63 protein-coding genes (1 of these 63 cut by a window edge) are annotated in these 49,557 nt (G+C 37.6%); 25 read left to right on the top strand and 38 right to left on the bottom strand.

What is annotated here, in order from left to right; genetic code table 11:
* Positions 1–554: 554 nt before the first annotated feature.
* The 9 genes from AACT42_RS15285 to AACT42_RS15245 form a co-directional block, all read right to left on the bottom strand.
* Entirely contained in the window at positions 555–791 is a 237-nt protein-coding gene (locus tag AACT42_RS15285; RefSeq protein WP_021486313.1) for a hypothetical protein, read from the bottom strand.
* 103 nt (positions 792–894) lie between these two features.
* Complete coding sequence (locus AACT42_RS15280) at positions 895–1,224, bottom strand: hypothetical protein (protein WP_094133561.1); 330 nt, start codon at positions 1,222–1,224, stop codon at positions 895–897.
* Positions 1,225–1,407: 183 nt separating this feature from the next.
* Complete coding sequence (locus AACT42_RS15275) at positions 1,408–1,950, bottom strand: hypothetical protein (RefSeq protein WP_094133562.1); 543 nt, start codon at positions 1,948–1,950, stop codon at positions 1,408–1,410.
* A 98-nt stretch (positions 1,951–2,048) separates the two neighbouring features.
* A complete protein-coding gene (locus tag AACT42_RS15270; protein WP_217899637.1) occupies positions 2,049–2,621 on the bottom strand; it encodes a LemA family protein in 573 nt (190 codons plus the stop codon).
* A 50-nt stretch (positions 2,622–2,671) separates the two neighbouring features.
* Positions 2,672–3,781, bottom strand: coding sequence for a hypothetical protein (locus AACT42_RS15265; RefSeq protein ID WP_094133563.1), 1,110 nt, complete (start codon positions 3,779–3,781; stop codon positions 2,672–2,674).
* A gap of 158 nt (positions 3,782–3,939) precedes the next feature.
* Complete coding sequence (locus AACT42_RS15260; protein WP_094133564.1) at positions 3,940–4,560, bottom strand: DUF262 domain-containing protein; 621 nt, start codon at positions 4,558–4,560, stop codon at positions 3,940–3,942.
* Positions 4,561–4,574: 14 nt separating this feature from the next.
* Positions 4,575–6,020, bottom strand: coding sequence for a hypothetical protein (locus AACT42_RS15255; protein WP_094133565.1), 1,446 nt, complete (start codon positions 6,018–6,020; stop codon positions 4,575–4,577).
* A 61-nt stretch (positions 6,021–6,081) separates the two neighbouring features.
* Entirely contained in the window at positions 6,082–6,639 is a 558-nt protein-coding gene (locus tag AACT42_RS15250; protein ID WP_094133566.1) for a hypothetical protein, read from the bottom strand.
* A gap of 61 nt (positions 6,640–6,700) precedes the next feature.
* Positions 6,701–7,216 (bottom strand): hypothetical protein, encoded by a 516-nt coding sequence (locus AACT42_RS15245; RefSeq protein WP_094133567.1) that lies wholly within the window; start codon positions 7,214–7,216, stop codon positions 6,701–6,703.
* Positions 7,217–7,335: 119 nt separating this feature from the next.
* On the opposite strand from AACT42_RS15245, the gene AACT42_RS15240 reads away from it, so the two are divergent.
* From AACT42_RS15240 to AACT42_RS15230, 3 genes are all read left to right on the top strand, one after another.
* Positions 7,336–7,992 (top strand): hypothetical protein, encoded by a 657-nt coding sequence (locus AACT42_RS15240; protein ID WP_094133568.1) that lies wholly within the window; start codon positions 7,336–7,338, stop codon positions 7,990–7,992.
* A gap of 313 nt (positions 7,993–8,305) precedes the next feature.
* Positions 8,306–8,557 (top strand): hypothetical protein, encoded by a 252-nt coding sequence (locus tag AACT42_RS15235; RefSeq protein ID WP_094133569.1) that lies wholly within the window; start codon positions 8,306–8,308, stop codon positions 8,555–8,557.
* A gap of 40 nt (positions 8,558–8,597) precedes the next feature.
* Entirely contained in the window at positions 8,598–8,783 is a 186-nt protein-coding gene (locus AACT42_RS15230) for a hypothetical protein (RefSeq protein WP_094133570.1), read from the top strand.
* Between the two features lie 37 nt (positions 8,784–8,820).
* Here AACT42_RS15230 and AACT42_RS15225 read toward each other — a convergent pair whose 3' ends face one another.
* On the bottom strand, positions 8,821–9,531 hold the full coding sequence (locus AACT42_RS15225) for a hypothetical protein (protein ID WP_094133571.1): 711 nt from the start codon (positions 9,529–9,531) through the stop codon (positions 8,821–8,823).
* Positions 9,532–9,676: 145 nt separating this feature from the next.
* Between AACT42_RS15225 and AACT42_RS15220 the strand changes: the two genes are divergently transcribed.
* From AACT42_RS15220 to AACT42_RS15205, 4 genes are all read left to right on the top strand, one after another.
* Positions 9,677–10,063 (top strand): hypothetical protein, encoded by a 387-nt coding sequence (locus AACT42_RS15220; RefSeq protein ID WP_094133572.1) that lies wholly within the window; start codon positions 9,677–9,679, stop codon positions 10,061–10,063.
* A gap of 10 nt (positions 10,064–10,073) precedes the next feature.
* Positions 10,074–10,547 (top strand): hypothetical protein, encoded by a 474-nt coding sequence (locus AACT42_RS15215; protein WP_094182934.1) that lies wholly within the window; start codon positions 10,074–10,076, stop codon positions 10,545–10,547.
* A 74-nt stretch (positions 10,548–10,621) separates the two neighbouring features.
* Complete coding sequence (locus tag AACT42_RS15210) at positions 10,622–11,053, top strand: hypothetical protein (RefSeq protein WP_094182933.1); 432 nt, start codon at positions 10,622–10,624, stop codon at positions 11,051–11,053.
* Between the two features lie 96 nt (positions 11,054–11,149).
* A complete protein-coding gene (locus AACT42_RS15205; RefSeq protein ID WP_094133424.1) occupies positions 11,150–12,160 on the top strand; it encodes a hypothetical protein in 1,011 nt (336 codons plus the stop codon).
* A gap of 45 nt (positions 12,161–12,205) precedes the next feature.
* Here AACT42_RS15205 and yiaA read toward each other — a convergent pair whose 3' ends face one another.
* The 6 genes from yiaA to AACT42_RS15175 all read right to left on the bottom strand — a co-directional run bounded on the left by yiaA (position 12,206) and on the right by AACT42_RS15175 (position 18,460).
* Positions 12,206–12,661, bottom strand: coding sequence for an inner membrane protein YiaA (yiaA, locus tag AACT42_RS15200; protein ID WP_085762126.1), 456 nt, complete (start codon positions 12,659–12,661; stop codon positions 12,206–12,208).
* 123 nt (positions 12,662–12,784) lie between these two features.
* Positions 12,785–13,411: a hypothetical protein gene (locus AACT42_RS15195; protein WP_094133423.1), complete on the bottom strand. Its 627-nt coding sequence runs from the start codon at positions 13,409–13,411 to the stop codon at positions 12,785–12,787.
* A gap of 21 nt (positions 13,412–13,432) precedes the next feature.
* The gene (locus tag AACT42_RS15190; RefSeq protein ID WP_094133422.1) at positions 13,433–14,344 is read right to left on the bottom strand and encodes a nucleotidyl transferase AbiEii/AbiGii toxin family protein; all 912 of its coding nucleotides are present in this window, start codon (positions 14,342–14,344) and stop codon (positions 13,433–13,435) included.
* Positions 14,345–14,347: 3 nt separating this feature from the next.
* Positions 14,348–14,878: a type IV toxin-antitoxin system AbiEi family antitoxin gene (gene abiEi, locus AACT42_RS15185; RefSeq protein WP_094133421.1), complete on the bottom strand. Its 531-nt coding sequence runs from the start codon at positions 14,876–14,878 to the stop codon at positions 14,348–14,350.
* A 448-nt stretch (positions 14,879–15,326) separates the two neighbouring features.
* Positions 15,327–17,720: a hypothetical protein gene (locus AACT42_RS15180; protein ID WP_094133420.1), complete on the bottom strand. Its 2,394-nt coding sequence runs from the start codon at positions 17,718–17,720 to the stop codon at positions 15,327–15,329.
* A 143-nt stretch (positions 17,721–17,863) separates the two neighbouring features.
* Positions 17,864–18,460, bottom strand: coding sequence for a hypothetical protein (locus tag AACT42_RS15175; RefSeq protein WP_094133419.1), 597 nt, complete (start codon positions 18,458–18,460; stop codon positions 17,864–17,866).
* A 151-nt stretch (positions 18,461–18,611) separates the two neighbouring features.
* Here AACT42_RS15175 and AACT42_RS15170 point away from each other — a divergent pair, with 151 nt between their 5' ends.
* The 7 genes from AACT42_RS15170 to AACT42_RS15140 all read left to right on the top strand — a co-directional run bounded on the left by AACT42_RS15170 (position 18,612) and on the right by AACT42_RS15140 (position 23,868).
* Positions 18,612–18,884 carry a hypothetical protein gene (locus AACT42_RS15170; RefSeq protein ID WP_094133060.1) on the top strand — a complete coding sequence of 91 codons (273 nt, stop codon included), beginning with the start codon at positions 18,612–18,614 and terminating at the stop codon, positions 18,882–18,884.
* Between the two features lie 11 nt (positions 18,885–18,895).
* Positions 18,896–19,432 (top strand): hypothetical protein, encoded by a 537-nt coding sequence (locus AACT42_RS15165; protein ID WP_094133061.1) that lies wholly within the window; start codon positions 18,896–18,898, stop codon positions 19,430–19,432.
* A 40-nt stretch (positions 19,433–19,472) separates the two neighbouring features.
* Positions 19,473–20,015, top strand: coding sequence for a hypothetical protein (locus AACT42_RS15160; protein WP_094133062.1), 543 nt, complete (start codon positions 19,473–19,475; stop codon positions 20,013–20,015).
* Between the two features lie 14 nt (positions 20,016–20,029).
* Positions 20,030–20,398 (top strand): hypothetical protein, encoded by a 369-nt coding sequence (locus AACT42_RS15155; protein WP_141193209.1) that lies wholly within the window; start codon positions 20,030–20,032, stop codon positions 20,396–20,398.
* Positions 20,399–20,467: 69 nt separating this feature from the next.
* Complete coding sequence (locus AACT42_RS15150) at positions 20,468–20,962, top strand: hypothetical protein (protein ID WP_094133064.1); 495 nt, start codon at positions 20,468–20,470, stop codon at positions 20,960–20,962.
* 103 nt (positions 20,963–21,065) lie between these two features.
* A complete protein-coding gene (locus AACT42_RS15145; protein WP_094133065.1) occupies positions 21,066–22,484 on the top strand; it encodes a hypothetical protein in 1,419 nt (472 codons plus the stop codon).
* 139 nt (positions 22,485–22,623) lie between these two features.
* Positions 22,624–23,868 (top strand): ERCC4 domain-containing protein, encoded by a 1,245-nt coding sequence (locus AACT42_RS15140; protein ID WP_094133066.1) that lies wholly within the window; start codon positions 22,624–22,626, stop codon positions 23,866–23,868.
* On the opposite strand, the gene AACT42_RS15135 is transcribed toward AACT42_RS15140, so the two are convergent.
* From AACT42_RS15135 to AACT42_RS15120, 4 genes are all read right to left on the bottom strand, one after another.
* Positions 23,842–24,135 carry a winged helix-turn-helix domain-containing protein gene (locus tag AACT42_RS15135; RefSeq protein ID WP_094133067.1) on the bottom strand — a complete coding sequence of 98 codons (294 nt, stop codon included), beginning with the start codon at positions 24,133–24,135 and terminating at the stop codon, positions 23,842–23,844. The two genes, AACT42_RS15140 and AACT42_RS15135, sit on opposite strands and share 27 nt — an antisense overlap.
* Before the next feature lie 65 nt (positions 24,136–24,200).
* Positions 24,201–24,422, bottom strand: a complete 222-nt coding sequence (locus AACT42_RS15130; protein WP_141193210.1) for a hypothetical protein — start codon at positions 24,420–24,422, stop codon at positions 24,201–24,203.
* A gap of 30 nt (positions 24,423–24,452) precedes the next feature.
* Complete coding sequence (locus tag AACT42_RS15125; protein ID WP_094133068.1) at positions 24,453–24,992, bottom strand: hypothetical protein; 540 nt, start codon at positions 24,990–24,992, stop codon at positions 24,453–24,455.
* Positions 24,992–25,321, bottom strand: coding sequence for a hypothetical protein (locus AACT42_RS15120; RefSeq protein WP_045592117.1), 330 nt, complete (start codon positions 25,319–25,321; stop codon positions 24,992–24,994). Before AACT42_RS15120 ends, AACT42_RS15125 begins: the two co-directional genes overlap by 1 nt.
* A 120-nt stretch (positions 25,322–25,441) precedes the next feature.
* Here AACT42_RS15120 and AACT42_RS15115 point away from each other — a divergent pair, with 120 nt between their 5' ends.
* The 4 genes from AACT42_RS15115 to AACT42_RS15100 all read left to right on the top strand — a co-directional run bounded on the left by AACT42_RS15115 (position 25,442) and on the right by AACT42_RS15100 (position 27,421).
* Complete coding sequence (locus AACT42_RS15115; RefSeq protein ID WP_094133069.1) at positions 25,442–25,669, top strand: hypothetical protein; 228 nt, start codon at positions 25,442–25,444, stop codon at positions 25,667–25,669.
* Positions 25,670–25,891: 222 nt separating this feature from the next.
* Positions 25,892–26,485 (top strand): hypothetical protein, encoded by a 594-nt coding sequence (locus AACT42_RS15110; protein ID WP_094182932.1) that lies wholly within the window; start codon positions 25,892–25,894, stop codon positions 26,483–26,485.
* A 13-nt stretch (positions 26,486–26,498) separates the two neighbouring features.
* Positions 26,499–26,876 carry a hypothetical protein gene (locus tag AACT42_RS15105; protein WP_094133475.1) on the top strand — a complete coding sequence of 126 codons (378 nt, stop codon included), beginning with the start codon at positions 26,499–26,501 and terminating at the stop codon, positions 26,874–26,876.
* Between the two features lie 113 nt (positions 26,877–26,989).
* Complete coding sequence (locus AACT42_RS15100; RefSeq protein ID WP_094133476.1) at positions 26,990–27,421, top strand: DUF350 domain-containing protein; 432 nt, start codon at positions 26,990–26,992, stop codon at positions 27,419–27,421.
* A gap of 61 nt (positions 27,422–27,482) precedes the next feature.
* Here the strand turns inward: AACT42_RS15100 and AACT42_RS15095 are convergent, their stop codons facing one another.
* Both AACT42_RS15095 and AACT42_RS24835 read right to left on the bottom strand, forming a co-directional pair.
* Positions 27,483–28,145: a hypothetical protein gene (locus AACT42_RS15095; RefSeq protein ID WP_094133477.1), complete on the bottom strand. Its 663-nt coding sequence runs from the start codon at positions 28,143–28,145 to the stop codon at positions 27,483–27,485.
* Positions 28,146–28,283: 138 nt separating this feature from the next.
* Positions 28,284–28,388 (bottom strand): hypothetical protein, encoded by a 105-nt coding sequence (locus tag AACT42_RS24835; protein WP_369597157.1) that lies wholly within the window; start codon positions 28,386–28,388, stop codon positions 28,284–28,286.
* A gap of 68 nt (positions 28,389–28,456) precedes the next feature.
* Here AACT42_RS24835 and AACT42_RS15090 point away from each other — a divergent pair, with 68 nt between their 5' ends.
* Both AACT42_RS15090 and AACT42_RS15085 read left to right on the top strand, forming a co-directional pair.
* Positions 28,457–28,660 (top strand): helix-turn-helix domain-containing protein, encoded by a 204-nt coding sequence (locus AACT42_RS15090; protein ID WP_094182930.1) that lies wholly within the window; start codon positions 28,457–28,459, stop codon positions 28,658–28,660.
* Between the two features lie 188 nt (positions 28,661–28,848).
* The gene (locus tag AACT42_RS15085) at positions 28,849–29,211 is read left to right on the top strand and encodes a hypothetical protein (protein WP_141193235.1); all 363 of its coding nucleotides are present in this window, start codon (positions 28,849–28,851) and stop codon (positions 29,209–29,211) included.
* A 214-nt stretch (positions 29,212–29,425) separates the two neighbouring features.
* Here the strand turns inward: AACT42_RS15085 and AACT42_RS15080 are convergent, their stop codons facing one another.
* The 6 genes from AACT42_RS15080 to AACT42_RS15055 all read right to left on the bottom strand — a co-directional run bounded on the left by AACT42_RS15080 (position 29,426) and on the right by AACT42_RS15055 (position 34,946).
* A complete protein-coding gene (locus AACT42_RS15080) occupies positions 29,426–29,848 on the bottom strand; it encodes a hypothetical protein (protein ID WP_141193236.1) in 423 nt (140 codons plus the stop codon).
* Between the two features lie 69 nt (positions 29,849–29,917).
* Positions 29,918–30,439 (bottom strand): hypothetical protein, encoded by a 522-nt coding sequence (locus AACT42_RS15075; protein ID WP_094133480.1) that lies wholly within the window; start codon positions 30,437–30,439, stop codon positions 29,918–29,920.
* Positions 30,440–30,512: 73 nt separating this feature from the next.
* A complete protein-coding gene (locus AACT42_RS15070; RefSeq protein WP_094133481.1) occupies positions 30,513–30,941 on the bottom strand; it encodes a hypothetical protein in 429 nt (142 codons plus the stop codon).
* A gap of 562 nt (positions 30,942–31,503) precedes the next feature.
* Entirely contained in the window at positions 31,504–32,880 is a 1,377-nt protein-coding gene (locus AACT42_RS15065) for an RNA-guided endonuclease InsQ/TnpB family protein (RefSeq protein WP_094182929.1), read from the bottom strand.
* Positions 32,881–33,073: 193 nt separating this feature from the next.
* A complete protein-coding gene (locus AACT42_RS15060) occupies positions 33,074–33,856 on the bottom strand; it encodes a hypothetical protein (RefSeq protein WP_094133174.1) in 783 nt (260 codons plus the stop codon).
* 400 nt (positions 33,857–34,256) lie between these two features.
* Positions 34,257–34,946, bottom strand: coding sequence for a hypothetical protein (locus AACT42_RS15055; protein WP_094133175.1), 690 nt, complete (start codon positions 34,944–34,946; stop codon positions 34,257–34,259).
* 118 nt (positions 34,947–35,064) lie between these two features.
* Between AACT42_RS15055 and AACT42_RS15050 the strand changes: the two genes are divergently transcribed.
* On the top strand, positions 35,065–35,436 hold the full coding sequence (locus tag AACT42_RS15050) for a hypothetical protein (RefSeq protein WP_094132586.1): 372 nt from the start codon (positions 35,065–35,067) through the stop codon (positions 35,434–35,436).
* 49 nt (positions 35,437–35,485) lie between these two features.
* On the opposite strand, the gene AACT42_RS15045 is transcribed toward AACT42_RS15050, so the two are convergent.
* From AACT42_RS15045 to AACT42_RS15025, 5 genes are all read right to left on the bottom strand, one after another.
* Positions 35,486–36,058: a hypothetical protein gene (locus tag AACT42_RS15045; protein WP_094132589.1), complete on the bottom strand. Its 573-nt coding sequence runs from the start codon at positions 36,056–36,058 to the stop codon at positions 35,486–35,488.
* 112 nt (positions 36,059–36,170) lie between these two features.
* Entirely contained in the window at positions 36,171–37,004 is an 834-nt protein-coding gene (locus AACT42_RS15040; RefSeq protein ID WP_094132591.1) for a hypothetical protein, read from the bottom strand.
* A gap of 95 nt (positions 37,005–37,099) precedes the next feature.
* On the bottom strand, positions 37,100–37,309 hold the full coding sequence (locus AACT42_RS15035) for a hypothetical protein (protein ID WP_094133769.1): 210 nt from the start codon (positions 37,307–37,309) through the stop codon (positions 37,100–37,102).
* Between the two features lie 107 nt (positions 37,310–37,416).
* The gene (locus AACT42_RS15030; RefSeq protein WP_094182928.1) at positions 37,417–37,605 is read right to left on the bottom strand and encodes a hypothetical protein; all 189 of its coding nucleotides are present in this window, start codon (positions 37,603–37,605) and stop codon (positions 37,417–37,419) included.
* An 87-nt stretch (positions 37,606–37,692) separates the two neighbouring features.
* Positions 37,693–38,328 (bottom strand): hypothetical protein, encoded by a 636-nt coding sequence (locus AACT42_RS15025; RefSeq protein WP_094133770.1) that lies wholly within the window; start codon positions 38,326–38,328, stop codon positions 37,693–37,695.
* A gap of 131 nt (positions 38,329–38,459) precedes the next feature.
* On the opposite strand from AACT42_RS15025, the gene AACT42_RS15020 reads away from it, so the two are divergent.
* The 3 genes from AACT42_RS15020 (at position 38,460) to AACT42_RS15010 (ending at position 40,550) form a co-directional block, all read left to right on the top strand.
* On the top strand, positions 38,460–38,906 hold the full coding sequence (locus tag AACT42_RS15020; RefSeq protein ID WP_094133771.1) for a hypothetical protein: 447 nt from the start codon (positions 38,460–38,462) through the stop codon (positions 38,904–38,906).
* Between the two features lie 91 nt (positions 38,907–38,997).
* On the top strand, positions 38,998–39,675 hold the full coding sequence (locus AACT42_RS15015) for a hypothetical protein (protein ID WP_094133772.1): 678 nt from the start codon (positions 38,998–39,000) through the stop codon (positions 39,673–39,675).
* 326 nt (positions 39,676–40,001) lie between these two features.
* Positions 40,002–40,550: a hypothetical protein gene (locus AACT42_RS15010; protein WP_094133773.1), complete on the top strand. Its 549-nt coding sequence runs from the start codon at positions 40,002–40,004 to the stop codon at positions 40,548–40,550.
* Between the two features lie 61 nt (positions 40,551–40,611).
* On the opposite strand, the gene cas6f is transcribed toward AACT42_RS15010, so the two are convergent.
* The 5 genes from cas6f to AACT42_RS24830 form a co-directional block, all read right to left on the bottom strand.
* Positions 40,612–41,154, bottom strand: a complete 543-nt coding sequence (gene cas6f, locus AACT42_RS15005; protein WP_094133774.1) for a type I-F CRISPR-associated endoribonuclease Cas6/Csy4 — start codon at positions 41,152–41,154, stop codon at positions 40,612–40,614.
* A gap of 63 nt (positions 41,155–41,217) precedes the next feature.
* Entirely contained in the window at positions 41,218–42,252 is a 1,035-nt protein-coding gene (gene csy3, locus AACT42_RS15000; RefSeq protein WP_094133775.1) for a type I-F CRISPR-associated protein Csy3, read from the bottom strand.
* 53 nt (positions 42,253–42,305) lie between these two features.
* Positions 42,306–43,562, bottom strand: a complete 1,257-nt coding sequence (locus AACT42_RS14995) for a type I-F CRISPR-associated protein Csy2 (protein WP_094133776.1) — start codon at positions 43,560–43,562, stop codon at positions 42,306–42,308.
* Positions 43,559–44,980 carry a hypothetical protein gene (locus AACT42_RS14990; RefSeq protein ID WP_094133777.1) on the bottom strand — a complete coding sequence of 474 codons (1,422 nt, stop codon included), beginning with the start codon at positions 44,978–44,980 and terminating at the stop codon, positions 43,559–43,561. Before AACT42_RS14990 ends, AACT42_RS14995 begins: the two co-directional genes overlap by 4 nt.
* A 575-nt stretch (positions 44,981–45,555) precedes the next feature.
* A complete protein-coding gene (locus AACT42_RS24830; RefSeq protein WP_445286093.1) occupies positions 45,556–45,702 on the bottom strand; it encodes a hypothetical protein in 147 nt (48 codons plus the stop codon).
* Between the two features lie 799 nt (positions 45,703–46,501).
* Here AACT42_RS24830 and AACT42_RS14985 point away from each other — a divergent pair.
* On the top strand, positions 46,502–49,557 hold the 5' portion of the coding sequence (locus tag AACT42_RS14985) for an HD domain-containing protein (protein WP_094133778.1). Its footprint extends 181 nt past the window's final position; the window shows 3,056 of its 3,237 coding nt (coding positions 1–3,056); the start codon lies at positions 46,502–46,504; its stop codon lies off the right edge, out of view.

Here is a 49,557-nt window from a genome sequence, read left to right as displayed (position 1 = left end):
CCACACCACCATAGTGTTCTTGTGCAACCCCGAAGGGCAGGTGGCTTTCGCCACCTAAACGCACCATGATTGTTGTTGGTTGTCTGGTTCAAAGAGCTGGGAGTCTTTCGACCCCCTAAGGAACCACACCACCATAGTGTTCTTGGCGATAACCCCTAAGGGCGGGTGCCTTTCGGCACCCTTTGAGTCACACGCCATGTGTTCTTGTCCTTCCCCCTAAGGGGTGGTGGCTATCGCCACCATAAGGCACCATACCATTTTGTTAGCCTGCTTGGACATCCGTCCCAGCACCTATAAATCAATTTGAATGACCGTCTGGTTCCGTATGTACGCCTTCTCAGCCTAACCAGAAACTACTGAGGGGTAACAACAGTGTCGGTTCGCGACCCTGTCCTGCGTCATCTGGATTTACGATCCAGTCCATACACACTTCTCTATCCAACATAATCGAAAAGAGCGGCCATTCAAATTAATCGATAATCATCGCTTGCGATGTGAATAATCTGGGTCATCCCATTTTTCCTATTATACACACCTCAAAACAAAAGTCAATATTAAATTTCGCTAAGCGCCGAAATCATTACAGGATGCTCAGTTGTTGTAACAACCTCAACAATAACATCAGAACTCATTGAAGGGTCGTAATCAACCTCTTCGCCATCTTCAATATCTTTACTCTCCAGCTTCTCTTGTAACTCCTTACCAAAGACCAGGGCTACATTGCTTTTATCTAGATACTCACGAAGAATCTCTTCATGTTCTGGCTTAACGAATTTGACTGTTGTACTCATAACTGGGCATCTCCGCTTCGTTGTGTATATTTATACTAAAACATTATTTTGAAGTCAATAATAAATTGCAAATAATTTTCCAGATGCTTCTTTTTTGCTCGCTTTAAACAACTGTTGTCCGATTACTATCACTCCAGATACTGTTAAGGCGAGATAGGGTATCGAGTAGACCACAATTTGCTTTAGTTTCATCACGATTATTTTTACTTTTTAGCTTAACAACCGTATTAACTTCGCTTTCAACTGAATATGTATGCTTTAGACTCTTATACAACAATTGAGTAACCTCAACAGCACCCATTTCAATTGCGTTAAATGCCTCAGCCTCATTGTTGGCTTTAAATGTAGCCTTAACAGCATGACAATGATAAAAACGAGGATACCCAGTTACTGAACTGTTGTTTTTTAGTACAGTTGGTAGGGCAGCGATCATAAAAAGAAACTCTTTAATTATTTATGTTTATTATTATACATTAATTCGGTTTTAGGTCAATGCCATGATTTGCAGTGAGAGGAAAAAGTGCAAAATTTTCTAGTTAAATATATTACCTTAGAATTTTGCACTTATGAGGTGGTAAAAAAACGCCATCTCAGAGATGGCGTTTGAAGTTCATTTTTAGTTAACATCTCCAATGAAGAGAAGGTAACTTGCAAGATGATTTATCATGTCCCTATCATATCCAAGGTCTTCCTGGATGGTTTCCCATCTTGAAACTATCGCACTGTGGAACAAGCTTCCATCTTCATTCTTTGCGTAAGGAAGTAATTCACTACCATACCCTTCCCGATAATATCTCTCATAGGACTCCTTAAACTGCTTTTTAGAGCCAATCTTTCTAACTGCAACCCAGTATTGAGGTCTTTGGTCGTTAAAGCCTCTCTGATGCCATCTGATGAGTTCTTCGAAAGCAGTAACCTCATCAGGAATGCAGAACCGCTCAGAAAAACCATCCATTGTATTCATAGATAAATCGAAGGCAATTGCTGTTGTGGCAAACAACTGATGTAATCCGCTCATTGTTTCTGACTCTGCACAGTACAAAGGCACCTTGATAGCCCAGTCATCAAGGGATTCCTTATACTGCTCCAGTATATGCGCTGGTGGCTGATTAGCCTTGTAGTAGGCTAAACATGCCTCAAAACGTTCATCTTTAGTCATGAATCAACAGCCCTATGGAATCTCAAATATTGCAAATAATATATCTATTCTGAACATAAAAAAAGGCTCCGTAAGGAGCCTTTTTAAAGAAATACTTGTTAAAGAATTGATTTCTGAATACCAGTATCAAATGCTTCGCTAGTATTCTTATCTGAGATAACCTTACACTTATCGTTTAGGTCAATATTCGGAAAACCGAATAAGTTGTACGCAATTTTACCAGGAAATGAGCGCAACTCGATCTTATAGGTTGAACAAGCATCCTGAAGACTATCGCGTTTAACATGGAAATCTCGACGCATTCCCTCGATGTATGCCGATAAATCAAGGTATAGCTGATCATTCATTGAAGGGTTATGCTCTTTAATCCACTTCATTGCCAATCCTTGCTCATTAGCACTACGGCTACCGATAGAGACGCGAAGTTGTTCCGTAAAGTCTTCCGCGTAAGAATCTTTAACCTTGGCCTTTTCAAGAATTGTCATTGCACCATTACTCAACAGTGACTCACTAGACTTATCTAGCTTGACAATATTTTCTTCCATTGTGACTGCTGTATTATTGTACGAAGCAAATGATGCAATGCCACCAACAACAGATAGAACAATCAGCCCTAGAATAAATACCAGAACCATTGTAGCACTACCTTTTACGAATTTAATTTTACTCATGATACTCTCTTAAACTATTTGTTTGATTTTGGTTTACTGGTTGACTCTGCTTATCGCCAGCCGTTATTAAGTCCATTCACTCTTTCACGATTTTGGTTTCGTGATAATTTGAACGATAGAAATGCGCTACAGATCATGCTGACAAGGATTGCGATAAAGATACTTGTCCAACTAATAGGTAAAGCTGCCAATTGGTAAATCTCGTTTTCCATCGCATGGCGAGAAAAGTTGTTCTTTGTTACATCTAGAATACTGTTAAGCACCTTATCCGAATCAACTTTTAGGTCATAGCCTAGCGTTGCTTGACGTAACTTAGCAAGTAAGACTCCGTTACCCATGCCATTCATGAAAGTTGAAGATCTAGACCAAACCACTTTTCCATCTTTGACACCCATGACAATAAGAATGTCATTTTTTCGCCCACCTTCCCAGTTATGAATCAGTGATTCGAAAAATGATGCTGGTTGATCCGTCACCACAATCACCATGTTAGCTTGCAGCTTTCCACCTAAAGTTCGGAACTCGTTATTCAACTTTTCGTTCCACCCACTAGTCAATGAGTACGTTAGACTCGGGTTTGTGTGTAAAACTCGGTTCACACGGTAGTAATCATAGATTGTAGGATATTTAGGTACAAATTCTTGGTACTGTTTAGCTTGTTCCTCGGAGTAACCAAATAACGAGATTGTGTTTGCCTTTACATAGTTCAAATAAGTGTGGTTAATACTAGCAGGCTCACCAATAACCACTTTTTTGAAGCGCTTAGGCTCGATTACGCCCTGAGAATCTTCACGATCAATTGTCAGAGTTCCAACAGTAGTGTAAACGTCCCAATCGTAATCCCAACTATGTTCGTACTTCGTTTCACACTTTTCACCGTCAGAAGTCTTTTTACATACTTCATAAGAGTGTTCACATGACACTGTATTTCGTTTCTTTGCAGTTACTTCACCATTAAGAATCTCAGTTTCTGAAATCCCGTATAGTGTGATTGCACCTAGAGTAACAACAACCACGATTGAAGAGATAACAGCATTAAGAGCAATTTCTCCTTTAGTAATCTCATGCTTGAATTTGTACTTGCCTAGTGCCACTGCAAAAGCGACAACAATGAATAATGGCAATGAAGCCATAAAGACTTTATAGAAGATGATGCTCATAAAAATCTCTTTTATTTTAGTTCATTCATGTATTGAACACTAAATCCATTTGATGTTTCTCATAATACATTTTGGTGCGATTCAGTCAAGCAAAATTTAATGTTTTATTTGATAAATAAAAAAGCCTGAATGAACAGGCTTGTTTTCTTACATCGGTGTCAAAGTATTGCTTTGCGATATTGCTCAGCTCTTCGGATGTCGTCCTTGCCGTGTGTGATATTTTTATTAAATTCAATATAAAAATCTACAGCTTCAATCTCATCCTTAAATTGATAAATCTTGATGTCAAAAGGACATACAGAAAGCACTCTATTCCGCAGATCACTTTCTAAAAGCTCACTAGCTGTAATTGTCTCACCTTGAATGCAGAACTTCATATCCTGGTCACTCAAAAATCGCGAGATTGCGGTGATACGCTGTAAACCATCAAGAACAAAACAGTTTGTCTTTGTATCATCCAAAGTGTACAGGCAAATAGGGGAGCCTTTGTAACCTTTGAGTATGTTTAAGATATAGCTATGTTGCATTTCACAAGACCACTTATCATTATCTCTTTGAAAAGGCGGTACGTGCGCAGCAACGGAGGCGATATTTGATTTAATAACATCAGGGTGAAGCTCATCAAGGCTCTTTTCTCGGAGCTTAATATGAGAGTCCCTGTCACAAAATCTGGCGATCATGTATAGAGAGTTTTCCAATTCAGTACCGCAGCTATAAGCAGGGTAAGTGAACGGATTATTCTTTAGAACATGGTGAAATTTTGAAAATTTATCATCCATAAAATCTATCTTCTTTAAAATGAACAATCAACACTGGCTGAAGAATCAACTGAAACAGGTGATGAATCAAAAGCAGGAGCCGAAACATCTGGGATAGAAATACTTGAAACATCAAAAATTGAAGTATCTAAAATAGAGTTCATGGCAGCTTCAAGATTTGGAATGTCCACATTCAGATTACCCATATCGACTCCCATAGAGCCAGCATCTAAACCCTGAATATCATCTTTGAAAAGCAATGCTGGAACATTGTCTGAACCAATATCGTTAATCATCATCAATAGAACAAAGTTCATACCTGCATCAGTACTAAAGTCGTAGTGATTGTTACGTAATCGGCTTTGTTCTTGAAATGACCATTTATTTACTGAATCAAATACCTTTTTAGCCTGATCCATTTGAGATGAAAATGCCTTTTCATCAAAATCAACTGGTTCTCTTCCCACGCGTGATTTGGCTTTGTTAAGCTTTTCTAATGGCTCACTCAATTCATTCAGAATCAAGTCAATGTTAGATAACTGAAGTTTCAGTGATGAAATGACCTTTTCAATGAGATTCAGCTTGTTTCTATATGACCTTAAACGCTTGAAAAGATGCTTCTCAGATAACGCCTCGAATAAGTCCTTTTCTTCGTTAGTTTCCACAATACGTTCAAGAAGCGAATGGACTAAGCACTCATTACCCATATTGTATTTGATACCATCAATAGACAACTTAACACGAGATACCAAACCCTCTTGCTCGTCAGCTCTTACAATAGCTTGGTCAAGATCATTCTGTAATTGGTTGTACTCGATAATTTTCGCTTCATTTTCGTCAAATAATTGAGCTACTTTTTCAGCAGACCCTTCTGGGTCGGTATAAAAATCGACATCTACCGATCCCATAGCAGCAAGAATACAATCAATGTGAAATAGTGTCGGTGAAATTAAAAACTTCTTAGTTTTAAATGCCTTATCAAAAAATCCAATCTCAGATTGTTTAACAAAATCTTTAGTCGATGGAGAATAATCTTCCATCAATGAATTGTACAATCGTAGCACCATTGATAAGCTATTTAGGTTAGCGGCTAACAAAGATCGAGAAGACTGATTTAATTCTTTTGAGTTTTTCTTAGCCTCAGCGAGTTCCTCATTTACCTTTGATAACAAACTTAATTGGGTCTCTAGTTTTTTTTCACTGGTCTTTAAATTGATGCTTAACTTTTCAAAATGCATAATTTCTGGTTTGGTGTTTACACCGAACTTTTCAGAAATAGCTTTTAGAAATTCTAAACCATCAAGATCTGGGAATTCCTTTAGAATTCGATTGGTAACACTTTCTGAAATTCGAGTAAGACGATCTTTTTCAGAGGTTTCAATCATTTCGAAATTGCGAATGTTTTTTGACAGACCATCTTTTAAATGTAAGAAATGTTCGTGTTCAACATCGAACATTTCATAAAGCTCATTATAATTCATTACGTTTCTCATTAATTAATTAAAAATGACTGACCCCAACTTGAAGCCAGTCACTTTCATCTTAGCCTAGAGTGTAAACACTCATTAGGTCTTTATCATCATGGTCTTCTTCATGGTCTGTGATAATCGCCCAGCCAGAATCAGAGTAAGCTGATTCACTCATCTGAGCCTCACCAATAGATTCGATAAACACACCATGAATTTGAGCTGTATTAATGTGATCTCCATAATCACTACAGTAAGCCACCTTAAGGTCGCCCTTACCGCTTTCAATCAGCTTCTCAAGCTCGATTAGCAGCTCAGAAAGAAGAAATGCATCATCGATATCACACGACATATCTTCGTTTAGCAGAACAACCTTCTCAAAGTCTGTTTCAACACTTGCCACTTTGAAGCCTGATGCTGAATACCCTGTTGTATCAATGGATACAACGGAAACACCTGTGATAGGCATTGCTTGCCATGTTTGCTGTCGATCACCGTAACTGCAACCACCGAATACACGAGGGTTGCTAGGAACTTCTGAGTTAATCTCTCCAAACATTTCATTTTCTGAAAATGCTGAATTTGCTTCATCAAAAAGTTCTTTTACAGTAATTGAATTAAATTCAATAGACATAAGTTTCCCCTTAATCATTATCTTAATTATACACTGTTAATAGTATAGGTCAATTAATTAATTAAAATAGACTTAGGGTTTCAGGAGAAAAAGAATAAAGCCATTGCTTAACATCAACCTCATCAACATGGCATTCAAATCCAACAATACCATCAAATTGAGGTCGTCCTCGATTGACCACATCCAGATAATCAAATAGAGGCTTAGTCTGTGATGCGCTGAAGAATTCACAAACATTGTCTGAATCATAGTCTCCCCCGAATTCGATATCGATAAGCGACTGAATGACCTTTTCAAGACGACCATTAATCAGTTGTTCGTGGAAGTAAGGAGCTGCATCAAACTCAACTCTTTTTTGCTGATCGTCACTATAGCAGACAGCCTGAACCTCAATACGTCTTTTGTATTGATTTTCACTAGCGTATGCAGGGTCGCTACCATCCATTCGTGAAAGATCAATATCTTGAGGCCAATCAGAATGCGGACAAGTAACATCAATGCAGTACCCGTCACTTCTCAGTTCTGTGCCGCAGCGGTGGCATGATGGTGTAGTTTTATCAGTAGTATTAGTTTTCATGGTGTACTCCTTGTGTTTTTCTTCATTATATATAACTGAGTACGAAAGTAAATGATTATTGACTAATGATCAGAAATACATATAATGGACACATAAACAAGAAAGAAGGAAAACACACCATGAATAACACCACCAACCAACTTGACCAAGAACTTTGTTTTGTTTCAGATAAGCTTGAGCTTTTATTTGCAGTCGAGCTTGTTCTACCAGGATTGCACACTGTCGAAACGGCAGTGAATACCATTCAAGATGTACATTTTGATGATCTAGGCGGCTCAGGATTCTTTCGCTTAATGTCACCACATTCGAAGCACCACACGCCTGAGTACGTTATGAATGGTGATCACATCATCGACAATCTAAGTGATCAAGAACTAAAAGAAGTACTCGACTATTCCGTAATTCAAAATGCTGACTCAACCACTGTAAAAATCATTCTTAATCGTATTGAATTCGAAAGCCTAGAAGAAGAGTACGAAGCTTTATTCTATGAATTTGAAGCATTTGCTGAAACTGAAAAATGTATCAGTTGGAAACAATTGCCGCTGAACTTACCAGCAAAGTATGCCCTAGTAAATGTTCATTATTCTCAAAGCAATGAACAAGTTCACATCGAAGAAATTAAGTTTTCGGAAGCAAACCTTCTGGATATGGCTAAAAGACTTAATGAGCTTCAACATGTAAACAAAAATGAAAAAGTAGATTTCTTAATCCTAAAAGAAAACTCAGAAACAGTAATCGCACAAGGTTCTATTGAATTAAGCGAAATCGTATAATTTTAACAAAACATCAAACTACTATTTAATGTGAGGAAAAATAAACAAATGAAAAAAGCTCGTAAATTTATCAAAATCAAATTACTGATTATTAATTTACTTGTTGGTACAGGCGCTGTTCATCTAAAAAAGCACGATCCTCACATTCATGATAGAACATATCGCCACAAGCGAAATCAAGATATCTTTTTGGTGTTAAAACACGTATAGAAAACCGCCTCTTAGTTGAGGCGGTTTTATTTATTCTATTAAATAGAATGCGGACTGATGTTCATATATGCTATACAGTAAAATCATTAAAAGAGCATATGAAATGGTCATTAAAATAAAATATTTCACTATGACAAAAGGTAAAGGTGGAATACTTAACATCACATATAATTCTTCGATAAAGCCTAAAGTTAGTGATAATTTAGATCTTGTAATCCTCAGCAAAACAAAAGATGAGATCCAGTTTTTCGGAATCAGCCAAGATACGAAGAACATTATTGTTAAAGCAAATGAAATAGTACACATTGAAACTACCAACCGAAGTGGTGGAGCGCCAATCTTCGTATTTAAATAAAAAAGACAGGCAAGCCTGTCAAAAACAATTGAGGTTCTTTATGGCTCGTCCTGAACCTGAACCTGAACATGAAAATGCAAATGAAAAGGCAAACAGAGAAGCGGAAGCTAAAGCATTAAAAACTCTTGCAGGGTTTGCTCAAAAAGATATCAAAGAAGGTCGCACAATTTCTAGCGGTCAATTAAAGGATAGACTGGCAGCTAGAAAGCGCACTACGGAACAATAAACAGACAAGCCCCGATTGGGACTTGTTTTTCTTTAAGCTATTTCACTTGCTTAATTGCATCAGCAAGATTTTTACCGCCTCTAACGATAGTGAAGATATTGATTAGAGCAGTTAAGCGCTCTTCAAAATCATTACCTGGTAAGCTACCGTGACCTGCTTTTTCAATGAGAGAGAAAGCAAAATCAACCTCAGGCTCAAAATCGTCACCATCATTGTCTACGTTTTGAATTTCAGCTTCCAATGCATGAATAATTGTTTCAAAACCATCAGAACGAACAATAAACTCAAAAATATTTACACCACTCTTTGACGGGTCAATATTTTTGTTAATGCTCGATTTTTCTAGGTTGTTAGAGATAATATCAGGCGTTAGACACAGCAATTTATTTGCTTCATCCACTTCATTTTCATCAAGCAGTTTGGTGATTGTTTTGGCTGCTACTGTCGGTTCAGAAATAAACTCATCAACAATGGCAGACAAGCGCTGTGCTTCAAACAAGGCTTCCTGTGTGGCTTTTGCAATCATCACCGCTTGACTGCCCGTAAATGAACAACCGCCATGACCGATACCCATTACAGAAACGCGGTCTTTTGTTGGGTGCTGAACATCTACTGAGAAGCTCACGCTGTGAAATTTATTTTCGAAAGGATACACATTACCTCTTAAACTCATATGTAGCTTAGATGAGCTAATTTGGATGCGTGACTTTAACATCCCTGGTGTTTTGTATTTAGCGGTGTATGACATGGTGATTTCCTTTTTTCTATAAGCGTTTCAATTATATAACATCATGAGGTGGAGTCAATTTTTTTATAATTATTAAATAATTAAAATATTGTTGACCGTGATTGCAGTATATGTATAATAAGAACAAATAAAAGGAGAAACCACCATGAACAAAACAACTTCAAACATCATTGAGTCTTTCGTTAATCAAATGCTTGAGCAAGGCTGGACTTTATCAGATCCAGACTGCCTACAGTTCACAATCCTTGATAAAGAGACTGGTGAGGTTACTGTAGCTCAAGTGGACTATTCTGAGCACATGATTGAGTCTAACGGAAAACCAACTGTCAACAAATCACCAGAATCTGTTGAGGAATTGGTTGATTCTCTCGTTAAAGAGACATTCTATATCGGTGAAGACGATATCGCTGATTATGCAGAAAACCAAGGGGTAGACATTTCAGATTATGATGATGATCAGAATTCTTTACTTGCTGTGGTTGCAGAAATTAAATTCGAAGAATCTCATGTTTGCATGATGCCAGCCGCGTAGGGTTTAACTTATGTCCACACATCCAAAAATGCATCAGCTATTACAGTTAATGAATAAATCCGCTTCTTTTGAAAAAGGTTGCGAGCCTGATTTTGCCATTATCCCTGATAAGGATGGAATGGACACAGAGAACCACTATGGTGAGCAAGAAGACATATTCATTGACTTACTCCTTGGCAGCGATGCCAAGGTATTCAAAGTCCGTCCAAATGAATCTGTGATTGTATGTGATCTCCCATTAGGAAACTGCCATTCAAATGTGCTTCAAGAAGCAGGAGAGGGTGACACCATTTTCACTGGATTTGCACAAGTTGCTTATCCTGATGGTAGTGGGGGTGATTGGTTCCCGCATTCTTGGTTGACCGATTCAGAGGGTAAGCTAGTTGAAACTTTCTCCAACGCATTCCCAACATATTTCGGTGTGGCGTTAATTGGAGACAATCTAGATCTGTTTAAGGATTACACAAAAAACCTCCAATACTGATTTCCAGTTATTTTTTAATTGACTAATTAATTCATGTATAGATAATAATTAAAAACTTGAATAAGGCATAAAGAATGGACAACCATAAAAAAATCGATAGCTACAACCGATTTGCAAAAATGAAGAAAGAGAAAATCCCTGCAAGTAAAACCAGCCCCCTTGCGCAAACTCTTATCCTCATTTTGAAAGAAAAAGACTACAAGTCTGCATGTAAAAGCTACAGTAGCCAACGCGCATTTTGGGTCGCATTAAGTAATCTTCTGCTTGAGCTTCGAAATCATAAGCTGGCGCTTGAAATGGCTCATATTCGTGAAGAAGTAATGCTGACAGCTAACGATCATGAGTTCCAATCGATTGTTTCTCAGATTCAGTCATTACGTGGCGAAGCTTACGACCTAGTAACCTTGTTCAATGATGGTGAGTACTGCAACACTGTATTCCGAGAAATCTGGGATCTGACTGAGCGCTACTACATTCGAATGAAAAAAGAGCTAAATATTGGCTAATTAGTCATTATTTATATCAGAAACCGCCCTCATCGAATGGGCGGTTTATATTAATTAATTAAATATTCGGATATAATAAAAAGAAAAGGTTTTATTATGTCTACACCATTAAAAAGCACTAAGCTAATCTTAGAAACAGTAAAAACACTGTCTCACATTCAACAAAATCACAATCAGAGTACAAACCCACATGAGCGTGACTTTGCAAACTCTATCGAACAATTGTTCAAAGATCTGAATCTCACAGATGCCGATATAAATACACCTGATGGCAGATTAGAGCATGAGAAAGCTCTTTTTACCTACATCGTCAACGACAACATTGAATCCAATATTTCAACTTATGAAGATCGTGTAAATCAACGTGATATTGATAAACAGAAAGAGTTGAGAGAAAACATTGTTCATAATATCCATAAGCTGAATTCAGTTGTGCCAGATATCAACCATTTGACCGCATCTGGATTACATGCGAAATTCTTTGATATTATTCACGGGCTAGATTGTGAAAGCGACCAGAATAAGGCGCTACATAACTTTTTACACGAAATAGTAAAGTTCTCTGTTAAGTCTCAACCTGATTACGCCCAAAGTTCGGAAGATTTATCTGAGATTGCAAAGGGGGCGCTATCCGTTGCCTCATGGGGGAATATTCTCCTTGAACACAATTTACCATTAAGAAGCTCTCTGAATAACCTACAAACCAGTGGTAGCTATTCAAACGGACAATCCCGAATCTTTTATGGCAGTGATGTTTTCGCAACACTCCTGGTTGACCTAAAAGGTAAGAACGAGGACTATTCAAGCATGGGATACATTACAGGCATTGTTGAGCATGGATTGGAAAGTGATGCTAAGCTGCTATCACTTAAAGAGCTTTCAGGTTTGAATATCAGGATTTCCAGCGACATTCCAAAGCCTGAATCAAGTGACGCTTTCGCGGTAGCAAAAGCAATGAACCAGCTCTCTGACAAACACCCATCTATAGAGCCAGTTAGTAGAATGGTTAAAGAGTACAATAATATTCTTGCTACTTCTATGATTGGATACAAGCGATACTACGGAAGAGACTATGAGCAATACATGGATAACTCTCCATCAATATAAAAAAACACCCCATTCTTATGGGGTGTTTTAACATTCATTTCTAACCTATTTCTGCTCATCCTCAGGAGCATCAAAATTACTTTTACTCTCTGATTTAGAATTACTCTTAAAGTATTCGAGATCTCGAACATTCTTTTGCACTACGATTGAGCTAAACAAGCTCATGACAAACGCAATACCAAAAAATCCCTTCTCATTTAGAAGAAGTGTATCCACATTGTAAAGACCGATGAACATTAAAGCGCAAGCAATAATTACACAGAATATGTTCAGATTCTTATATGCCGAAGTAACTTTTAAACCTTCGGATTCATCTCGAATGGTTTTTTGAAGCGTGATAACGCTAAATAAACCAAATACCAAAACCACAAAGTAATACCCTTTCTCATTGAATTGAAGGTTTGCATTTATCAATCCGATCAAATAGGTGAATACTCCTATACCCAAAGCAACCAATGCTGTTAATACATATGGTCTGGTAGGTGCCAATGACTTATCCATGATTATTTCCTTTATCAATTTAATAACATACTATCAGGAGCGAATATCAATAACAACAAAAATCCCTATACTGAGAACAATATAGGGCGTTATTGAGTTAATCTATTTTCTAAGTCATGCCGTTCACATCTTTGCGCATGTATCCTTTAACTGAGAATGGACAGCTTTATCAACTTTTAAACCCAAAGCTACCTCTCGGTTATACATTTCTAAAGCTGATTGATAATGCTTTCTTTCTTTATCATCACTGCTTTCTTTGTTTAGCATATGCTGAGTAACTGTTAGTTTCTCATATTCAACAGAGCAGCTAGGAATAAGGCTTTGAATATTATCCATCTTAATCTCACGAACTAAACCAAGTTTAGAGGCGAGATTTGTTAGAATGTAAGCATAGTCAGAATCGACAAACTCTTTTTCAACTAGCAGCTTGACATATTTCTTGCTAGCGTTTGAAATCAACGAGTTTTCAAAATTAAATGTAAAATCTGAATTCATGGTAAGGTGATATACATTCGCATCATAAATAGCTACCACTTTTCCATTTTTTACTAGGCAGCTACATGAAATAACTTCGCATTCAGTATTGTTGATTAGATCTTTGTATGTTGATAAGTCACAAGCTTCCATTTTAGATAAAGCAATTTTCTTTAGCATTCCATTTTTATTATCGAACAAATAAAACTTATTTTTCAAAGAAGCTCCTTCCTTAAGCTCTCTGATCTTTTTATCAACAGTGATTTCAGAATTCATTTATAATTTTCCTAACAAATTTTACATATTAAATTCGAATGATTGCTTCTTGCCGTATAGCTCGTTGTTCACCTCTTTGAACATTCCACCTAGTGCCGATTGAAGGTAAAGATTGAACTTATCTTTCTCAAGCGTTCTTTCTAATACGTCCGCAGGGATAAATCGCTGCATCTCGGTTAGAAACTTCTTATCATTAACCATAGATGGAAGTCGTTGAACTGCGCTAGTTAGAAGCTGATCATAGTTCTGAATTTTGTAATCATTAAGCTTCTTCTCGATGAGTTCAGGGTTAATTTGAGCACCTTGTTGCTGCAACCATGCTAAATCCCAGATATCACGAAAACGAACATACTTCTGGCAAGCTGGCAACGAGACAAGCTTATCAGCCATAATTTCTTCAAGAGTTTCAGTAATAATGATTGTGTTTTCGTACTCTTTCAAGAAATCGTAGTTAATATTCAAAGCTGATGGCTCAGATGTGTATGCAGGAATATTCGCAATCTCAAGCTTTATTTTCTGCTTAGGCATATCTTTTTGAGATGGAGAAGTCGTCACTGCAATCTGCCATTTATCAACTTTGATTTCGTTGTATGCAGGCTGATATCGCAGTTCTTTTGGCTGTTTCACAGCAACATCAACGCTATAGCGTGAGCAGATGTAATCTTCGATACACTCTTTGATTGGACGCAAATGCTGACTGGTAAAGTCTTTACCACCAGCAAAATCTAAATCTTCACTAAATCGATTTCCACCATGACAAAGACGTAGTGATGTACCACCTTGAAACACTAATGCATCCAGGAAACCTTCTTTCTCAAGAGCATATAAAATATCGTAGTGAAGCAATTCTTTCTCAACGACTGGTCTCATATTTTTTAGGTTAGGGTTAGCCATTGCTACCTTAGCCAAATCACTAAATTTACTATTATTCATTTTTTATTCATCCTCCGCATCGACCAGCATATGAGTATTTCTACCCACGCGTTTTAAATCACGCAATGCTGCTTCTTTCTTTGCGAATCTTAAGTGTCTATCGGTTTTATTTGTACTATTCAGTATATCAAGCGCGTCTCTCTTTGTCTTTGTGAATTCAATGATTCCATACAAAGTTTTAAACCGCCCACTGCGCCCAGTAGTCATAACAGTTAGTGTAGAAATTGGAATTTGCGAAATAAGTCCATATTCCGATAGTGCTGATTCAAGAGAGATGTAATTGTATTCACCCCTTCTTAACGCCCCAGCTACTAATTCAATTGTGTTCGCGCCTTTATTTTTACTATAGGCGAAGACATAAATACCTTTGCAAGCTGATTCGAGGATACCTGACTTTACTAAACGTGATAGACCTTTTTTGAAGGCTTCGTCAGCATCATCGAAAAAGACACGTCGAAGGTCGCGCTTGGTATAAACATAAATACCTTTAGCGTCGAATTTGTATAGTCTTTGTAATGCTGTTTGAGTGTTCATTTTAAGTCAACTTCTTAGGTATAAATTATTCCTCTTAATGTATACTTAATCTAGCATAACTCAGCTAAGTATACAATAAGGGTAACAGAATTTATCTTTAGCGATGACTTGTTAAAATAGTGCAGTGAGCCAAAGTCCACTCGAAGGGGAACTTTTCTTATCTTTAGTGATTACTTGTCTGGCGAACAGCAAAACACACAAATCTACGAAAAAGGCAATAAAACGTACCTTTAATGATAACTTATGTTTGTGCTTACATGAAAAAAACACGCGCCTAACGAGTGAGTGGTGTTTCTTAAGTGCTGAATGGAGTGTTCATGCTAGATATCCTTTTATTATTGTTTGATTTTTTATTTGGTCTATTTATGCATTCTATTGTTTATGCACATAAAATGCAGTGATCTAGGTATCAAAAAAGGGATTTTCGAAAAAATCCCTTTATTTGTTATTAGCTATAAAAATGGAATTCTGGTCTTACAGAATATGATTGCCTTGCTGCAACTCGATTTTCACCTCTAGCCACTTGAGCATTAAACAATGAACGATACCATTCCTCTGCTTTTGGATCCTCATTGCAATCATAGTAGTTCAGAGGCTTAACAAACCGACCTTTTACGCCAAGCTCCTTACGTCTCTTAAGAACATAACTCTTAGATAACGGGATAGACAAAAAGATCTTTAAGTTATCCCAAGGGTTAGCTAAAGCCTCAATTGGGTCATAGCAATCACTCATTCTATCAGCTACTTGATCTGATCGAGAGTTCCAGTTTCTCAATTCAACTGGAAGTTCATCGATTGACAATCCAGTTAGCAGCATGAGATCGTAAACAGTGGACACATTCAAATAGAAGCTAAGGTCTGGCTCATCACCAGTAATGTAGCAGTATGCGTAGTTGTTTTTATCTCTAATCTCTAGAGCTTTTTGCAATTCAGTTGGCGTACTTCTACTGTCATAATAACCCTTGTGCTTCTTAACATGCACTTGACGCACAAGTTCTCTTTTCCTTCCTGCTGGAGCGGTTCCATCCTCAACCATCTTGAGATAAGCACCCCCGATAGCAAAGCGATCATGATTAAGGGAGATAATATCGTCCATAAGGGTAGGGAGGTTCTTACTGATTTTCTCAGCAATCCATTTTTCCATTTTCACCTTATTGGCTTCAAATTCCTCATTCATCAGTTTGCTAATCATGACCGATTTATTATATCTTGCGATCAAATCGGCTTCTGCTTGGATTTCCTCTGCTGTACCAACTGATGTACTAGGCAAAGCCTTTAATCCCATTTTTTCAATAGATTTTCCTTCAGCATCGGTTGTAGCTAAAGAAACCTTGCCGAGCTTATTCTCAATCAATAGGTTACTCGCGGAAGAAAGCTCAGCAGGGATATATAACAATGCCTGATCAATTTTCTTATCGAACTTATCTTCCATCCAATGGTTTTTGTGCATAAAGCGTTTTGCCCGAGGGTTGCTAACCAGGAAATTATCTCTATTTAATTCGGTTGATTTCTTAACCTTAATGGAAGTATTTACCTGGTAATTAACAGGCAGGTTTGATACCCCTGATTTAATCTCAAGCAAAGCATGTGATACTGATTCCTGAGAAACATAGCTCAAGTTCGGCAAAGCCAGCTTCTTGCTAATAAGCTGGTTTCGACACTCTTCCATTAGGAACGTCAGCCATAGAATACTATCACTATACATAGAGCGTACTGTACCAAGAACTCTTAGACCAGAATCTGAAATAGCAACCTCTGTCGATTCTGATTCCACGAGCACCCGACCGTTATCTTCTACTTGGAGGTTCATCATTTCATAAGGGAAGTATGAGTTTTCGTAGCGACTAAGATTGTAGCGCTGATTTCGACTACTCATAGCATCTCTCTGGAACATTGTGGATTTAGGCTTGTCAGTTAACAGGTGAATGTCTTCACCTGATTTCACAATCATCACAAAGAAGCTATCGAACGCTCTCTCTGGGCGAATCATGCTTAATGAGAAGCCATTAGGGATCATAGAAGACTGCTCAATCAAATGTTCAACACTGTTAAAGACAAAGATCTGCTCTTGGATTTTAAACTGTTCGTTTGAAGCAACCTTTGCACTTCTAGAAACGCAGTATTTTGCGAAGTCGGTAAAGTCGTGTTTTGCCCGAAGATAAATGTGAAATGCTCGATCAAAAAGTTCATCTTTGACTTGTTCGCCAGGCTTATAGAATTCGATTACGTTTCGGCACTTTTCTTTAAACTGATTAATCCCATGAGCTAGCACAGAGTTCTCAAGGAACAATGTTCCTAAAGTGTAGCCAGCCAGATTTCTGTGTTGGTGGCTATCTTGATTCAAGACATTTCTTACGCTCTCGAAGCTAATGAGGTTTTTACATGTTTCAAAGTAAGAGCTAAATAGAAGACCCGCTCCAATACAGCTTGGGTCATTTGCCATGACAGATTGAATTTTCTCATTCACCTTTTTCACATCAAATTGCCCAGCATATCGAACTTTATCTGCCGAATCGAAAGGACTGCCAGTCATAATTTCCCAGCCTTTGATAACTTGCGACAGCGCCTTATCTGCTGGTAAATCGGTTAAATCAACGCATCGTTCGAATACTAGCTTAACCTTTTGAAATGGAGGGAGGCTATTGAAGGTGTCTAGCTGATTCCAGATGTAATCAGGGACAGAATCTGAGTTGTTTAAGTATGCCAGATGGCTAGTACGAGAAATGCCAAACAGCATGTAAAGTCTATTGATTAACTCGCCTCGAATCACACGACCAACAATAACGTGACCGACTTCCTCAATGAGCTTATTCATTTCTTGTTCATAGCTTAGATTGCGCATTCTGACATTCCTTTTTAGATTATGTGTCATATACTGACACATAATCTCAGTAACCGCAAGTTTAATGAACTCCCTTAGCAGCTACGCCGTAAACCCGCGCCCGATCAGTGGTGGAGTCACTTAATCGTCTAATAAATATATTATTAAATAGTCATTCCCATACTATTATTTTGCTTTGAAACTATGTTTCTATAGTTATTTGAGTGTTCAGATTCTAGATACTTCAATGCATTATTAAACCCATTTATAATTTTCTCTTCTAAATCTGGTCGGTTCTTATTATTAAAGAAATATGCTTTATGCATGATATCTTCTAAAAAGTAAGCTTCAATCTCCCAAGGTCTGTCTTGGTAAGGAATCGCATCATACACCCCGAGTTCCTCACCATTCCATCGAGCATGGAACTTACCATCAGACTTCCATAACCTATATTGCAGCAAGTTTGTTGCTTTTTGATTGATATGGACACACTCATGAGCAAGTGTTTTCAATTGATCTGTAATTGGAGCGTCCCTTTTAACTATCACTATAAAATCTTTATTTTTCTTACTGCCTAAGGCGTCAGTATAACAAGACCCAAGTCCATTCTTACCAAGCTTTGTGGATCTCATCTCAAGCCTGATATTCAAGGTATTACACATCCTTGTTGACATAAGCATTTTGCAGAAATACTCAGTTGCATTTATGAGTACATCGTGGTTATCCTTGAAACCACCTCTTTGATAAATTTTAATATTCATTAAAAACCCATTGCTATATTTAATTATTTATATTTTTACATTAAAAAATGAGTCCTTCAAATCAAAAATCATTGTAAATAATTATCAGATAATAAATTTATTGACTTTTGGGTTTGCAAGTGTATAGTAATAAAAACAAGGCTTTGTCAAAATGATCACATTAAATGTAAAGATTAAACGTAACTATTCAAGACTCTGCCTGACCACCAATGCGTTGTCAGAACATGAAGTTGATGAAATTTTTAATCAATTAAAAACTGTAGAGCCAGATACAGAGACTCAAGTTTCTTTGCTTCTAAACCAAAAACTAAACCTTGATGAACAATGTTCTAAGCGAGCATTTAAGATCTCGGAACCACTTTCTAATGCCGATATTGAAATCGTAATCGACTATCTTGGCATTACCATTTCGAAAAATAAGTAAAAGGAAACACCATGAGCCGATTCGAGCCTGGAAAGAAATACCTGTTTATGCGTCACCAGTTCGTCAGTTTGGATAAAAATGGCAAACCGAACGGCACTCTTTTTTACACTAGCATGTTAGACCAACCTCTTATCAGCACAGAGTTTGTCGTCCTTACCTGCAAAGAAGATCATGAAGTCTCCATTGATTACACGAACGACAAAACAACGGGCTACACCTTCTCTGGCGAAGACCAAAATGTAATCTTCAACAATCAATACCCATCAGCTAGCTATGGTCAGTTATCAACTGCGGGTGATTACATCGTTAAAGCTCTTGTAAGCGATGATTCTGGTGAACCAAGCCTATTGAAATACGTTCTTGCTGAAAATGTTTTGAACGATATCTCTATGTTTGGTGCTCTACATGGTCTGACTGAAAAACTTGAACAGGTCATCAATGAGATCAAGCAAGCGGTAGACGTTAATGGCTTCAAGCTTGAAGATGATGAGCTATGTAAACTGTTCAAAGACGAAAAGAAGAAATTATTGAAAATTGTTGAGGCTTAAGCCTCAACTTAACGCAACTAATCATTAAAGAGGATTCACCATGAGCCGTTTTCAAGTAGGTCAAAAACACCCATTTGTTCGCCATACTGTCTGGCTTCGCGATCTTAAAGGAAACCGAACACGAACATCTCACTCTTTAACCCCTCATGGTGAGGATACCGAGAGTACAGAGATTGTCTATTTAACGTGCATCTCAGAACACGATGTTCCGCATGAATATGATGAGTCTCAGTTGGCTAAAGGTTACATCTTCAAGAAAGATGATTGTGAACACGATTTTCACAATCAATATCCTACTGCATCATATGGTCAGGTCTCTACTTTCGGTGACTGGGTTGCCTCTGCGTTTTACGAAACAGAAAGCGGTTATGAAGAGCAAGAGTACTTTTCTGTAAGTGAAGCACTGAACTCAATTGAGCGATTTGGCAAAAATGGTGAGGCTCTGCCAGAGTATCTATCAAAAATTAAATCCATTATGCTAAAGTCTCTTGAAGAAAATGGATTCAAGCTTGAAGAAACAGATTTTAGCAAAAGACACTCTCAAGCCATTGGCTACAAAAACTGGAAGATTGTTCCTGCTTAATGTCGGAGTTTAAATTGAAAACAATTAATGTCGTTATCTCAGATGATAACAAACATGCCGTTTCAGACTGGAACGTTTATGATTGGTGTAAGAGCCTGAAAGATGGCGATACCGCACATGTAGCAACATCCTTGATGTTTAATGAACTCCGAATTGGCGTGGCTCAAAATGAAATTAAACCATTTTCATTCGAGTTTAATGGCAATAAACTCTCTGTTTGCGAAAAAGGGGAGCTAGTCGGAGAAACTCGATGTTGGCCTAAAGGTTTTTTTGATCAGCAGTCCATTCAGGTTCGTATGTTGATGAGCGGTAAAGATCGTAATGAAGTGACGAAATATGTCAACGAACAAAAAGACCGATACAATCAAGCTAAGAGCAACTAATTTTGTTGACTACCGTTAGAGACGGTATCTAACGGTAGTTTCAATAAACCTACCAAACCAGGACTTGCAATGTATTTGTTTAACCATTTATTTATGTCCAGATTGATCGCCATTATCGCCTGTGTGTTTGGTTATATGTATTTTACTACGGTGTTATCTTTGGACTCTTTGTTAACAAATACAGATGATGCCAAGCCAGTAATTGAATTTTTAACACCTTGCCTTCCTTTTGCAGTCTTACTCCCGATTGTTTCATTCGCGAACCCTTTTTTGGTTCAACCACTTCATCAAGCATTAAAGTATCAGACTCCCTTATGGAAAATGAAGGTTCTAAGTTACAGACATTCTTTGCGCAAGTCGTTCATGAGAAACAAGATTTATTGCGGTTGGTTTGGGGTCATTAGAATCATTAGGATTGAACGGCGGATTCTCCTTTATGTAAAAGCAGGTGGTATCTGGGAAAGCGATAAGTACAGAGCAAACCCACTTTTTGTATACTATCTGATCAAATTTAAAGGCTACGAAGCAAGCTCAAACGAAGAGTTTTTATATAAGAGGCTGTGATCAATAGTTGTTTTGAAATTAATTATTATCCTATAAAGATAAATTATTTACTTTTACTCTAAATGATGTATATTTATAAACATTATAGAGTAAGGAATTTTTTATGTTCACTGTTGACCCCGACCAATTCGAAAACCGAATCCTAGCTGGTTTTGATCTCAGCCCAATTCATGATTGTAATCAAGGTGCAGGAGCTATTTTCTTTCTTGGTCACGATATCCCAGACCTTTTCTCTGAATACCTTGAATCTCTCAGAACCCACAAAAACACATTGATTACTCGCCCAAAGGTCATTGAGCTTGTTCATCACATCTTATCCTTTTATATGGACGAAAATGGAAAGCTTTCTGAAACCCGCTTTGCCTATAAAGAAGTAAAGCGTGATGCTTTAAATATTCTTGAGCAATTCAAGGAAGGAGAGTTGTTCTCAATCCTATTTAACCTTGAAGAAATCCCAAAAGAAATCAACTCAGATATGGTGTACGAACTGTTCATTAAGGATGGAGTGGTAGACCTGAAATTTCCATTGTTTATGACAAAGCACTTTTTGGATGATTCTTTACTTTATAGAGTCATTAACAACGCCGATTACCCAGTGGGTGATTGCGAAGATATTGAAGGCTGGATCGCTGAACATTCATACTTACCGTTGCTTCTTCACAAGGATAAATTGAAACCAAAACTTATCCAAATCATGGAACTTGAAAAATATGGTGAATACGGTTTTCTTTCTGAGTTAGAGCAGGCAACTAGAACATTTGGCTCATCTTTCAATGATGAGTATCTATATGACAATAAGCTCGATGGAAAGAACCTTACTGAAGCGGCAGTAGAGCTAGTAATGGAAATTGGATTGGATGAGTTATTGAAACTCCCTTGCGAGGCATGTTGGGAAGAAGATGCTGAAAATCCTGTCCAATTCCAAAATTACACATCAATCACTATGCTGTTGAACAGCTATCTAAACAAACGACGAGTAAAAGATAAGCTGCAATTGGAAGATGTGTTTATTACCGACATTGCCAATTACGCTATTCAAAACTCAACAAAACCATCTAGCGAAACGCTTCTTGATAGAAATTACTTACCTGAAATCGTTAAGAAGACAGCAGAATTGCTCGATCAATACGAAGGTGAACCTCTTCACTTTAGCACACGGTTCATCAACTCATATATTAGCGTAAGAGGAAATGCTGACCTTCTAAAAGATAATGAAAAGTTCATTGCTAATTGGTTTAGTCGCTGGTCAGATGAAGAAATTGATGGATGGGAGTCATTCATTAATAAGAGAACACGACTTCGTCTGAACGAAAAATTCACGCTTGAAGACTCATTAGACAAAGAGGATTACTACAAGCTTGTACTCCTGTTCGGCAAAGATGAGGTTGATAGCAAACAGTTTGCTGAGTTCTGCAATGAGCACAAATCAGACATCTTTGTTGAGCATGATGGTGAGAGATTCCGACATTTCGACATCGTTCACTCTGGCGGAATTCAATTTTTGTTAAGTAGATACAAATAATCTTAGCGAATGAGGATTATAAGCCGTGGATGAAAATCGCTAAATAAGTTGAAATGAGGACTATTAACCGTGGACTTTGATTTAAAAATAGTCTTAGTTCACGGTTCACTCTCCCTGAACCTCTAAATGGAGCCTTGCTATGCAGTTCAGACCTTGGAAACCGAGTTCTTCAGATGTGTATATACGCTTTTACGTAGTAGGCAGAGAAGGTGAGTTTCTATCCAAAATTGGCAATAGAATTCAAGTAACCTCACCAAGCAATGCCAGAAAGATTGAGATCACTAGATTTCTACACTCTGTGGGAATTGATATTCAAACTGTTGGGCTTAGAGAACTGGCTATACTTCTGGATGAAAAAGGCTTAACACAGTCATCCAATCATACAAGAGGCAGAACATATCATCAGGAGTCTAGATTTAACCAAGCTATGAACAACGTAATTGGAGAGGGGAGATTTAAGAGCCGAAATGCTTTCGGCAAAGATTCAAACTTTTCTTTTAGTGATTCCTCTCTAGAGCAATTGTACAATGAAGCGCTTCATCTTGATGTTTCATCAGCTCCGTTCAAAGACTCCACCTACAAAGACGCTATTGTCCTTGTAGATCATCGAGAACCTGCTGAATTATTCAATAAGTTAAGCAGCACTGGGATTAAGAATGTACACCCGACTTCTTTACCTGACGGAGATATTCTCGTTACTTCTCAGAGCGATCCATCCAGAGTTCTTCTTATTGAAAGAAAAACACTTACAGACCTGTACAACAACATCACCTCAGATAATCACCATGCACATGAGCAAGCTGAGCGCTATTACCGAAGCATGGTAAGCAATGCAAACGAAGGTATTTACATGCAAGTTGTTTGGATTGTCGAGGGTGAAAGGAAAGAACAAGGTCAGATCCGCACACTATACAACGTACTTCCTCAGGTAAAACAGATGGATGGTTGGCTGAATTACATCTCCGCTATTTGTTGCCAGCAGACCATACAGACGTTCAACCTGAATCACACAGCATACATGGTAGCAAAGCTCATCCAGGGCTTTGTTGAGCAATCCTTATACTACCCTGTCAAAGTCAGAAATACGCGAGTAGATTTGAGTTCTACTGAGCGTAAGAAGATGAATAAAGCCTTGATCCAATCGGACTCTGAATCCTCTCATAAAGGCGTTATCAGCGCTTCTGATGGCTTAAAAGGAATTTTGGCTATATTGCCTGGCATAAACACCAAAGTCGCCTATGAGCTTGCTATGAGCGGAAAATCTCTAGCGGAAATCGTTAACATGACTGAAAACGAACTTCTTGAGATTAAGGGGATTGGTAACAAGACCGCTAAACAAATTTTTAGAATATTTAACTTAAAAGGTGAGAATAATGACAACTAAGATCTTTTTCTTTGTTCGATAGCGATACTCAACACCGCCGCTTGACGACCTATCAACAACTCTATCCAAATAACCTTGTTTGTACAGCTTTTGTAGTCTATTAGAAGCATTGTTGATGTTAATATCCAATCGCTCAGCAAGATTTGCACTAGTCATCTGACTTGCTTTTAACCACTTAACAATCTCTACAGATTGAGGTGAAAGCATAACGGATTTCACCTCATTCAAGTTAGAAAGAATCATGCCTCTTAACTGATCAGTATTCATGCTTTTCCTATTGGGTTTGCTAGAGAATTATTCATTAAAATTCAAGCGCCAATGCAATAAAAATTTTATTCTTTGCGCTTGAAAGGTAAAACATTTGCACCGAGCTGAAAATCTTCTTCACTCGATTCTGATTCATGCATCTCACTTCGCACAGCCTCTCTTACGCGAAAGTGAAACTGTAGTGAACTTAACAACCAAAATGCGACCACAACGACTAACAATGCAATCAGAAACAGTAAGACCCAGTCTTCTAGTGACATAACACTCAGATAATCAGATAACGACACTCAAACCTCCAATAATTTATGAAATAACAACTAGCCCAAGAAGAATCCCATGTAGTTATCCGCCTGATGCTTAAATGAGTTATCAAAGTAATATTGAGAATCCTTTTTCTTTAAAAACATTTTTTTCATGCCTTTCTCAATAGTGTATACATCTCTGATAGATTCGATTTGCTTTCTGAGACTGTGATCGGCGGACTTGAACAAATCGGCAATGATATTTCTTTCGATTTCAGTTAACACAGGGATTCTCTTTACCCCCAACCCCGAGCAGCCTTGCTTATCAAGTGTTCTTAATTTGTGGTCGAGTTCAGGATCGCCCTCCCACTTTTCACGAAAATCAGAATCCTTAATGATTGAGTAATTTAAGTCCGAATCATGCTGAGAGATACACTCAATGTACTTCGCTTGCTTCGAAATGCCATTAATATCTGCGACCACATAATCGTCACTGCAAACTTTAGATAGTCGGAATGCAAGGCTTTCAAGCATCTTTTTATTTCTTGATGCCAATACACCATAGCCATGATCATGAGACATGAATTCTGAGCTTACTCTCAATAAAACGTGCATCAGGATTGCTCCGCCACTAAAGACTCAAGACGTTTAATTTCATCATCCAAATCAAGGTACTCATCTAACTTATAGATTCGGATAAATTCAAGACTTAGATCAGGTGTCGCTGATTCAATCAGAAGCTTTAGTGACATAGAGATTACCTGAAATGAAAAACCCGCATCACGAACAACCATTTCATCATTTTCTTTATCCACGAGCACAATCTCATTGATATCTCGGATAATCTTCAGGTTTTGCTCAGTGCAATTTTGTTCATCTTCCATGAACTCTTGAAGTTCTGAAGGGTACGGAGAAATATTTGGATTAAATAAATTTTTAAGCATGGTGCGCTCCTTGTTTTGTTTTTATTATATATCGTTTTGATTTTGTGTCAATTCCCGTGCTTGACTAATTAATTTAAACAATATAAAGTTTACGAGAAATCAACAATAAAAGGTCAGACTATGGGAATTTTTGATTCACTTCTTGGAAGAAAGAAGAAAAAACAACAAGCTCGTAATCGCGCTATTCAGGGGTCACGTTCAAGCTCAAATACCCCTTATGTGAGCAACACGGTAGTGGTTGATGACACGCCTACTACAACAAGCTTTTCTGGTGGTGGCTTCAGTGGTGGTGATAGTGGTGGCGGTGGCGGTGGCGGTGACTGCGGCGGAGGTGGTGGCGGTGAATAATCTATCACAGCACCGTTAGGCACTATTGTGAAAATAAGCTCTAATACTCGATTATTAGAGCTTTTTGTTATTTTTAGCCATTTCAGAGAATATCATCGGCAAACAACTCTTTTTTACAGCCCACCACAGCGGAAACGCTCTTATATAAACAGATTTTATAGTTGATTTTAACGATTAAACTTACTAAAATATCAAAAACCTAATCGTTCAATGAGAATAAAAATGATCTGCAAAGGTTTCAAAAACATCCTTTCATTTATGAAGGGAGAAGTCACACAAAAATCAGAATTAGCTATTAGCGCAGACAACGTATTCATTGGTGACAAATATTCACAAATGGAGCTGGTGGCAATTAATTCAGTTCAAGCTAGCCCAAATGCAGCTTTTATCGTTTCACCTCAGTACACGCATGAACTTAGAAGCCACACTATCCCTAAAAATGTAAGTCTGCTTGAAATTGATGCTGAACTTGAAAAAAGTCATGCTGACTATGTTCAAGCGATTGAGAATGCCGTTAGCGAACTGTTAAAGCGTAAGGAAGCCCCTGATGTAATCATTATTGAAAACTGCCAGGTTGACCTCCGCAAGCAATTTGGCGAAGCAATGGATGACATCACTTTACTGTACATTTACCACAGCGGATCTGAAATGACTTCTGAAAAACACAGAAAGTCATCTGGAATTGTTCATCTATTTCATCATGAAGACCCTGCATACATGCTAAGCCACCTTTACGGATTGACCAATACACATTCATACGTAAAATCCTCGACATCTCTCAAACAGCAAGAGTTTGTGATCGTACATATTTCATAAGAATGGATTTGCCATGAAACAGCTAGAGCCTCTTTACGATCTTCACGTCTCTGAATTGGAAAGAGGCACTAGAGTGGAATTTACGATATGTGAACTTTTTGAAGAAAAAAGAGACATTTCCTCTAACCCCAATTATTCTGATGAAAACCAGATCTTAAAAGAACTCGGAGACTTGCATCATCTTGCATTAGATCTGTTCGAAAGAAATGATGATGGAATGCATTTCTGGACGGTTCCAGCGCTTAAGCAGTACTTGATAAATGGGAGAAAAGGCTCTGGTAGCCTTTTGTACAAACCGAACTGCTTATTGTTTTTCCGCTGTTACAACGTCAGAGATTATGAATCAGGTCAAGAGGCTTTCTGTCTGAACATTTGTTTTGCTAACCGTTAGCAAGGCAGAAAATCAAATATATTTACAATTTAAAAATCCTGAAGCTATGCAGTGGTGGTTTTTAATTGTAAAATTAATTCTCAAAAAAATAATTAATAAAAACGGAGAATTACATGGTTCAGTTCATTAGTGAAGACTTCAGCATTACTGCATCTTTGATGGGATTAGTTCCTTTTGGTATATACCTTGGAATTTCATTTTTAATGGTATTTTTCTTCTTGTTTCTATACAAGGCGATCACACCATACAATGAGATCGAGCTAATAAGAAATAAATCACAAGCGGCTGCTATTTCGTTAGGTGGTGCTTTGATTGGCTTTTCTATCCCTCTAACTACATCAATGGAACAGAGCGTGAACATTGCTGACTTTTTGATTTGGGGAGCTATCTCTGCTTCAGTTCAAATCCTAACATTCTGTTTCGTTCGTATCTTGATAGGTGATATTACTAATCGAATGAAAAATAATGAGATTGGTACAGGCATTATTTTAGCAGCAAGCTCAATTACAATGGGTATGCTTAATGCGAGTGCGGCAACATACTAGTCATTGAAATGACACTAGCAATTGGTCGCTTAGTGCCTCCCTTGGGAGGCACTAACTTTTATTAGCAAACTCGAATTACGAACCCGTTACCGATACTGCCGATCAGATCAAAGCACTCAAGGTCTTTGATTAGAGATTCATGTCCTTTGAAGAAATCGGCATTTTCAATACTTGTAAATTCTGCCAGATTTGTTTTAAACACATCACCTAGTCGAAACAAGTCGCTAGATTCAAGATCCATTTTAGCGCCAATCTCCGTGAAGCATTTGATAAACTGCTCGAACGTCTCACATCCTTCGTTAATATCGCTAACACCAAGATTTACAAAGAAGTCAGACTCATTAGCCTTACCAAACGCCTTGCTGAAATATGAATCGAATGGGGATTCTTTTACAACAAGATAAAGAGGCTCTTTCGCATCCTTGAAGTAAAGATTACTTAGTTCATTGATTGCAATCTCATCACTTGTGGCTTTGTTAGCGTATGTGAAAAGCTCTGTTTCTTCGATGCTGTAGCTTAAGAGCTTTTCAAAAACGAAGTAAGTTTGATTAGCCAGATAAACTTCAAGCTCAGAACCCCACCAATTAACCGTGTTCTTACGGTGAATAAAAGCATTCAGTGCGGAAGCTAATACACCACCAATCGCGTGTACATTACCCTCCATAACCAAGCCAAACATTTTGCTGGTATCTTGCTCTGTAGGTAGTGTTACTTCATCATTCATAAGTCATTCCTTATCTCGCTATTGTTTTAAATATACATTAATAAGAAACAGGAGTCAATATATAATTTACATAATGGCTTTTATGTGTATAATGAATGCAACAACACATGAGGGACAGCACTCCAAAAGCTCACAGCCCTAAGTTTCAAGCAACCTTCTGTACTGGGACTCTAAGTACGCAGCAACCTCTGGTGTAATGCAGCGGCGACGATACTTAATCACAAGAACTAAGTGATAGTGAATATTGTAAACACTGTGGTACAGCGTGTTTATGGCTTGTTTTTTTATAATAACTAAATATAATCAATTGTATGAAAACAGCAATCCGTAAAGTTACATACAAACTGAAACCATCAGTTTCTCAAGAAGAATCGCTGATGGATTTGTTTGTGCATCATCACCAGTTGTATAACTGGGCTTTACGTGATCGCATCGAAACTTACCGCCATTCTGATTACGGCCTTAGCTTTTCAGAGCAGTGCAAAATCAATACCTTCAAAACGCACCGCGTTTAGTGGGAGTTAAGTCCATATCTGCTCTTATTGAGATTATCCCTCGAATTTCTGAGTATCTTTCACTTAAAACAAAAGGTTCCGATCTCAGCCATTCAGAATTAATTAAGTCACTACAGGTGGAAGGGATAACCCTACTACTCGATACTATCCAGAAAAATAGTTCTAAACAACGGAGAGGGTACGACAGAATGAAAATGCCAACTGAAAGTGAGCAGAGAAAAAGCCAGTTTTTGTCTAAACACTTCAAGTTCACGAAAGTAAGTGCAGAAGAGTATCTGAACAAAGTTAAATCGGTTTTGGTTGAGACTCTTCCTGGAGACTCAATCACGTTCAGGCTTTACCATTTAAACCCTAGAAACTATTCCTCAAGCATGAACTTCTCTATTTTTTATAATGACATTAGAGATAGCGTAATGTTAAGAGATGAACGTGGCGTAACTTATGATCATAGCGAAGCTGTAGAACTACTAAGCAGAAGCTATAAAGAAATTCCAAAGCAAGAACTTGATGAAAGAAAAGAGAAATTAAGAGCTTTACTGAAGTCGAAATAATTACAGGATAATAAATTAGTTTTTACTAAAAATCCTTATTGACACAATGATCAATAACTGGCAGTATTCAATTATGAATTAAGCGTATCCTTATTCATATAGACCTCCTTGTATTTATTAGGTTTAGTCAGCCTAAACTTTATTCAAGATATATTTCTTGCATAAAAAAAGGGGAAAGATTTTAGGATCTTTCCCCTTTTATCAATTAAGTTGATTAACTAATATTAACGCTCGCTTTAGGAATGGGTTCGTTGGTCAAACTTTCTCTCAAGCCCTCACCTCGAACACCTGAAATTGCATTACCTCGGCTAATTGTTAATGATTGACCAATCACTTTCCACAACTCATAAGCTCGCTTTCCATCTACTGGTACATTCTCGTTTCGAATTCCGAAGCTTGAAGTTTCATGATGCCCCATGATTCGTTTAATCATCATCAGGCCTTCATTAATATCATCTACTTCATCAGCACTAAGGTCTTGTGACTTTCCATCTTCCATACACTTCACCAGAGCGCCCTCACGAGCCATTTCGGTTAAATGCTCAATCTGACCCATAGATAGGCGCATAAGCAGCTCAAATGCCTTTAGAGCGGATTCTGCCTGATCTTCAGTCATCGTTAGTGTGATTTGTTTCATGCCTTCTCCATCCATATATCTTCGCCAAAAGAAAGTAGTCGCCTCAGCGACTACAAAATCAATCTCTGTTTATACTCGCGTGGCTCGGTACATACACAATTTGTATTCCTTACCATCCGAAGCGCAATTAATTTTCCACACTCCGTTTTCTTTCTCTGCCGAATTCAAATCAGAAAGACTAAACACGACTTCATTGAATCCTGAATCATCGAGAACTTGAGCAACGAAAGCTTGATCTTCATCGTCTGCCTCGGCATCAAAAGTGATACATGGCTTTCCATTCAGAATAATATGATTAACATCTTGAAGATTTTCAAAGAAGTCGATCTCTGTGTTGCGCTCAAGAGTCGTTACACCTTCATCATGTAAAGCAAACTCAAGTGCATTAAGCGATGGCGTACCGCGACCAACGACATCAGATCCTCTTAGAATTTCACCAGTAGAGGCTCGAACGCACAATTCATCATCAATAATCATTTGCTTAATCTGATCAGCAGAACATTGTTTTAGCGCCTCATCTGTCATTGTGATCATGTCAATATTTAGATAGCCAGATGTGATTTCAATGGTTAGTGCGTCAAGTTTATTCATTTTTACATCCTATATTTTTAGTCACCAATATTCGTTAATAATGATTCAGAGAAGAGGGGAGTTACCCCTCAAATCATTGCAAATGCTTCACATCTTCTTTGAGGTAAACTTTACAATCTGGAGAAACATTGACCCAATTAAGCTCATCGAAATTCTTAACCAAGATTTGATAGTGAGTCTTCCCATCAGCAGTTACTACGGTTCTATCTGCATAGGCAAAGGTCTTATAGTCCATATGACCTTTTCTATGTGGGTTAAGGCAAGCTAATCGAGGCTTCCAATCTGACAGCAATGCTAAACAATGTTCTTCAGTGATGCAGGAGTCCATATCACTTAAGTGTTCCAAATAGTGACCAAAGGTAGTTCCGTCATTTAGCTTTAGAACGTCACCGAACTTTAACCCTTCCAACTGTGACAATTGCTTTTTCAGCTCGTCACCTTGAGGCTTCTCAAATGTTGATCGACCAGTTTTTACATACTTTAGATGGTGTGTTTTAGACATTCCCATTTCCTCGTCAACTCTCTATGTTTTTATTATACATAGATTAGATTAGGATTCAATAATTATTTAATTATTTAATTATTTAATTGTAAAAATACACCTTAGTACACGATCTTCCTTCCAGTCCTCAGACCAAAATCTGTTGTCATCAAACCTAGCAACCAAATCCGAATGGATAAATCCGTGCATATTGATAATAGTTCTCGCAGCACTTGAATCATCCACCAGCATATTGTTATTCACGAATCGCCCTCTATGAAGCATCGCTACAGCATTAGAAGATTTGAGCTTGTAAAATCTGTTTTTTAATCAACTCATGAGCCATCACGCGTTGCTGACTAACAGACTTTCGACTGTATTCCTCAAGATCACCATATAAACGGTCATAATCAATTTCGTCAAAAGCAGCCTCAATGTTTTCTTGATGAACCTCCCAGCCCTAAAGTGCTGGGTTTCTGAATAATTGATGCCGAAGCCCAAATATTCATCCTGTTAGAAACATTTCTGATGTGAAATATCAGGCGAAAGGTGCCATAGTTTTATGGTCTTATGACTAACATCACTAGGATGTTAGCACCGCGCTTTCTTTGTCTCTCGTTTTTATACTGGTGTCGGTTCTGTCAGCCAGTTTTTTCTTTCTTGCTACGATACTTTTACGAGTTTTGCTTTTGGCAAACGTATGCTCTTTAATGTAATGTATCAGTCGTTTCTTTAGCACTTTAGCCGCATTTGAATCAGCATTATCTCTGTTCCCACATGATAAACAGATAAAAGTCGCTTGGTCTTGACGCTCTGTATTTAAGCTACCACAACAAGCACACTCTTTTGAGCTATTCACTGGATTCAGTTCACTAATTACAATTTTACCCACTTTACGGGCTTTATATTCGATGTAAGTAGCCAGTTGACCTAGCGCAACGCCAAGCAGTGATCGATTTAGACCGCTTTTCGCTCTGGCTCTGTTTCTGGCATATCCTTTTCCATCTTCATTTTTCTTAGGTGTAGCACGTTTGGTCATACCCGTTAAATTCAAATCCTCCAGACCGATAATTTGATTGGCACTTTCGACTAACGCCTTTGAAATGTGGTGATTATGATTGTTTCGGCAATCGGACTCTTTCGCCTGAATACGGCTGATCCTGGCTTGTACAATGCGTTGTTGATTCGTTTCACAAGCTTTAGTTTTGTTCTTGTTTAATCGCTTCTTGCGAGCGAGGATACGCTGATAATGCGCTATCTTTTTCGCTCTGCGCTTTTTACGCGCTATTTCTTCATGGCTGTAAATAACTGAAAATCCATCACTAGAACAAAGGTGAAGCGCAACACCTCTATCAACACCAGTGGTTTTAAGCTCAAGATCTTCATAAGATAAATGCGACAAATCTGAAAGGATCTGTTTTTCATCTAAAACCAAGCGACCATCATCAAAACTGCCTGACAAAGTGAATTTTGCACCTTGTCGTGAAAGCCTGATTTGATTCCCGATTTTCTCAGGCTTATGGGGAACGAGCAATGAAAAAACAATTCTTCGCTTCGCTTTGGCATGATTGTTAATCACGATCCGAGAGCCATTCTCGAAAGGCTCAACAAAGAACATTTCTTTAGTTAAAACAACACTTCGTTTTTTAAACTTGTTTTTAAATTTTGGAAACTTCCTAAGTCCTTTTCTCGCAGCCTCCGCATCAGAGAAAACCAAGCTTGCGGCATTGCGTAAAAGTTGAACTGGAATGTCTTTTAAAAATAAGAGTTCAGGATTGTTTTTGATTGAAGCGTAACCTTGAGCGATAAGCTCTGGTGTTTTGTTTTTTAGAAAGGTTTTATATTCGTTAATCTTTTGATTGCGGATCACATTGGCAGCACCAATCCACTGAGCAAAAAGTGTGGCTTGCTCTGGATTAAGCTTATCAGAAATATTGTAGCTAAAGCCTAATATAGCCAAGGTAAATCCCAGTAAAACATTAGATTAATGAACGTCTTAAGCTATCACGAGATACTTTATGTGGCAACAAGGTTTTTAGTGAAAACAAGAAATAATCTGGTTTTGTTTTCATGTTCGCTCACCCCTACCTAAAGGAAGGGGATTGCGCTCACTCTCGTTCAAGCTCCCTTTGATACGTAACACTGAAAAGATATTATTGACTGATTTCAACACAGAACTTACTTGTGTAAGCTGGTGAAATTCTGATAGCCATAGCCTTACCTTTCGCTCCAAATCGAGCATTAAGGTCACTAGCAATCATGATTAGGCAAGTATTCAAGTAATCTTCCATCTTCTCAAAGCTGCTAAATCGACCAAAAGAAGAACTATTCAATCCATACATACCTGCGATTACTGGGGATACCGTAACACTCAAAGGGGTTTCTTTTGCCCCGTATGAAGAAAATAATGAATATAGATCAGACTCACTAGACGTATAAACAGACCGCAACATATTGTGCAGCATATCACCACCGTTATCGCTTAATGAAGCTAACTCTGACTCTTCATTAGATTCATAATCAGAATCTGGGGCATTAACGAAAACACCTAAACTTACGGCTTCATTACCCGAACCCGTTGATTGGCAGAAAATCTCGACACCCATTGTGACACGTTCTTTCCTGATTTTGAAATCGAGCAGAGGAATGATATTGAACTTAGAGATTTGTTGCTTATCTTCAGATGACTCTGCATAATTCAAAGCACCAGACTTGTACAAATTAATGATATCTTCAACACTCATACGCTTAAACATTGAAGCAAATACGTTTGAGTCCGTAGCCCCTAGCAACGCTGATGAAAGCTCATTTAGTTTCGATGGGTTTAGTGTACGACCTACAAATTTTTCAAGAAGGGAATTCGCCTCTTTCTTAAACTCTTTGAATTCGTCTTTAGTGATCTTGGAAGCAACTAGGGAAAAGATTTTAGAAGTCATAATATTCATCCGTATTGTATTTGATTGAACTTTACGCACTCGAATTATATAAACAGTTCAATCAGCAATAGGAAAAAAATCATAACTGAAAGAATATCTGCATATCAGTATTTACCGTAATGAGTGCTCGGCAAGGTCTTCACCCCGACAGGAGGCAAACACGCCCTGTCTCAGTTTCTCAATATACAAACACAACAACCATAAGTCAACCAAAATACATAAAATAAAAAGGAGTCTAACGACTCCTTTCTCTCACCTAATCCCAATTGGCTTCGACTAGGTACTCTTGATTAGTTATCAGATATCTATTCCATTGCTTTTTAAGCATCACATTGACAAGGAAGGTGTCATAGGAAAAGAATCAATCGAGAAATGCCGCTCTAAGAGCGGCTAGAACACATCAACCACCCGCGTATGACGAATGGTATTTTGAGTCAAACGGCTCGTATTTGAGTTGATTGAGCTTAGCGAAAGACTTCGCATAATCAATGGCGCTCTTTGGGTGTGTGAAGCATTCGTTGATAACAAGCCCTAGATCATTAGACTTGTATTTCGATCCACTACAATAATCGACCACTCCAACAGATGATTTATCATTATCCATATACGCAATGTAATAAAATGCATCAATAGAACCTTGCTCATCAAGATCTTCCTCAAGCACCTGTAATGAATTGTCATATTCAGGATAGATAAAATCTTGAGCGGTGTTCGATTCCGTTAGCTTATCATAAGCCAATTTCGCCGCTCTAATTACTTTTTCAGGGGTATCAAAGAGAGCATATGAATCATGTAGTGTCTTAAGGAACTCTGAACCATTTCGGATATACCAACCAAGAGTGTCACCATTTGATTGTACGTAAGGAGAAATTCCAGCCGCTCCCCCTGATTCAATCAGGATTCCATACCACTTGTTAGCGGCTAGTGATTCATCAAAAATTAGCTCATAGCCAACCTTCAAATCACGCCCTGAATAGTAAGCACCTTCTTTTCGAAGAAGAAAGCGATTTAAGGAAGGCATTTTTTTGATCTTTAAAGTTGCAGTACCAATACCTACGATATACTCAGTTGCGAATTGTTCTAAGCTCATAGAAAATCTCCTTTTTCATAATTATACAAACACAGCGATTTAAGTAAAGATTTTATTGACTCTCAACCTAAATTGTATATAATTAAATTATTAAATAAATGAAATAAAAGGAAACGCCATGAACATTACAGTACTTACCGAAACCGAGTTTAAAGCGCTTAAACCAAAACAGAAAAAAGAGTACTTTGATAAGCTAATGCAAGTAGCTAAAGAAGACCAGGCAGAAGCGAGTAGAGAGCGTAATGGTCAAACGCAAGGCAATGCATTCCTTTGGATTTCATTATACGGAAAAGACGCAATTTCACGGTCTTTCCGCACATACGTCAAGAATCACACACCAAACAAGTTGATGAAAAATTATCGTGGCACCACTAATGCCTGGTATTTTGGCTCACAAAGCAATTTAGGTGTTTACGATGGTCTTAAGGCTCTAGCTGCAAAGATTGATTCATTTGGCATTCCTGCATACGTTTGTGATGCGTGGGATTAAATATTTTGCGCCCAGATCTAAGATCTAGGCGAATTTTAAAAATCAAAACTTACATACTTAAGACGGATTCAGCTTTCCGAACGGGTTTGTTTAAGCAATCCTCATAACCACTTGTATATTCGTTATTTTGATTGAAAATAATGCCTCCTGTATATGAGCATTCCATTGAACCAATCTTGTTTGAATTAATAGGTTCACTTAACATGCTTTGTAATTGCTCTGTAGTTGCTGCGTTTTCTATCTGCTGAAAAGCCACTTGCCTAACTGCATTTGAAAACTGCCATTCATCATATCCACTAGATCCAGGATCAATAAATTTCGGAAGATTTTTTGTTTTATATAAAATCTCACCGACAGATGCATTACTCATATCCTGAATATCTTTTGCATCGATTTCAATTTTTTTTCGTTGAGTTATAGGCGATATTTCATAACTCATTTCAAATTTTTCAGGATCTGCTATCGCTAAGTTAAAAGCATTCTCATTATTTTTAATAATAGGGTTCATGTTTTTTAAGTTGAGATCTTCTCTACTCAACTCAAAACCACTCTGATTATTATCTGATGTAAATTCGATAAGGTTTTTTACGTTCTCTGCTGAAATAAATCCATAGTCATTCATAAGAGTTCCTGTAATTATTGTTTTTTACAGTGTATCATTTTTATTTTTAATAAAAAATAAAAAGCTCCTATGTGAAATAGAAGCTTATATTTAAATCTTATCAAATGATTATTTATTTAAAATCAAGAATTGATTTAACAGTTACTGTATGTCTAGGGCATTGACATTCAATCAATTGAACATTTCTTTTAGAAATATAATTAAAATCACCACCAGCAAGGTATGTCGTAGGTGAAAAGCTTTTGCCCCAAGGCTCGATAAGAAGCTCTAAGTAAATGCGGTCAATCCCTTTCTTCTCCATTTCTTTTGCAATTGCAACCAAAATAGGGGAGTAGCTATTAAAAGCATTGGAAAATCCTTTAATGACATCTTCTTCATAAATGCCATTACTCATAACAAATTTATTAATCGATGGGTTTTTAGTAAAACGAGGATTTCCATTTTCATCGACTTTCTTAGGGGTTTGTCCAACATCGAAGATCAAGTGTCTGAAAACACCATGTGGTTGAACACTTTGTTGCGCTACCTGAGTACCCTTAAGATGACTAATTGTTTCTGAGTGTGTAACGTTACCATCTTTATCGCGGAAATCTACGTGGATTGAACCACCTTCTTTTAGCTCAATGCCATCAACAAACAAAGTATCGCGAGTTTTGCGCTGTTGAATGTAGTTTTCATTAATCTCCGCTTCGTCATCACCAAAAATAACATGAGTGAATGATGTATTGTAATCACGCAAACGAGAGATTCTGTCCACGATAAACCCCATCGGATTAACGATATGTTCAGAGCCGCGTTTTTTGAACTCAAGCATTTTTGCTTTTGAACCATTTTCATCGTAAATGACTTCGAATGGGAAAATATACTGCACGGCATCATCACGCTCAATCAATACGCAGTCATGTGTTTTATCTTCTTCTTTAATATTAAAGTTGTGGATTTTCATTAATAATATCTCCGCTTCTTATTATTATAAATAAAAACGGTTTAGGTAAATATTTTTCGTATAAAAAAGCCGATTGGTTAATCGGCAATTTTCAATTACACGTAAGCCCAGTGTGTGAAGTCTTTCCCGAAATCATCCTCATAATGCTGGCATTGCAGCTCAAATCCAGCAAACTCATTTTTTGGTTGCCAGTATGTAGCCCAACCAATTGTAGGCGGAGCGTCTTGATCTCGATGCCACAGGACTACATTACGATGACTTTCTGGCTTCTCATCATCAATACTTACCTTTGTTAAGTTGTCCATTATTCTATTCACTTTTTTGCAGTTATTAAGATACCTCAAGGATTGCTTGAGGCGATTTTAAGTTGCTTATGAGAAAACCTCTAATCTCTAATTCTAATGTGAGATCTTTATAGCGAGGCAATATGCGCATAGAGCGGGATATTCTTTTCATTGGCTGCCGCTTTAGCGTTTGCTAAAGATACAGTGAGGACTGATATCTTGGCAAGCACTGATTCCTTATCCAAGTCAATCACGCAAAATTCTGTGTGGCAACAAAGTTTTATATGAAAACAAGAAGTAATTTGTTTTGTTTTCATGTTCTCTCACCCCTACCTAAAGGAAGGGGATTGCGCTCACTCTCGTTCAACCTTAATCTTACCGTCAGTAGCAACCAATCGGATTTTTTACTTTTCAGTGATTAGATTTGCCAACCTTGCATATGAGCAAGCATCACCGAACACACTCTTGGTTAAGATTACACCTTCACACGTCAATTTATCTAAAGTGTCGAACAACATCGAAATGATTTCATTAATCTGTTTGTTCTCAAGCACGTAAAACTTGTTTCGATCAAGCGGAAACGAATTATCTTTTTGCAAGTAATCGTAGAGACGATTCATTAGCACACTTTCAGTACGCTGATACTCTTCACTATTAAATGCTCGAACTAAAAAATGACGACCCTGATCTTTATCCAAGCGATTTTTTACCTTAGAGATGTGTCTAAGAACATTGTTCTCTCTATGCACACTATCAAGTGATAGGTTTGCAATGATCGCTTCAACCTCTTCAGTGGATGCTTTCTTGAATTGTGCCTCTAAGAACCCCAAGCTTTCAGTGTAAAAGATCCAGTGCGGCTCATCATCTTTATTGGCATTAATGAAAAAACCAGTACGTAATGCTTCCAGCGTACTTGTCTGCTGACCTTCTCTCAGGTATCGAAAAGTTTCGCCAGCTAAAGTGACAATATGACCTTTCATTAGGGCTTCGATTACCTTTAAGGTCTTATGCTCTACATGGTAATAAATACTATCATTCATGGTGGTTTCCTTAATTTTTGATTGATTATACATAAATTACCCTTAATGTAAATATAATAATTTAACTCCAATATTATTGACCTTGCTTTTCATTGGTGTATAGTTGAGGCATTCACCTATAAGGAGGTTGCATGAGTCTGAAGCTAGAACAAGATATTGAAATTAATGACGACATCTGGCGAATTAATGGCATGGTCTATATTCGTGATTTGAATGGTCAAATTGAAACTTACTGCCATTTGGTTTCTACGACTCGCACACGCGACCAAATTGAAGGGGCAGAGCATCTTCAAGCTTATGCATGGGTGCCAGGCTCTAAGTTCGAACCCGATGTGCAATACGTGAAAGCCTCGAATCCTGAAATTCATTTACGACTTTCGTTACCTAAAGCAGTTTGGTTGATTAAAAAACCAGGATTTAGCAATGAATGGGTTGTTGCTGAAGAACAATTGCAGTTTTATCTTAACAGGCATTTTGATATCGATAGCGGAGAAATCGAATGCTTTAAATATCGAAGCATTAGTGAGCTATTGAAAGAAGGTAACGAAATCTCGCTATCTAATCCTCAAATGGGATAGCGCTTACCATTCCGCTATTTAAAATAGCGGTTTGTTTCAATTGTTTATTAAATAAACTATAATTAATTGAAATTAATTTAGGAATTTATTTATGTTCGAACATAACTTTGCAAATCGAAGTAAAGCTGGCAAGATTTCAGTCCATGATGTCTTCGATGACATTAAATTAACTGCTGGTGGAGATGAACTTTCTGAGCAAGGATATATTACTCTAGATTATGAAAATCGCGAGTTAAAACTAAAGTACATGGTAAAACCTTCTAAGTCTGTTGTTGACCACATGGTTGAATCAGGCAGGGGATTGCCAGGAAAAGTTGAAATTAACCTCCTTAATGAAGTGCTGTTTTATGCTTACTGGGATGCAACCTATGGTAAGTTTGCAACTACACCTAGAATCGCAGGAATTGTAGAGCAAAATGAACTAAGCGAGTTCAAAAAAAGTGCTGAATATGTTGGTGACTGCCTTGTAAATAAAGCGTATAAAGACCTTTTAAAAATTCACCCTCATTACAATATCCGTTCAGCTCGTGAGCCTCTTGGAAGTGATTTAAGAGAGGTGCAAAATAGAGCCAAGCTTGTCTGGGTTGCGGTAGGATATGCGCTTAATAATAAGAAGTTTGTCGAATGCGCTGAAAGAGGCGACTTTAATAATTTCTACCTAGATCAAAGCCGACTTGATTTTCTTCGAGATAAGTTCAACGTAGATGTCAGAGATGTAGATCCAGAGAAGCAGATTCAAACAAAGAAACCAGATGGTTTAGAGCTGTAATTAATATTCTCTTAAAAGCCGTGAATTGCGGCTTTCCTTTTCATTTTACAAGACAAAGAAATCCAATTTCTTCGCGTGTTTCTTTGTCTCTTCATCATCTGTTTTGATGACAGCAATCCAACCACCAATGCCATTTCTCACCATCTGATATGAGCACTTGGACTCATCCTCAAGATTCAATAAACACATGTTCGCTAAGCTATATGATGTGAAATTGTGTTAATCTCAAAGAATCAGCTTATCAAATAACAAACCCAATATCTCTATTTCATTGAATTTTTTATCTGTGATAAAATAAAAAAAATACAAAACAATAAGAATGCATTATGATCCCCAATCCTCACAAGTTTATGGCTACTGCGATAGACATGTTTTATCGACAATCCAAAATTGCTAACAAACCATCCGATCCATATACGTTAGGCTTTGACCCCTCAAGGTTCTATACAAATGGTCATTGCGCAGAGTTTGCTTATGTTCTTGCTGATTTTGCCGCAAAGAAGGGTTTAGAGCCATCAATGACAATAATGTTCCGTAACCGCATTAATGCTAAATCTGGTGAGGCTATAGAAAAGATCTTATCTCATTGCATAGTAGAAATGGACGGGCAAGCATATGACATATGCGGTGATGACGCTAGAATGACCTGGTTTACTAAGTCTGGATATATGAATCAGGATAATAATGAAGAAAGAAGCGAGTGGGAGTTTGTCTCTATCCCTATTGCAGATAGAGAAGATGCTTTTAAGCAGCTACAAGAGCATTGCGCGAGGCATAATGTTCCATTCACTCGCGACCAGGTTGAAAAAGATCAAGCAATCTTCAACTCATTGACAGACAAGTCCAAAACTAAAGATTGCGCTCTAAGTATTTAGTCCTCGCGATCATGAAAAAAGCATAGCTATTAAGCTATGCTTTAAGTCATTCTAAGCCACTTTAAAACAATGGGAATGTACTTCCTTCAACGCTCATGCCATACATTGAGTACGATCCATCTTTTCTTGCTTCAGCAGGCTTCATTTTCACATGAAGGGGGAACGAGGTTTTCATACTCTTACTTGCCAGCATCACATATGGTGGAAAAGGAACGCTGTTGGTTTCAACTCTGTTTTCATAACCAAATTTGAATTTTTTCTCAATCGAACGGTCACGAGTAAAGATCACTTCAATTACTTCACTTTCAGGAACTTCTTTAATCTTCCCAACTTCAATGCTGAAATCTTCTTCCATTCCAAATAATGATGGGCTTTTTGATAGCATATTAAGCTCGAATTTATCTCCTACAATCCTTAACGAGTTTCCCAGAGTGGACTTTTCAGGATGAATGGATTCGTAATATTTTGGGAATCCCACCGAAATTGAGCTAATGTCATTTGAGCTTAAGTGACCATGAACAATACGAACTACTTTTCCAAGCACTTTCTTTACAACGCTAGCACCACCAGGAACAAAAATATCAAGATAAAAACGAGGTTTCATACAATCTCCAAAATCATTAAAATTTGAAAAAAGGGGGGATACCCCTTTTAAATTAAGTATCTACTATTTATTTTTCTTTTTGCTTTCACCTGAAAGAACACCACCACGAATCAAACAAGCAACAACAAAGTGAACTTGCTTATCGATTGTCTCTAATGTTGCACCGTTCTTCATATCCTCTAAATACTTGATGCCGTTCTTTTCAAGAATTCCGTAGAAGCTTTTAGCCTTTTCGAATCGATGTGATGTTGATCGGCGTTTCTCCACGCCAAACGGCTCAACTGGAATAGGGTTTGTGCCTTCTTCATCGCTGTACCATGTATCAATTGTTCGGATGCCGTTACCAAGCTTAACGGTATGAATAGTAGCTTGTCTTACCCCCTTAACCATTTCGAAAGAGAGAACCTTTGACTTTGTTTCAGAAGTACGAGTACCTTTATTATCGATAAACTCTTGAGAAGGGAACACCTCTTGACCCTCACCAACAAAACATTCCGCTTCAATATCAAAAATAACCAATTCGTTACTATCACGTAAGCCTTTTGCGAAAATCTTGGTCAAAGCTTCGATTTTATCTGAATTTTCCGCGAAAGTTTTGTCTAGATCTTGTCTTTCCACATCAAATGAATAGGATTCATCTTCATGACTAATTTTAATGACCAGTTCGTCGGAAATTGTTCGATTTCGGAACAAGAATCGACCTGACACAATAGATTTAACATACTCGCGAGCAAGGAATTCCAAACCAATACTTTCATCGTAAGCTTTTACGAAATCAGTAAGGAAATCTGCAACTTGTGCGTTATTTGTGTTATTTGCATCAAATAACTCAGATGTTACTTTTAGGTTAAACTTAACAATTAGTGTGTCGCTTCCATTAGGCATGAATACTGCATCTTGGAAAACAGGATTTCCAGCAGCCTGCGCTTCAGCCGTTTTAAGTGGAGTATAGTTAGAATTAGTACCATTTAGTCGTAGCTCACCAACCTCAAGCGGTTTAATTTGCCCTGATTCCTTACCTTTTGCATACATATAACCAATGCCAGGGTAAATGGAACGGTTGAAGCTTAGGACTGATGGAAATTCAAATTTTTTCATAATATTTCTCAATTTAATTTTAAGTATTTATTTGTTAATTTATATGGTGGTTTTTAGATTTCTTCACCGACAACAACATACATGTTGTTTGAAATCTCTTCATTTGAAAGCAAGCTATTATTAACCCAGAAGGAATTTACGCTTTCACCTTCTTTTATTGCAAATATCACAGAACCAACTGTACGCGCCCTCGCTACACCTAAAACTGGTTCAGCATAAGTATGCAGCTCATTAATGCGTGTACCTCTACGTTTTTGTAGTTCACCTATTCCACAATATCCGATATTTAATGCAAATAAATACCCATGATATTCGCGCTCTACAGGCTCAAGATACTCATTTCGGTATAGTTGAGTAAAAGTTTCATCGTTAACACAGAAGCCAAGAATGGAAAAAGTACGCTTTGCTCTCTCCAGCTTATTAATGAGTTCAGACAGGACATCTTTCGCTTTTTTTGTGATTTTTTCACTTTCGGAATCAAACTTCGGATCTAAGTCTATAAGTATATCTTCGATCTCTTGGCTACTACCTGAAAGTGAGATGATATAATCCGAGTTCAAAGTTGTCCCAATAGTAGAAACCACTTCGACATCTCGACCAATGAAGTGATTTCTTACCCCAGAAAATAAAGCTATTGCCATTTCATGCATTTCTACAGCTTCTTTACTGTAAGCTCTTTCCTTGGTTTTCTGCGATTGCCTAGAAATAAGATCTACCAATCGGTCAAGTCGATGAACGCGATTTGATTCAACCTCATCAATTAGGTGAGTTTGATCTTCAATTAGCATGGCGTTCATTCCTGATGCTCTCAAAAGATCAATGTAATTCGGAACAGATAACTCTTTAAAGTCTAGCTTGTTTCGCCACTTATCTGAACCCAAACCTTTCACACGAACATCACCACCAGCAAGACGCAATCTATTAAAGATATAGTTCATCTCGCCTCTAGCTCTCATATCATTCAGGTTACTTTCTGTAAGCGTCGAATCAGCTTTTATGATGATAGAACAGTCAAGTTTCGCTTTTTTATCATCTCGCATTGAAGGAGCTAAAACTTTATCTTTACCTTTACGATCTTTTTCGTAGCCGACATAACTATACTTACCATCGTGATAAGCAATCCTTTCGATTACGTATGACCATCCCTCAACTGAAAACTCAGGATCGATGCGCTCATTAAATCGTCTCTGAATAAGGTGTGTAAGACCTTCAACTGCGGTAACAGATGGAATACCGCCAGCCATATAGCCAGTTACAATATCAGCATCAAGCACACGCATTGGAATCTTTATTAGAATTTGATTGCTCATGAAACCCTCTCAATAATAATTGATGCCGCAGTTTCAATTTCTTTTTGCATTACATCATCAATTGCTAACTTCTGGCTGTTGTAAGATGCAATTACATTATTCACTAAGTAATTTTTACACAAATCAACATCTTCCTGACTTGAAAATGGGTTCATAAATAAACGTTCTTCATTAACAGCAACATCCTCAATACTGTAAAGACCTTCCTTAATCATATCTTTCATTTCTATAATCAAGGTAAGAGAAGAAAGAATAGCTTGAGAGATCAGTTTTCTGTAACGACCTGCACCTTTTTTATGAAGGCTATCTGTTTTATCTAGGCGGAAATCCGACAGGTATAAACGGCTTATCAAAGGCTTTTTAGAAATAATCAATTTCTCAATTTTACTTTTATCTTTGTTTAAAAAAGACAGGTCAACTGAAAAAACTTGTGATGATCCACTACCAATTAGTGAATTTAAGTCGCTGGCATTTAATGCTTTTGTACCGCCTATTGATTTTCGAATAAGAGGCAGGTAACTATCTTCACGCTTTGTTTTTATTGATTCATTAATATCTGCAATCATTTGTGCTGATGGCATTGGTGAAATAACAAGATATTCATCATCACCAACAAACCAAAGGATCTGATTGCCCTCAACAAAATCTGGTGTTCCGCGAGACAGCATCTCTAATGCTGTTGCTTCCATAACAGAAATCGAGCTTTGTTCAAACCCTGCTTTCAATAATGTATTCACAACAACCTTGTTCTTTGATGCAATTAGTTCAATAAAAGAAGTGCGCTTACCGCAAAATATAAATTCAAGGGCATATAAGCATTTTTTAGGGGAAACAGCAGCATCACCCGAAAAAGCCAATCGTCTTGAAACTTTATCAGTACCTGCATTTAAAGAGCAAACACCCCAGTTTTTCACAGTATTTTGATTGAGAACAAAAACATTTTCACCATTAACAAGAGCTTCGTTATGCTTTGGAAGGTGAGTCGTAACCATTCCCATCAGTTTATCGATCATTGCTTCATCTTTTTTAGGGATAAATCCCTTCATTGAAGATGCTTTAAACAGATCACTAGCTGATAATTTAAATTCCTTAGATTCATCAGGCTCTGTAGATTCTTTAGATTCTTTAGATTCTTTAGATTCTTTAGATTCTTTAGATTCTTTAGATTCTGTAGATTCTGTAGATTCTGTAGATTCTTTAGACTTTTTAGCCTTTTGGGGTTTAGGAGCATGACTACAGGCAATATGCAATGCAATCAACTCTTCTAAGTCGTTATCATTATCTATCTCGACCAGGAATCGAGTTGGACGTTTTAAAGGATCAATAGCTTTAAAAACTTCCCCTGGCTGAAGGGACTCTTTTTTTTCATCACGATAATGTGATGAAATCAGTTCCTTTATTTCTATGAATTTAGTCATTTTTACTTTCTTTGTTAATTACTTAATCAGCTAAGTTAAATCGATCCGTTTTTGATAAATATAAAAGGACTGATTTTTTAAACCACCAGCAAGATGGATAATTTGTTAAATTTAAAATCTTTAAGCCACTTTGACACGCAGATAGGTGCGGTTCATTTGGTTTTCACATCATACAATGATCATTTTTATTTATACAAGCCTTTTTAATAAAAAATAAAAAGAACTGTATGAAATTCGATCATATAGCACTTTAGCTACCAGTGAGGCGGATAACTGATTTTTCTATTGTGGATAGAGGTAAGCAATTCTTTAAGCCACCAGTTAGGTGGATAACGGATAAGCCCACGCACGAAGATCATTGAACAATCTTTAAGCCACCAGTGAGGCGGATAACTTAGGAGAGCAATTGATGTTTTTTTAATGATCTTCTTTAAGCCACCAGTGAGGTGGATAACGAAGGTGTTGCGCAGCCTCTCTTGCGTAGTTTTCTTTAAACCACCAGTGAGGTGGATAACACCCTAATGTCTTTCCATTTACGGCAACATATTCTTTAAGCCACCAGTGAGGTGGATAACCTACAAACAGAATAGGAAGCTTTTCAACGCTTTCTTTAAGCCACCAGTGAGGTGGATAACCGTAAACGGGAAAACCACCCGTTTAGACCAGTTCTTTAAGCCACCAGTGAGGTGGATAACTTGAGTTGATGTGTGTAGAGATTTCATTGTGTTCTTTAAGCCACCAGTGAGGTGGATAACATCGGTAAAGTAGAACCTGATTTAACTTTATATCTATAAGCCACCAGTGCGGTGGATAACGAAGGTGTTGCGCAGCCTCTCTTGCGTAGTTTCTTTAAGCCACCAGTGAGGCGGATAACTTTTGTCCACTTGCGATTGAAGTTAAAGCATCTCTTTAAGCCACCAGTGAGGCGGATAACCAATGGAATGGTGTGCGAACAAGACTTCAATGTCTTTAAGCCACCAGTGAGGCGGATAACTCATCAAATTTTTAGCTGTTTTACACCATTGTTCTTTAAGCCACCAGTGAGGTGGATAACAGTTAATTTCGCACTGCACAGCTTGTGCTATATCTTTAAGCCACCAGTGAGGTGGATAACTTTTCTGTAAGTGTCATTGTTTTGTTCTCATATCTTTAAGCCACCAGTGAGGTGGATAACAACAAGATAATGCCAGTCGCGACTATTTGTTTTCTTTAAGCCACCAGTGAGGTGGATAACATAACTAGCACTTTAGGCAAGGATGAACATATTCTTTAAGCCACCAGTGAGGCGGATAACGCCTTATCATCAAAAGGATTTATCCAGTTCGATCTTTAAGCCACCAGTGAGACGTATAAACCAGCATCAATATCCTTTAGAAAAGGAACATTTTTATCTTATTTAAAATAAAATTAAAAATCAATAAAAGGATCGAGTAAATTGATCCTAACAGTTCAAGTGGACATTTTTTTGATGAAAGTTTATATTTCTATCCCAATAAATTAATCAATAAATGTGACTATTAAATGAACAACTTCAACCTGGAAGTTATGCACCGTATTGTGCGCCTTTCAGCACTAATGCATGATCTAGGCAAATCTACAAAAGGCTTCCAGCAAAAACTAAGCTCTGTGATTAATAAAGATAAAGCATCATTATTTTCTGGAGATAAAACATCCATCGGGCTGGCGGATCCGTTAAGGCACGAGCTGGTAAGCGTCCTATTGCTTCTCCCTCTTCTTGAAGAGGGTAAACTTAGCAGCCTTTCAACACCAGAAAAAGTCAAATCCTACTTTTCAAGCAACGCTCTAGGTGATTTTTATTCGTTAAAAGAAAAGATTAAGTCAGCGATATCTCAAGTTTCTGAGGATGAGATCTATGATTTAGTGAACAATTTTGATAACAAGATACCATTACTTAAAAGTGGTAAGCGCATATTGTGTAAAGGCAATTGGGAGCATTGCGCGATAACTAGCTCAATAGTCTGGCTTATACTGTGCCACCACAGAATCAACGCTGCTCACATCTCCATTCCTGAAACTCCCAAAACACGAAAACGTGAAAGAAAGCGAAAAAAAGAAACTAAAATAGACAACGAATTATTTTCTGAAATAAAAATAAATAGCAATTACATTAACCCTCACGGCTTTCAAAACATAGATTTGTTTTTTGAGTTTTCAAACACCCCTCTATGGCACTCTGACTCTTGGTGTCTTTGTGTATCTGATATCGTTAATGAGCTAATTCAATTACAAGCATTCAATAGTTCAAAATTTAAGCTAGACCTGTTTAACTCTCACGCATTATTTTACAAAGCAAAGACAGCTTTGATATATGGAGATCATCTAGGTAGCGCTCATTCAGAAATCTGTGAGTATCAAGACAGCTCAATGATCACCTACGGGAATACTCGACAAGATGAAGATGGTCTTTATCGATGGGCTGATAGCTTGCTCAAACACACAATCAAAGTTACTCATAAATCATCTGAAATTTTTGAAAGACTATTCTTGCTTGAACACGATGAATATCGAAAGCTTCCTGCCATCCATAGTAAAAGCATACCTGACTCACTAAAACCTATTGGTTTAAAATCGGAGAGTCCTTACTACTGGCAAGAGCATGTAGTAAATCAGCTTTCTACCATAGACAAGAATAGAGGTTTTTTTGGAATAGTTGTTTCTGGTACAGGGGCAGGTAAAACAAAAGGCTGCCCTATGATTATGAGCAACATCTGCAATGAAACACGGTTCACACTAGCTCTTGGGCGAAAAACATTAACTCAACAAGCGTTCAGGGACTATACCAGCGATATTATTGGCTTCAATAAATCTGACGTTTCAATGCTGATTGGTAGTCACGTAGCGCCAAAAGATCATGATATAGATGTTACTGGTAATGGCGTTATGGACATGAATAATACTGAACATGCTGACTTTAGTGGAGATGTAGGAGCATTTAACTCACCTTTAATGGAGCTGTTTAGTGAGAAATCCAAAGAGCATTCCATGCTCTCATCACCAATTAGTGTTATGACTGTTGACCACATCATCAGCCTGGTTACTCAGCGTCGAAGCTCTCAATGCAAACTTATGCTCATTGCTATGAACAATGATCTCATCATTGATGAACTGGATGATTTTGATGCAAGCTCTCTAGTTGCTATCGGCAAGCTTATCTACCTATTTGCAAGTTTCGGTAGAAAGGTGATTATATCATCAGCAACGATATCGCCAGTAATAGCGCAATCCATGCTAAACGCTTACTTGCATGGTTACGAGATCCACAAAGAAATAATCAATGATAATAAATCTCCGTACACAGGCTTTATTTCAAACAAATCCCCATACTTAAGCATCCAAGATAACTCTGACATTGACTCTCTTATGAGCGGATATGGCGATTTTATTGATAGCGTATGTCAGCATCTTTATGACGAGCCAAAACGTAGATTTGCGAAGTACATAAACTTAGTTACGAATAACAATTCATACGATGAGGATGAAGCGTTCAGCGTTATTGATGATCAGATTTCAGAACTCCATAAATACCACAACATCAAGGATAAAGATGGCTTTAAGCTTTCTTTTGGCTTTGTAAGATTTAACCACGTTAAGAGTGCTCAGCAATATGCTATTCACTTACTAAATAGCAATAGCAATAGCAGTATAGATATTGATTACAAAGTGGTTTGCTATCACTCTAGAATGCTGAATGTTGACCGATTCGCAATTGAAGAGTTTTTGGATACAGCTCTAAAAAGGACAAAAAGCGAGCCTTTTGAAAATGAGCTGATCTCAAAACTGGTTGATGAATCCAAGAACAATGGAAAGAAAGAGTTAATGATTGTTGTCTCGACAACTTCAATACAAGAAACGGGGCGAGACCATGATTACGACTGGATAATCACAGAGCCTCTAAGTGATAGAAGCATAATTCAATGTGCAGGTCGAGTTTTGCGTCACCGACCTAATATGCGCCCTAATCACCCGAATATCGTTATCTTTTCTGACACTATCAAATCCTACATGGGTAAACCTAGTGCATGGGGGTATCCAGGAATCGAAACCGATCATGCGGTAAATGCGATAGGGGAGAGGGTAAATAGACCAAGATACCCTGTATCCTTTAACTTCGAAAAGAAACTATCTCAACGGCTAGAATTGCTAATGATTACTCAAGATTGCTCCGAACAGAAAGCAAATGCGGTTAACTCATTAAGCAATAAATTTACTGCCAATAAGATTGATGCATCACCAGCGATACGTAAGGTATCTACAACATCAGAATCACTTATAGGCGCTCTTGAAACCATAAGAAACTACGATTATTTACTTTCCTCTGGATCTGATAATCCATTTTCGCTAGGGACATACATAACCTGTCCTTCAATTGCTCTCAGCACAACACATGGCGATCATAATCAACTACGTGATAAAATCTCGACTAGTGGAAAGGTAAACATTGAAGTCAAGTTGAAGCAATACAAACAAGGCATAGCTAGCAATAATTGGCAGAAGTATAGAGTTGCAAAGAGAGGTTTTGAGGTATGGAACATCAATATCAAGAACTATTATAACTC

The sequence above is a fragment of the Vibrio sp. V15_P4S5T153 genome (assembly GCF_963874485.1).
Taxonomy (GTDB): Bacteria; Pseudomonadota; Gammaproteobacteria; order Enterobacterales; family Vibrionaceae; genus Vibrio; species Vibrio anguillarum.
Note: the sequence above shows the minus strand (reverse complement) of the source record. Positions and strands in the feature narration are given on the sequence as shown.

What these genes read in the sequence shown, in the direction of transcription:
- AACT42_RS15060 (WP_094133174.1), bottom strand. Translation starts at nt 33,856, where the DNA reads ATGACTTCTAAAATCTTTTCCCTAGTTGCTTCCAAGATCACTAAAGAC.
- AACT42_RS15095 (WP_094133477.1), bottom strand. Translation starts at nt 28,145, where the DNA reads ATGAATGATGAAGTAACACTACCTACAGAGCAAGATACCAGCAAAATG.
- AACT42_RS15255 (WP_094133565.1), bottom strand. Translation starts at nt 6,020, where the DNA reads ATGAATTATAATGAGCTTTATGAAATGTTCGATGTTGAACACGAACAT.
- AACT42_RS15030 (WP_094182928.1), bottom strand. Translation starts at nt 37,605, where the DNA reads ATGAAAACAAAACAAATTACTTCTTGTTTTCATATAAAACTTTGTTGC.
- AACT42_RS15140 (WP_094133066.1), top strand. Translation starts at nt 22,624, where the DNA reads ATGCAGTTCAGACCTTGGAAACCGAGTTCTTCAGATGTGTATATACGC.
- AACT42_RS15115 (WP_094133069.1), top strand. Translation starts at nt 25,442, where the DNA reads ATGGGAATTTTTGATTCACTTCTTGGAAGAAAGAAGAAAAAACAACAA.
- AACT42_RS15195 (WP_094133423.1), bottom strand. Translation starts at nt 13,411, where the DNA reads ATGAATTCTGAAATCACTGTTGATAAAAAGATCAGAGAGCTTAAGGAA.
- AACT42_RS14995 (WP_094133776.1), bottom strand. Translation starts at nt 43,562, where the DNA reads ATGAGCAATCAAATTCTAATAAAGATTCCAATGCGTGTGCTTGATGCT.
- csy3 (WP_094133775.1), bottom strand. Translation starts at nt 42,252, where the DNA reads ATGAAAAAATTTGAATTTCCATCAGTCCTAAGCTTCAACCGTTCCATT.
- AACT42_RS15025 (WP_094133770.1), bottom strand. Translation starts at nt 38,328, where the DNA reads ATGAATGATAGTATTTATTACCATGTAGAGCATAAGACCTTAAAGGTA.
- AACT42_RS15165 (WP_094133061.1), top strand. Translation starts at nt 18,896, where the DNA reads ATGAGCCGATTCGAGCCTGGAAAGAAATACCTGTTTATGCGTCACCAG.
- AACT42_RS15175 (WP_094133419.1), bottom strand. Translation starts at nt 18,460, where the DNA reads ATGAATATTAAAATTTATCAAAGAGGTGGTTTCAAGGATAACCACGAT.
- AACT42_RS15275 (WP_094133562.1), bottom strand. Translation starts at nt 1,950, where the DNA reads ATGACTAAAGATGAACGTTTTGAGGCATGTTTAGCCTACTACAAGGCT.
- AACT42_RS15020 (WP_094133771.1), top strand. Translation starts at nt 38,460, where the DNA reads ATGAGTCTGAAGCTAGAACAAGATATTGAAATTAATGACGACATCTGG.
- yiaA (WP_085762126.1), bottom strand. Translation starts at nt 12,661, where the DNA reads ATGGATAAGTCATTGGCACCTACCAGACCATATGTATTAACAGCATTG.
- AACT42_RS15260 (WP_094133564.1), bottom strand. Translation starts at nt 4,560, where the DNA reads ATGGATGATAAATTTTCAAAATTTCACCATGTTCTAAAGAATAATCCG.
- AACT42_RS15210 (WP_094182933.1), top strand. Translation starts at nt 10,622, where the DNA reads ATGGACAACCATAAAAAAATCGATAGCTACAACCGATTTGCAAAAATG.
- AACT42_RS14990 (WP_094133777.1), bottom strand. Translation starts at nt 44,980, where the DNA reads ATGACTAAATTCATAGAAATAAAGGAACTGATTTCATCACATTATCGT.
- AACT42_RS24830 (WP_445286093.1), bottom strand. Translation starts at nt 45,702, where the DNA reads ATGAAATCTCTACACACATCAACTCAAGTTATCCACCTCACTGGTGGC.
- cas6f (WP_094133774.1), bottom strand. Translation starts at nt 41,154, where the DNA reads ATGAAACCTCGTTTTTATCTTGATATTTTTGTTCCTGGTGGTGCTAGC.
- AACT42_RS15170 (WP_094133060.1), top strand. Translation starts at nt 18,612, where the DNA reads ATGATCACATTAAATGTAAAGATTAAACGTAACTATTCAAGACTCTGC.
- AACT42_RS15110 (WP_094182932.1), top strand. Translation starts at nt 25,892, where the DNA reads ATGATCTGCAAAGGTTTCAAAAACATCCTTTCATTTATGAAGGGAGAA.
- AACT42_RS15190 (WP_094133422.1), bottom strand. Translation starts at nt 14,344, where the DNA reads ATGAATAATAGTAAATTTAGTGATTTGGCTAAGGTAGCAATGGCTAAC.
- AACT42_RS15220 (WP_094133572.1), top strand. Translation starts at nt 9,677, where the DNA reads ATGAACAAAACAACTTCAAACATCATTGAGTCTTTCGTTAATCAAATG.
- AACT42_RS15145 (WP_094133065.1), top strand. Translation starts at nt 21,066, where the DNA reads ATGTTCACTGTTGACCCCGACCAATTCGAAAACCGAATCCTAGCTGGT.
- AACT42_RS15045 (WP_094132589.1), bottom strand. Translation starts at nt 36,058, where the DNA reads ATGAATGACTATGGATTTATTTCAGCAGAGAACGTAAAAAACCTTATC.
- AACT42_RS15250 (WP_094133566.1), bottom strand. Translation starts at nt 6,639, where the DNA reads ATGTCTATTGAATTTAATTCAATTACTGTAAAAGAACTTTTTGATGAA.
- AACT42_RS15105 (WP_094133475.1), top strand. Translation starts at nt 26,499, where the DNA reads ATGAAACAGCTAGAGCCTCTTTACGATCTTCACGTCTCTGAATTGGAA.
- AACT42_RS15180 (WP_094133420.1), bottom strand. Translation starts at nt 17,720, where the DNA reads ATGCGCAATCTAAGCTATGAACAAGAAATGAATAAGCTCATTGAGGAA.
- AACT42_RS15265 (WP_094133563.1), bottom strand. Translation starts at nt 3,781, where the DNA reads ATGAGCATCATCTTCTATAAAGTCTTTATGGCTTCATTGCCATTATTC.
- AACT42_RS15135 (WP_094133067.1), bottom strand. Translation starts at nt 24,135, where the DNA reads ATGAATACTGATCAGTTAAGAGGCATGATTCTTTCTAACTTGAATGAG.
- AACT42_RS15055 (WP_094133175.1), bottom strand. Translation starts at nt 34,946, where the DNA reads ATGAGCTTAGAACAATTCGCAACTGAGTATATCGTAGGTATTGGTACT.
- AACT42_RS15225 (WP_094133571.1), bottom strand. Translation starts at nt 9,531, where the DNA reads ATGTCATACACCGCTAAATACAAAACACCAGGGATGTTAAAGTCACGC.
- AACT42_RS15080 (WP_141193236.1), bottom strand. Translation starts at nt 29,848, where the DNA reads ATGAAACAAATCACACTAACGATGACTGAAGATCAGGCAGAATCCGCT.
- abiEi (WP_094133421.1), bottom strand. Translation starts at nt 14,878, where the DNA reads ATGAACACTCAAACAGCATTACAAAGACTATACAAATTCGACGCTAAA.
- AACT42_RS15205 (WP_094133424.1), top strand. Translation starts at nt 11,150, where the DNA reads ATGTCTACACCATTAAAAAGCACTAAGCTAATCTTAGAAACAGTAAAA.
- AACT42_RS15075 (WP_094133480.1), bottom strand. Translation starts at nt 30,439, where the DNA reads ATGAATAAACTTGACGCACTAACCATTGAAATCACATCTGGCTATCTA.
- AACT42_RS15280 (WP_094133561.1), bottom strand. Translation starts at nt 1,224, where the DNA reads ATGATCGCTGCCCTACCAACTGTACTAAAAAACAACAGTTCAGTAACT.
- AACT42_RS15270 (WP_217899637.1), bottom strand. Translation starts at nt 2,621, where the DNA reads ATGAGTAAAATTAAATTCGTAAAAGGTAGTGCTACAATGGTTCTGGTA.
- AACT42_RS15285 (WP_021486313.1), bottom strand. Translation starts at nt 791, where the DNA reads ATGAGTACAACAGTCAAATTCGTTAAGCCAGAACATGAAGAGATTCTT.
- AACT42_RS15040 (WP_094132591.1), bottom strand. Translation starts at nt 37,004, where the DNA reads ATGAAAATCCACAACTTTAATATTAAAGAAGAAGATAAAACACATGAC.
- AACT42_RS15125 (WP_094133068.1), bottom strand. Translation starts at nt 24,992, where the DNA reads ATGCACGTTTTATTGAGAGTAAGCTCAGAATTCATGTCTCATGATCAT.
- AACT42_RS15015 (WP_094133772.1), top strand. Translation starts at nt 38,998, where the DNA reads ATGTTCGAACATAACTTTGCAAATCGAAGTAAAGCTGGCAAGATTTCA.
- AACT42_RS15245 (WP_094133567.1), bottom strand. Translation starts at nt 7,216, where the DNA reads ATGAAAACTAATACTACTGATAAAACTACACCATCATGCCACCGCTGC.
- AACT42_RS15160 (WP_094133062.1), top strand. Translation starts at nt 19,473, where the DNA reads ATGAGCCGTTTTCAAGTAGGTCAAAAACACCCATTTGTTCGCCATACT.
- AACT42_RS15120 (WP_045592117.1), bottom strand. Translation starts at nt 25,321, where the DNA reads ATGCTTAAAAATTTATTTAATCCAAATATTTCTCCGTACCCTTCAGAA.
- AACT42_RS15050 (WP_094132586.1), top strand. Translation starts at nt 35,065, where the DNA reads ATGAACATTACAGTACTTACCGAAACCGAGTTTAAAGCGCTTAAACCA.
- AACT42_RS15215 (WP_094182934.1), top strand. Translation starts at nt 10,074, where the DNA reads ATGTCCACACATCCAAAAATGCATCAGCTATTACAGTTAATGAATAAA.
- AACT42_RS15085 (WP_141193235.1), top strand. Translation starts at nt 28,849, where the DNA reads ATGAAAATGCCAACTGAAAGTGAGCAGAGAAAAAGCCAGTTTTTGTCT.
- AACT42_RS15010 (WP_094133773.1), top strand. Translation starts at nt 40,002, where the DNA reads ATGATCCCCAATCCTCACAAGTTTATGGCTACTGCGATAGACATGTTT.
- AACT42_RS15100 (WP_094133476.1), top strand. Translation starts at nt 26,990, where the DNA reads ATGGTTCAGTTCATTAGTGAAGACTTCAGCATTACTGCATCTTTGATG.
- AACT42_RS15035 (WP_094133769.1), bottom strand. Translation starts at nt 37,309, where the DNA reads ATGGACAACTTAACAAAGGTAAGTATTGATGATGAGAAGCCAGAAAGT.
- AACT42_RS15240 (WP_094133568.1), top strand. Translation starts at nt 7,336, where the DNA reads ATGAATAACACCACCAACCAACTTGACCAAGAACTTTGTTTTGTTTCA.
- AACT42_RS15235 (WP_094133569.1), top strand. Translation starts at nt 8,306, where the DNA reads ATGGTCATTAAAATAAAATATTTCACTATGACAAAAGGTAAAGGTGGA.
- AACT42_RS15150 (WP_094133064.1), top strand. Translation starts at nt 20,468, where the DNA reads ATGTATTTGTTTAACCATTTATTTATGTCCAGATTGATCGCCATTATC.
- AACT42_RS15070 (WP_094133481.1), bottom strand. Translation starts at nt 30,941, where the DNA reads ATGTCTAAAACACACCATCTAAAGTATGTAAAAACTGGTCGATCAACA.
- AACT42_RS15230 (WP_094133570.1), top strand. Translation starts at nt 8,598, where the DNA reads ATGGCTCGTCCTGAACCTGAACCTGAACATGAAAATGCAAATGAAAAG.
- AACT42_RS15090 (WP_094182930.1), top strand. Translation starts at nt 28,457, where the DNA reads ATGAAAACAGCAATCCGTAAAGTTACATACAAACTGAAACCATCAGTT.